The following is a 57,671-nucleotide window of genomic DNA, read 5'->3' on the forward strand; positions in this document are numbered from 1 at the left end:
GAAAGAAAAGGACCAGAAAGAAAAAGATCAAAAAGAGAAGGACCAAAAGGAAAGAAAACCTGAAGAACAAAACCAGGATAAAGAGGAGCAGGAGAAAAACCAGCCTCAGAACCTGAACCGTGAGAAACTGCAGGAGATGAAGATTAGCGAAGAGAAAGCGAAGATGATTCTTGAAGCAATGCGCAATCAGGAAAAACAATACTTACAACAACAAAAACGCAAGGCAACCAAGTCAAAAGATCGTGGCAAACCTGACTGGTAGAAACTTTCAGTCTACCTTAAACTAAAAGTGAATTAATTCATGGTTTATTCAGTTTGATGTGAAACCAATGGCTTATTTCCTTATTTTTAAGCCGCTTTAAAACGATTGCATTAATGAAAGAAGTCTATATAATATCTGCGGTAAGAACCCCTATCGGAAGTTTTGGAGGTAGTTTATCTTCACTAACAGCAGTTCAACTCGGTGCTACTGCTGTAAAAGGTGCCATCCAACATGCCGGTATTGATGCCAAACAAATCCAGGAAGTATTTATCGGGAATGTTTTATCTGCGGGTTTAGGACAAGCTCCTGCAACACAAATTGCGGCGGCGGCAGGGCTTGGCTTTGAAATTCCTTGTACCCTTGTGAATAAGGTGTGTGCTTCAGGTATGAAAGCTATTATGCTAGGGGCGCAGTCCATCATGCTGGGCCAAAATGATATTGTTCTTGCAGGTGGTACCGAAAGCATGAGCAATATTCCCTACTACCTGATGAAAGCAAGAACCGGATATAAGTACGGCCATGGCGAGTTATTGGATGGACTCCAATACGATGGACTCACTGACATTTATAACCATTGTGCGATGGGTGTTTGTGCTGACAATACAGCAAAAGAAATGCAAATAAGCAGGCAGGACCAGGACAACTACGCAGTTAACTCTTACAAGCGTTCTGCTTCGTCATGGACTAATGGTAAATTTAAAGATGAGATTGTGCCGGTAGAAGTTACTGATCGCAAGGGAAACGTAACATTGTTTGCAGAAGACGAAGAATACAAAAATGTAAATTTTGATAAAATACCGTCTCTGAAACCCGCCTTTACAAAAGATGGAACAGTAACGGCTGCAAACGCTTCTACCTTGAATGACGGTGCATCCGCTCTTATTCTAATGAGTAAAGAAAAAGCACAGGAATTGGGATTGAAACCAATTGCGAAGATCAGAGGATTTGCTGATGCAGCGCAAGATCCGATGTGGTTTACTACAACACCTTCAATAGCCATACCCAAGGCAATGAAACACGCAGGTGTTGATAAGAAAGACGTTGGTTATTACGAGATCAATGAAGCGTTCTCCGCTGTTGCCATTGCTAACAATATGAAGCTTGGTATCGATCCTGGCATTGTTAATGTTAATGGTGGTGCTGTTGCTCTCGGGCATCCGCTGGGTGCTTCCGGAGCTCGTATCGTAACAACGTTAATTAATGTGCTTGGTCAAAATAATGCAAGTATTGGTGTAGCCGGAATTTGTAACGGGGGCGGCGGGGCTTCCGCTATGGTTATTGAAAAAGCCTAAGATTTGATGTACAACATAAATTTAAGCCTTGCGTTATAAGCGAGGCTTTTTTTATTTTAAAAGAATGAGATTTCCGCTATTTACAATTATTTGTATTCACATACTTACTTCCGGCTCTGCGCAGAAACTGGTGCGTACTTTTCATGATTCTCAAAAGCAAAAGCTTCAGGAAGAATACATGGTTTCAAATCAGGATAGCGAAGTCATGATCGGCCCTTATAAACGCTTCTATGAAGGAGGAAGCATTATGGTAGAAGGTAACTTTGATGATGGTAAAAAATCAGGAACATTCACCGAATACCATGAAAACGGAAAACCAGCACGAAAGATAAACTATGTGCAAGGCATGCGGCATGGCATTGTTGAAGTCTTTAATGAAGATGGTAATCCTGTACAAAGGGCACTTTACCAAAACGATATTTTAACAGACAGCGTTCAGCTCTATTTTGATAATGGCAATGTTAAAGGAGAAACTTATTTTGTTAAAGGAAAGCCCGAAGGACTTGTTAAGGAATACTTTCCCAATGGAAAGATCAGGAGAGAAATCCAATATAAGAAAGGTAAGCCCAATGGTGTTACCCGCACATTTTATGAAAACGGAAAAATAGAAACGGAAGCAAATTATGAAAACGGAATCTTGAAGGGGTTTTATAAGACCTATTACAACAATGGACAATTAGAAACAGTGTCAACCATGAAAGAAGGATCTAAGACCGGCCAATACAAGACTTACGATCGTGATGGTCACCTGATTCTTGAAGGAAACTTTCTCGAGGGCAAACTACATGGCGATAACATTGCCTACTTCCCTGAAGGCTCTGTTCAACATAAGTTCTCTTATAAGGAAGGAAAGAAAACCGGGGTTAACTACGAATACTATCAGGACGGCACCGTGAAGACCAAGGAAACGATGGCTACCAATGGCCTTGATCTTACACAGCTCAATTACAATCAGAACAAGATTCTTGTTTCCGAAAAAAGATTCAGAAATGAAAAACCGCATGGTGTTTGGATCACTTACTTTGAGGGATCAAATAAAATAAAAGTTAAAGAAACATATTTAGATGGCAAGCTTAACGGACCACGCCTCTCGTATTGGGAAAATGGGAAACCTGCAAAAGAGGAAGTTCTGAAATTCAATCTACTTGCTGGTCCTTATAAAACCTATTACCCCGATGGCTCTTTGGAAACAGTCGGAGAATACAGAAATAACAGGAGACATGGCTTATTCACCACCTATTTTAAAAACGGAAAAGTTAAAGAACAAGGCGAGTACATAGCAGATAAAAAACATAAAGAATGGAAACAGTATGACGAGCAAGGAAATTTAATCAGAACGCTTATTTTTAAGGCCGGAATCCTGGTTAATACACGGGAAGAGAAAAAGTAATGCAAGCCATTAAAGAAACAAAGTTCAAATTTCCTGGCCAAACAGGTTTTTATAGCGGCAAAGTTCGCGATGTTTATTATTTCGGTGATTTTATGGCGATGGTAGCCACAGACAGAATCTCTGCATTTGATGTTATCCTGCCGAAAGCAATTCCTGATAAAGGACGGGTACTCAACCAAATAGCTGCCTTTAACCTGGAAGCCACCAAGTCGTTAGTGCCGAATTGGGTTATTACAAGCCCGGATCCTAATGTAACCATAGGATTCAAATGCGAGCCATTTGCAGTGGAAATGGTAATACGTGGTTATCTTTCAGGGCATGCATGGAGAGAATATAAAGCCGGAAAAAGATTGCTCTGCGGCGTACCTCTGCCAGAAGGGCTAAAAGAAAATGACAAACTCCCCCAGCCCATTATCACACCTACTACCAAAGCTAAAGTAGGCCACGATGAAGACATTTCAAGAGAAGATATTTTGAAAAGAGGCCTGGTAACCGAAGCTGATTATAAAGTGCTTGAGGACTACACCTTTAAACTTTTTAAAAAAGGAACAGAACTGGCTGAGCAAAGAAACCTGATTCTTGTAGATACAAAATATGAATTTGGTAAGCATCAGGGTACAATTTACCTGATAGACGAAGTTCATACACCTGACTCATCCCGTTACTTCTATACACAAGGCTATGAAGACCGTCAGAAAAAAGGAGAACCTCAAAAACAATTGTCGAAAGAATTTGTTAGACAATGGCTCATTGAGAATGGATTTCAGGGTAAGGAAGGCCAGGTAATTCCAGAAATGACTGATGAAATAATTACCTCCATATCCGGACGATACAAGGAACTTTATCAGCAGGTACGTGGGGAAGCGTTACCGGCAATAGATTATGGTTCTATCCTTAACCGCATTGAGCAAAACATTTTGAAAACAATGGAAACCGTTGGCCGGGAAAAGCTGAAAAAATAATAAATTAGATTTTATATTGCATCTTTGGAACGAAGGCATTAATAAGCTTTCATACCTTTAGCGACAACTAACTGAACATGAAATATACCATTGATAAACAGGAAAAATACAGCCTGCTTCACCTGCATGAAGAGAAGCTAGATTCAAGCGTAGCTCCTAATCTTAAATCTGAGTTGATTACACTTCATGCGGAAGGTGTTAGAAATATTATTCTTGACCTTTCTGAAGTAAAGTATACCGACTCCTCAGGACTTAGCGCGCTATTGGTAGGAAACCGTATTGTTCAGGAAGATGGCGGAATATTTGTTTTGGCTTCATTATCTGAGCATACAACAAAACTTATCAAAATATCTCAACTTGACAGCGTATTAAATATCCTTCCAAAAGTTGAGGAAGCTATTGATGCTGTTTTTATGCATGAGATTGAGAAAGACCTCAAAGACTCAGAAGGAAATTAATTAACTCAATAACAAATAACACAATGACCAGAACCATGTTTTGGTCATTTCTTTTTTATTTGTTACTTCTAACATGTATGACAAATTTTGAGTTTTAAGATTACCATATTAGGATCCAGCGGCGCTCTTCCTGCCTATGGAAGATTTCCCTCTGCTCAGCTTGTTGAAATACAGAACAAACATTTCCTTATAGATTGCGGCGAAGGTGCCCAGATGCAACTCATGAAATTTCAGGCTAACCTTCACCGGATTAACCATATCTTTATCACACACCTTCATGGAGATCATTACCTCGGGCTCATGGGATTGATCTTCACAATGCACCTGCTGAGAAGAACAAACGACCTTCATATCTACAGCCATCATGGCCTGGACGAAATTATAACTACCCATTTTCGCTACTCGCAATCGAGCCCCAATTTCAAAATCATTTTTCATACGCTTGAAAAAGACGAACACAAAGTTATTTATGAAGATGATGCTTTAACAGTTGAAACAGTTCCGCTCGTCCATAAACTTACCTGCTCAGGATTTATTTTCAGGGAGAAAGAAAAACCACGGAGAATAGACAAAGAAAAGTTACCTACTGGATTATTGATCCAACAGATAGCCAATCTGAAACGTGGCCATGATGTCATAGATGTTGAAGGGAACATCTTATACAAGAATGCGGACCTTACGCTCCCACCCCGCAAATCAAGAAGTTATGCTTACTGCTCTGACACAGCATATGAAGAAAAGCTAGTTGGGCATCTTAAAGGTATAGACGTACTCTATCATGAAGCCACGTTTGGTTCAGATGAAGTACAAAAGGCAATTGAAACACAACACAGCACTGCACAGCAAGCAGCAACAATTGCAAAAAAAGCAGAAGTTAATAGCTTAATTCTTGGCCACTTCTCTGCAAGGTACAGGGAACTCGATCCCTTATTAATCGAAGCCAAATCAGTCTTCCCGAATGTTCAGCTTGCAATTGAAGGAAGTACGTTTACAATTGAAGACTAACAACCAATGGAATCTGAATTTGAAAAAAAGAGAACCCGATTATTCGTTATCCTTTCTGGTATTTTTATCACTAATGCGCTATTAGCAGAAATAATAGGCGTAAAAATATTCTCTGGAGAAACAACTATTGGGGTCGCTCCTGCTCAAATCGGGATATTGGGTTTTAAAATGGACTTTAACCTCACAGCAGGTGTCCTCATCTGGCCTGTTGTATTTATCACAACTGATCTTATTAATGAATACTTTGGCAAACCCGGTGTAAAGCGCATCAGTTATCTTACAGCTGTTCTAATAGCATATGCTTTTCTTATCATCTTTATGGCTATTGAATTACCACCAGCTCCCTGGTGGGGAAATCTTCAGAATGAAGACGGCAGCACATACAACATGGACCAAGCCTTTAGCCGTATATTAGGACAAGGGCAACGTATTATCATTGGCTCGCTTACGGCTTTTATTGTTGGCCAATTGGTTGATGTATTTGTATTCCAAAAACTGAGAAGCACAACAGGCGGAAAGAGACTATGGTTACGGGCAACTGGATCAACCCTGGTATCTCAACTGGTCGACAGCTTTGTGGTCTTATTTATTGCTTTTTATGGTGTATTCCCAACACAACAGATTTTTGCCATCGCCATCACCAATTACATCTATAAATTCACAATAGCGATATTATTAACTCCTCTGGTGTATTTGGGACACTCCATCATTGATAACTACCTCGGTAAAGAACACGCTCACCGCATTTCAGAAGAAGCTGCGCAGCAGAGTAAAGGATTTCTTTGAAAAAGGTTTGAATTCCTGAATGCCCTGACCTAAACGTATTAAAACGATTTTACCGATAACCAAGTCATAGACCCGCAAGCAACTATTATTTACATTCTGCCATAATTTAGGCCTAACTTTCGGGTTATGTATGTGATGAAGTCTATCTTAAAAAGAACCGGAATTATTGTTTTTCTTCTGCTGGCTTTTTCCATAGCGCAGGGTCAGCATAAGGTGCAACAAATAATCCCTGAGAAAACACGTGTACTTTTTGTGCTAGATGGCTCGGGAAGTATGGAAGCTTTGTGGGGCAAGGACGAGTCGCGTATGGATGTAGCAAAGAGAATCCTGGTAAGGCTTGTAGATTCACTTCGGGTAAACCCGAACCTGGAGTTGGCTTTAAGAGTTTACGGACACCGTTATTCACGGCAGGCAAACAATTGCCAGGATAGTAAACTCGAAGTTCCCTTCGCTCCTAAAAATCATAATACCATTATTAACAAAATTAAAGAAATAAGGCCAAAGGGTGTAACGCCAATCACTTTCTCATTACAGCAAGCTGCCAATGATTTTCCAACAGCACAAGGCTATAGAAATGTACTTATCCTGATCACCGATGGTATTGAATCATGCGGAGCTGATCCTTGTGCTGCCTCTATAGAACTCCAGCGTAAAGGTGTATTTCTGAAACCTTTTGTTATTGGATTAGGAATACAAGGAGGCAAAGCATTGGATTGCGTCGGGAAATATATTGACTCACAAAGTTCAACTTCCTTCAATAAAGTTCTCAACGAAAGTATTGAAACAACCTTTGCCAAAACAAGTGTCAGCGTAGAACTGTTGGATGGAAACAATCAACCTACAGAAACAAATATCAACGTAACCTTTCTCAACAATGCTACGGGTACACCGGCCTATGAATTTGTTCACTACCGGGATAAACTCGGAAGACCAGATTCTGTAATGGTAGACCCCGTGCTTTCATACGACATCGTAGTGAATACACTGCCTCCAGTTGTGAGGAAGAATGTGAATATTGAAAATGGTAAGCACAACGTAATTAATATACCGGCACCACAGGGAAGCCTTGTAGTAAGGTCAGAGGCACGCGGCAATTCGTTCCTGGTATTAGTGCACGAGAAAGGAAAATCAGAGCTACTAAACCAACAAAGAAGTGCAGAAAGCTACCGCTACCTTGCAGGAGACTATGAGATAGAAACACTAACACTTCCACGAAGACTATTTACTGTGAGTATTGAAACTGGAAAGACAAAAACAATAACGCTCCCTCCCACAGGATTAGTTAACATCAACACTATTTCAGGTGGCTATGGCAGCCTGTTTGAAATACTGGAAAACGGACAGACAAAATGGGTGTGTAATCTCGCCGAAAATGCCTCTCAGCATTCATATAATCTGCTCCCTGGTTCCTATAAAATCGCGTTTCGTGTAAAACAAGCCGGAGGAAGCAAATACACCGCCATCAAAAACTTTGAAATTAAATCAGGACAGACATTAAATATATCCATGTTTTGAGTCGCAAACTGAATTCCTATGAAATCTATTCTCCTAACAAGGTTCTAAAACAGAAATGAAGGAGACGCTGCAAGTTTTTCTTTACTATTCTCTTCTTATAATCGGTGGCTCCTTTCTCCTTTTTTATCCTGCCGTTTTGGTTGCTAATATCATGAGTTTGGCAGCACCTCGTCATAAAGATGAAATTATAAAGAATACAAAGTCCAGACTTAAACACGTTTTCTTCAGGTTCTTAATTGCTGTCACCACCGCATACCCGATTATTTATTTTATCTGCTATTTACTATCGAAAAAAGCGTTAGAAGTTAATGATTACATCACTTCAATACAGTGGGCCTCTCCAGGTGCGATATTTACTTTAGGATTATTTTTCTACTTAAAAAGAAAAGGATAGACGTTTAACGATAGTTAGTGCAATCGTTTACTAAAATTAGAATATTATTTCCCATACTGGGAGTATTTACTGTTCCAATAAATTAGAAAAGCCTTGTTTTACCGTGATTCCGCGGTTTAATTCGAGTTGTCGGCAAAATTGTATGGGGTCAGCCTTTAAACCCCGATGCAACGTGAAAAATAATTTACTCTCTAATTTAACAAAAGGGAGCTACGCCAAGACTGGCTTTAGTTTTATGGCGTGCCTTGCGCTAAGCGCTGGTCTACAGGCTCAAAACATCCCACAAGACACTGTTAAAGACAACACGACAAAAAATAAGACAGTTGCTGAGCAGTCCTTTGAAGAACTGTCAGCGATGTCATTAGAAGAATTGCTGAACCTTGAAATTACTGTGGCCTCAAAGTCGTCTGAAAAAATCTCAGATGCAGCAGGTGTTATTTCCGTAATTACAAGGGATGAACTGGAAAGGTTTGGCGGAATCACTTTACGTGATGCGCTGGAACGTGTACCTAGCTTAACTGCAATACGCTCTTACTTCTCAGAAGGATATGGTCTTGCAAGCCGTGGTGATCAGCTAAGAATTAATTCAGGACATAACCTGATACTGATCAACGGACGCCCTACCCGGGAAATAGTTGAAGGTGGCATAAGCAGTGAAATGTATGCTGCATTTCCATTGAATATCATTGAACGCATTGAAGTAATCAGAGGTCCTGGATCTGTATTGTATGGATCAAATGCTTTCTCTACTGTTATTAACATTATTACACAGCGGAACGAAGAAAACAACCTCTCAGCAAGGTTATTGAGTGGTAGTAACAATGCGAAAGGTGGTAGCATACAAGGAGAAGCAAACCTGGGAGATCTGAACATTGTTGGCGCCGCCCGTTACATGGACAAAGGCGATTGGCGCGCAGCTTACAGAATGATTAATTTCTTTGATCCTACGGCAGGTCCTGTCTCAACGGACTCCTTACATGCAGATGAATCTTTTGGCAGTTATCTGGGTGCTACTTATAAAGGACTTAGCTTAACCGGATCTTACAATAAATTTACTACGACTGACTATCAGTTTGGTCCTCAGGACGACAATTGGTCGAAAGCGTTCGGAAACCTGGGATACAATTTAAAGGCGAACCAAAACTGGGACATGTCATTCAATGTCACGTACAACTACGCAACCTTTAAATCGGGTCCCTTCCCTGGACTTACCCGTTACTCTAAAGACCTGGTAGCAGAATGGACAAATAGCCTCGCTGTAAACCAGAAATTGAAATTCACTTTTGGTGGACTTTACAACAGTAATATTGGTAAGGAGAACATGACTACTTTCATTCAACAGAGTGACATGACCTTAACAGAAGTTTCGATAAAAATTACAGACAAGAGCAGAGGAAGCTTGGCATTATACACTCAAGCAGACTACTATTTATTGGAAACACTAAAGTTAATTGCAGGGGTACAGGGAAATAAAGTAGACGGCCTTGACTTTGACTTGGTACCTCGTGGTGGTGTGGTATGGTATCCTGCTAAACGTGTTAACTTCAAAGCACTTTACAGTCAGGCATTCAGAGCACCAAGCATGGATGAATATTCGATGACCAGCACATCGCTCAATGGCAATCCTGACATCCGACCAGAAAAAGTTGCAACTATGGACGTGGGTGTAAATTACTTTGGAGAGAAGGTACAAGGCGGCGTTAACTTTTTCCGCAGTACAATGACTGACATCATTGCCCCTGGCACACCTGATCAAAATAATTTAATGTACTACACAAACAAGGGAAAGGTAACTTTTAAAGGAATTGAGGTCGAAGGCAAATATTACATCTCCCATGCGTTGTTCTTAACGGGATCAATGTTATACCAGGAAAATGAAAATGAAGATGGCATAACCAATAACAGCCCACTTGCAAACTTCGGCGCTAAAGGTGGTATAAGCTATCGTTCCCAGAAAGGCTTTATCGTAAGCTTATTTGATATTTATCAGGGTAATCTTGACAAGAAATACACCACAGGTCCTTTCTCAAGTCTGAATCCTAAAGCAGGAAGTTACAATGTCCTTAACCTTTATATAGACGCTGACCTGAATAAGATATTAAACCTGGCAATGAAGTCTAAACTAGGCTTGTTTGTTCAAGGTGATAATATTCTGGATAAAGAGATCTGGGGAGTGGATTGGGGTAATTCAATATCTCCTGGCAACGCCATTCCAGTAAACAGAGGAAGAATGATTTATGCCGGCTTACGTGCCTCATTAAAATAGATACTGCTTGTTTATTTATACCTAAAGTCTGGGGCATTTGCTCCGGACTTTTTTATTGAAATAACTTTAGTCAATCATTCCGAACACATTCTTCCTGCGTAAAATCAAAAAGAACCATGTCCAAACTGTTTGAATCACAGCTTTAACCTTATCCCAGCAAGAACCATTCTCATCGAATAGAAAGAAATTAGTATCTTTGAAACAACTCGAACGCAATCTTATAAAAAACAAAAGCCCCACATCAATGATAAGGTACATCCCGCATTCGTACTCTCCAATTTATTATCCTTCTTGAATAGTTAAACATTACTTATACAATAATCAAAGACTCTCAATTTATCTGGAATATGCTAAAGTCGGTTAGTATCATCGCAATACTTTATCTTTCAATAATCATTTCAAATGCACAAGTTACTGGTTTCCCTCAAGGTAGGATAAGCGTTGCTGATTTGAAGATGAAGATATATCCCTCAGATACCAGTGCCGTAGCTGTTATGCTCAATGAATTTGGAGATGCCCGTATTGAGAACGGCAACGACTTCAACCTTATTTTTACTTATCACGTATTGCTAAAAATACTTAAAACAGATGGCCTGGAGTATGCAAACTTTGAAATTCCGCTACGGAAGAACGAACAAAAAAAAGAGGCCCTAAAATCTGTTCAGGCTTCTTCATTTAATTTAGATAACTCCGGTAGTATTCAGGAAGTCAAATTGGTGGCTAAGAATGTATTTACAGAAGAAAGAAACAAATACTACGACGTTAAAAAGTTCGCGGTTCCAGGAGCACGTGTGGGTAGTGTAATTGAAATTGTATATGTACTGGAGTCTCCGTTTCTATACAATTTCCGCACGTGGGAATTTCAATCTGATATTCCAAAAGTACAGAGTGAATATTGGACAACCATACCTGGCAACTACAGGTACCACACCACCCTTAAAGGTTTTTTGAACCTGGAGAAAAATGAAAGCGAGCTCGTGCGTGATTGTTTTTCGATAGGCGGAGGCGTAGCCGACTGTGCTGCATCTAAATATGCCATGAGTAATATCCCTGCGTTTGAGGAAGAAGAATACATGACAGCGAAATCTAATTTCCTCTCTTCTATTAACTACGAATTAGAAGAGATCCATTATTTCGATGGTAGAAAAAACAGAATAACAAAAGAATGGAAGGATGTAGAAGAAGAGTTACGTCGTGATGAAGATTTTGGTATACAATTACGACGTGGCGGAAATGTTGTCGACAAGTACGTAGAATTATCTTACGGCCCTACTGATGAACCTCTTGTAAAAGCACAAAAAATCTATGAATTAATAAAAACAAAGTTTACCTGGAACGAAGTGATGGGCTTCCATAGTGAACATGGTTTGAAGAAGGCATTTGAGACCGGTAGCGGTAACGTAGGCGATATAAACCTAACACTCATAGCTGCGCTGGAACATGCTGGCTTAGATGTAGAACCTATGATTTTATCTACCCGCAAGAACGGTCTTGTCATCGAGCTCTTTCCTGTCATAAGCGATTTTAACTATGTAGTCGCCAAACTAAACATACAGGACAAGGTATATTTGCTTGATGCCACCGACAAACTTCTCTCCTTTGGTCTTCTTCCGGAGAGATGTCTTAACGGAAAGGGGCGAGTTCTTGGAAAAAAGCAATCGTACTGGCATGAAATAAAACCTCAAAGTAAGGACAGGTTAATCTCCAGTACTACACTGAAATTAGAAAGCGATGGTAAAATAACCGGAACCTTTCATCTGAATCATGTAGGATACGATGCGGTAGATAAAAGAAAAGCAATTTTCGCTTTTGGCTCACATGAAGCCTATATTGAGAAACTACAGAAGAACTGGCATAACGTACACATCAAAAAGTTCGACTTCAAAAACCTGGAAGATGTCAATTCATCCTTTTCAGAAAAATTTGAAATAGAAATTGAACCAGACGGAACAAACTCAGATCATATCCTATTTCATCCCTTCATGCATAATCGTTGGGAAAAGAACCCGTTTAAACTTGCCAACCGTTTATATCCAGTAGACTTCGGTGCACCCCTTGAAGAAACGTTTATCATTACGCTGGAATTTCCTAAAGAATACGAGGTCGTTGAAATTCCTAAAAACATCGGATTAGCCCTACCCAATTCAGGAGGAAGACTGCTCATGACTACGCAAATGGAAAGTAATATACTCACACTGAGTTTCAGCTTTCAAATAGCAAAAACGGTTTACAGTGCTGAAGAATATCAATATTTAAAAGAGTTGTTTAACAATGTTGTTCAGGCTCAGAACTCCATAGTGTTACTGAAGCTAAAGAATAAATTCGCTGAAAACTAAAAGCTTTTAATTTGGATTTGAGGTGAATGGGGTGCTTAATCAGAGAATAGACAGAGGAAACTTTAAGTATCCTGTGTATAAACAGACAATCGAGGATTGGCATAAAGATCAAAATTATGACATATGGCGGATAGCAGCTGCAGTTCAATTTTCTTGCATTCGTTATAATATAGCTTTGCGAAAAAAAATATGAAAAAGACACTACTCGCAATTATTATCCTTTTTAATTGTTTAACAACACTTATTGCCCAACCTTCTTTTACTGTATCCGATAAAGAAGATGCCAGAAAAATTAAGGAAACCGTACTCGCGGTTGTGATTAAGCAAACAGACGAAAAAACCATTAAACGTCTTAGCAAAAAACCTGAGGATTTAAAGAGTTATGAAACAAGTATTACATCCCTTAATAAATTTATTAAGGATGCGGTTTCCAAAGAATGGCATTTTTCAAATGAAGTAAGATATATAACTGAAGAAGAAGCACAAAAGATAAAAGACGAAAAAAATGGTGACTATAGTCTCTTAGAAGTCACGGAAATCAAGAACTACAAAGTAGGTGATTTTTATTCACCAAATGCTAACTACGGGTTTAATTCCGCAAGAGATTTAGCTTACCACATGTCGTCGTCAGGTAAGTCAACAGCGCTTGTTATAACCAATGGAAAAAATCCCAATAAAGAAATTGTCTACTCCTACTTGCCTGCTGTTGGTGTTTCTCCCGGAACAGTGACCTTTATGATTCTTCATTTAGAAAATCAATTGAATGACTGCTTAACAAGAGATATTAACAGTCTATCGGATTTGAAAAAGGATATTGAAAAGAGAAAGGACGCTTTAAAGACAAAAACGGTTATCATTTTCGATCCCCTTATCAGCAAGGGTCTTCAAAAAACAATAGATAAAAAAGAGCTTGAAAAACACTACAAGTACAAATATAGTGTAGTACCTTTTGAGAAGGCTGATGAATTAATTGCATCCAAAAACAAAGACTACGCTTATATATGGGCTGTGCCTGCAGGTGCTTCAAATGGAGGCCGAGAGCTTTTCAATTATTATTTTATAGATGGAGAAGATGCCCGTATCTTGTTTATGACAGGTACGGCAGTTGTTGGAGCAAATGGAGATTTTCATCAAGCTCATTTTGCTATGGCAAATAAATCTTTGAAGTAGTTAATATTCAAAGCAGTATCTAAATAATAACACATGCTACCAACCCAGAGTCGTCAGTTCATTTAAAGGCTCTGGGCCTCTTTAACGCTTTTCTAGATAGAAGATTTTGATTTTCCAACCTAGCCGTGCATATCATTATGGCACACGCCACAGACGTGCGCCAGCAATGGGGTTTAAGGATGTAAACTCGTTCGACAAGTCTCTAGCAGAAAAACTCGCCTTCATTGAACAGCTCGACAAAAAAGACAAGATTGCCTTCTATGCTGTGCTCGATGCCTTCATCGGTAAGAAAAAACTAAAGGACGCCCTCTCGAACGTCCTTTCTGATGTGAAGTAAAAAACAAATACGTACTACGCATACTTATCTGTCAATAAAAACAAACAACTAAATAGCAAGAAAATAATCGTAGCTATCGCATAGTATGTTCTTTTAGAACTGATTCGAAGTATCTCAAAAGTTCTCTTTTGATTGATTAAAACCATAAAGCCGACAATAGCTGCCAAATGAAGCAAATAAAAAATTAGGTCACTACCGCTTTCTTTTATGACGCTAACGCCAGCAAAAACAAATCCCATTGCCGATACAGGCATCAATAAAATCCACCCGATTGGCTTTTTCATCAGTACGGCTGTAATTCCTGCTATCCAAACCAACCAATAGACCAAAATCAAGTATGCCCAACCTAATGAAATAGGATATCCAAAAACGTCTTTACTTAAGCCTAGCAGAGAAGGGTAATCATAGATTACAGCCATTTGCTCAATTGCCCGGTAAATGCAATACAATAAAGCAGCTATATAAAAAATTTTGTACGTCTTCATCTCAATTCCTAAGTTTCTCTTTCTTCGTTACAGGCTGGACAGTAATTGGCGATCGGCTACCACCTCCGTAAATAAGCCGCTGTGGCTGTCCTAATTCAAAAGAAACCTGATTAGTCCTGTTCATAGCTCTTTCTTCAGATTTCCTTTTTGCTTCTCCAACAGGCATTTGCCTAGCATCATTCACATAGGTTCCATCTATAATATCTTTTGCATGAGAAAGTTCATGGACTAAAGTAGTATGCGATTGAGATTTTTGGTCATCCACTTGAACCCCGTTGATTTGTGAATACTCCACATCGGCATTTAATGTTCCATTAGGCCCTCCTGGTTTCTCCTCAGTGTTAGAGGATAACACGTGGTCTTCATCTCCCGAACCTTCACTGAATAAATTCATAATTGCTCCAATGACGCTATAGGCTTCTGATACATTAACATCGTTCGTATGTTCATCTAAGAATTTGAATAATTCTTTTCCTGCGTCAGTTTTTTCAATCTCAGCTCTATCCTTCTGGTACTGTTGCTTAAATTCATCAGAACCATTTACCCTGATTGTATCACCTAGAGGGTCACTATAAAGAATAGGGTTGTTGCTCATCGCTGCGTATGGGCTCATTCTCTCATCGGGTTTAGGGTCAATACTCCACCATCGTCCAATGGCTGGGTCGTAGTTTCTAAATTCAGCCGCATAGATACCCAAGCCCAATTCATCTTGCTCCTCGATGCCATTAAACTTGTATTGATTCGGTGTGGAGTTCTCTCTGGAGTACGAGTTAAAGGCGAGACCGAACGGATAGTAATCCTGTGTTTGTATAACAGGCGACTTAATATGCACCACCTTAAAGTCATCAAAGAACACCTCAACGGGAGTTTCGTTCTCGTTGCTGAGGTAAATATATACAAATCCTGCTTGTTTTATCTCTAGCGGTGCCGTTCTGTATAGGCGCTGGTGTGGGATGTTACTCCCTGTTTCCTTCGCTTCAATGCCTATCTGCATGTAGCCGCTCTCTTCTATCAGGGGATTATAATCGCGGTCAAATACAAGCCAGGTGATAAAAGCCTTCGGTGCTTGTTCATTTATTTGAGGCCTTGCAAGCAGTCCCGCATAAGGGAATACGGTATTACCAATGCTTCCTGCTGCTCCCCCATCAATCACACCTGCTGAACTTCCTTCCGCGTATTGGGTTAAGAAGTCCTTAACCGAAGCATTCCAATTAGCTTTGTTCGGATCAAGTTGAAGATACTTTGCCCAAACTTCCATGTTGATCTTATCCCCGGGCATTACGCTTAACGAGCGGGCCAGTCCGTATACGGCATTGGTATTGCCTCCGGTCAAGCGTGTGGCATTATGGGTGGCCCCTCCAGGTGTGTGATCATCAGTCCTGTCGAACAACGGATGGTTTACCTTAATGGCCTCATTGTAATACAGGTAATTAGTTTCTTCCTCCTCAGCATTCGCATCTTCCATCGTCGCTATGCTTTCCTCTACCTCCTCTTTGCTGGTGAAGGTAAGGCGTACGTTGCCCAGGTGATCTTTCAGGTGGTACTGGTACTCCGGCGTTGATCCTGTCATCACTACTCTACCCTCCTCGTGGTTTATAAACTGGAGTTCGTTATTCTCATATACAAATTCTCCCTGGTAGTCCGTGGTTCTAGGCGTAGTGCCAAAGACCTGTTGTCTTAGCTTTCTTCCGGTAGCATCGTAGGTGTATTCAATGTACTCGGTTTCGCTCTTGCTGACCTTTACAGGAAGGTTGAGATGGTTATAGGTAATGGAGGTGATGCCTTTGTTTGCATCCTTTGTCATATTACCATTAGCATCGTACGTATATTCATTATCAGCTTTTACCTCTTCTTTAAAGCCCTGTTCTGAAAGATTCTTTTCGATCGCATCATCTATCCGTGTTACCTGGTTTCCTGTATAAGTGTAGGTAAGCTGATCCATCGGTCCATAAGGCAAAGGTGAACCGTCTTTCTTGCCATTGCGGGTAAGACTTAGAATATTTCCGTTTAGGTCATATCGCGGACTATTGCCGTTTGGAGTTCCAATCTTTTCATTGAATCTTCCGTTTGTCCCAGGCGTGGTTGCGTTGAAGTAGTTTGCATCGGTGAGCCTGTTCATCGGGTCGTAGTAAAACCCATACGACTGCTCATCCACTCCTGCTCCCTTCCATACAATCTCACTGATGTTGCCATTGTATTGTGCGGTTCCGCCATGAGGTGAAGGATTATTATACTTCAACTCCATGCTGAAAAAGTCGTCAGGCTCCGGTGCTGCCACATCGTTGATTTTCTCTAACCAGCCACGGATGTTGTAGCGGTAGTCAACGGACTGCTTAAATGCACCTGAAGGTAAAGTGCCGTGTAGTTTTTTTGTCACCAGTTGGCCTAGCTCGTTGTACTCATTCTTTGCCAAAAGAATATCATCAGCTCCATTGATAGAATGCCAGGTCTCCAATAACCGCCCGGCATGATCATACTCAAACCTTCTGTCAACAAGCTGAGAATTATGGCGTGTTCTGGTTTTTAACACTTTCCCTACAAAGTCGTAGAGGTTTGTTAACTTGTCTGTGCCACCAAGGTGATTGTCAGCAATTGTTTGGGCAAGCCTGTACTTATCATCGTAGTAGTTTACTGACTTAAGCCAGGTATTTAATCCATCCAGTACTTTTGTTTTGCCACCGGTAACCTGTCCTTTAACAAATGGAAAATGATTGTCGGGCTGCTCATACAAAACACCATGGGGTGTAGCTGAGAGGTTTTCGTCTGTGTAGTTATAACCTGTCCAGGAAGAAAGGAAATCATAGTCATCGTAATACGTTACCGTAAGGTACTTGCTTTCGTCAGCAACGTTAGGATAAGCATTATTGGTATAGCCATGCACAGCAGATCCCCTTGTCTCAACGTATGTACCTGGATCTTTAACTTCATCTCTAAGGTTTTCTACGGTCTTGTTTCCCATATCAACAATACCAGTGAGGATTGGTCTGTTGAGGGCGTCGTATTTTGTAAAAGTCCATTCGTTCTTACCAGTTCTCTGGTTGCCGTCTTGTGTGAGCACGAGGCGATCTCGGTTGTCGTAGATGAGGTATACGGGATCTGCGCCCGGGATTTGTTTTTCAATCATTCGCATTCGATCATCGTACTTATATCGAAATGACCAGCGCCTCAAAAAGCTCTCCTTATCTGCACCGATAGTAAAATACTCATCGTCAAGTTTTGCTACAGCTTCAGGAGGTATAACTATCGCCAATTGCCCTCTCTTTGTATAGACATAATAAGTTGACGCATATTGCTCGCTCGAAACATATACCTTCTTCAATACAACCTGGTCAAATTTGTTTTTGTATTCTATAACTTCATTATTATGCTCATCAAAGGTTCTTAAAACAAATAAGAAATTTGCTGGATAAAGTTCTCTTGTCGTAGTACCATTTTCAGGGAGATGTGTGGTAGAATTATATCGCCATACCAATATTTGGTCAGAATTTTCATTTACAGTGTATTTGTACTTTATCGTTTGGTCATTTAAACCGATTTGATCATTTTCATTGGGTTGCCATACCTCTCCCGGTGCACCTTGCTTATATAAACGGCCGAGGGGACTTTGCTCAAGTACAGTGATAGAAAAAGGGTTATTATCATGTGCTACATCAGAAGCAGAAGTGTAAAAGGATGCCTGTTTTGCTATTCCAGATTCAACATATCTTCCATTTCTTTCGCTTCTAGCATATGGTAAATAAGAGATGGTCTTCCGCCAGTATTTATCATAGCCACTCATGGTCACTATATCAAAGTGCGCTGGCGAAGCTCCGAGCGCTACAGTTTGCAAAGATTTACCAATTCCATCATAGTACTCTGTTATTAGGTTATAATCATCTACATTTAAATCATAAAGATTGGAAGAAGTGGCAATTCCTGCGCGGGTAAAATTTGTTTCACGTATGTAATTAAGTCCTTCAGGCTCTTCAAAACTTTTAATTCTTTTTACTGAAGACCTTGCAGTAGGACTTGTTGCACTACCACGCACTTCTAATGAATAATTACCGGGCTTATCAATAGTAAAAGAAGAATTGTTTGTCCCGATAGCCGTGTTATCCTTGAACCATTGATACGCGTAGTAAGAATTATTAGATAAAAGTCTCAATTGACCTCCGGGAGAAAGCGTCGCCGTTCCGTTAACAACAATTTCAGGCAACGGATAGACTGTAACCTTACTTAAAGATGAATTGATTGTGCCGCATGTTCCGCCACTGATAACAGCCCAGAAGTCAGTAGTTTCAGAGACATTACTAAAGGGTAACGAAGGATCAGTTGTAGTAATGTCCGTGAAATTATTACTACTTGTCTTCTTTATCCATTTACTTACAGTTCCTACATAATTTGTTAGCGAGATTACTCCGCTGGCTGATCCAAAAAATTCCCCTCCATCAGACATCTGGCCTGGCGTGGGTATCTGATCGACATGAATATAGTGCGCATTACCCCCTTTTGTTGTCATGCAGCTATAAACGATTCTCTTAAAATACATGCTTGAGCTAACGACAGGACTAAAGTCAGGAGTGGTGGCCTCAGGGATATCATTCCAATAATTTCCATCTTCTGATCTTTGCCATTGATAAGAATATACATTATCTCCTCCTGTCGGCTGGCTTGAAGATAGATAGACGTTACTACCTGTACAGACAGCAGTTAATCCGCTAACACTTCCTGGATTAACATCCGGCCGGACTGTAATAGTTATCGGGTCAGTATAGGTTCTTTGGCCACACTGAGAAACAGCAACGCGCCTAAAATCAGAAGTAACTCTTAATTTATCAGGTACAAGGCCAGCCCCAGTCCCACTTATTAAATTCCAGGTATTGGAATCTATACTTTTAACTTGCCATTCGTAGGAGACTATTCCTCCACCTGCATCTTGTATACTGCTTAGTGATGCAGGTATTGTATTGTAACATATTGTCTGTGTTCCTGAAATACTTCCCGGATTCAATGGTAGAAGAATGGAAATGGCATGCGTGTTTGAATAACTTACACATGTTCCTGAAGTTACTCTCCTTCTAAATTGAGTATCTTGGGTAATATTCGTTGTGGTATAAGATAAACCAGTAGCACCACTAATTGACTCGAATACCCCATTTACTGATCTCTCCCACTGGTAAGAATAATTGCCATCACCTCCTTCAACAGGATCATCAGCTTCGATAGTTACACTGCCTCCCGAACACACCATCTGATCCCCAAAAACAATTCCACCATATAAAGATGAGTGAACTATTATTGCAATGGTATTGCTAAATACTGAACTGCCACAACCTGTTGACGTAACACTTCTTCTAAAATAGTGTGTAACAGATAACGCCCCTAGCGTATAACTTTCTCCCGTAGCGCCGCTAATGTTTGACCAATTGCTGCCATCAGTTGAAGTTTGCCATTGGTAGCTATATATACCTACGCCCCCCGAAGCTGATTGTGAGTTATTAATAGTTCCTACTGAAGTATTTGCGCAGATTGTCTGATTGCCCACAATATTACCTGGATTTAACTGGGGAGAGATATCAAAAAGAATTACTGCCCTTACGCTTTCGTAAGTACCGTCAGATGAGGCAATATAATATTGCGTAGTTCCGGCGTTAACCGTGAATGTATACGAATTACCTACATGAAATGGGGTGCCTCCGGTTAAGGTATTATACCATTTTACTTGATTACCTCCTGTACCGGGAGCAGTAACTACTGTATATTTTCCAGGCCCACAACCTGTAAGCATTTGATCAGCAGGTTTTGATATTACTGGAGGAGAAGTGGTAATAGTTGCTGTAATTGGAGCCCTCAAGCTCTCGCATTTTGTAGTAGAATTATAAGCTGTAATATAATATGTCGTCGTTGTACTTAAAGTTACAGTATAAGTAGTCCCTGTTCGGAAAAAAGTGCCGCCTGAGCTTGCTGTATACCATCTTACCGTATTCCCTCCTGTACCATTAAGAGAAACATTAAAAGTTACAGATCCTGGGCCTATTCTAGAAGGGCCAGGATTTGTTGGCGGATATATATCAGCACATTGGCTATAACTATTGAAGAACAGCCCAATAAAAGCGATCGTTAGAACAAATCTCATGAAGTTATAATTAGGAGTGTCTTATTACTTTTTGTAGTATCCGTAGTCATATCTCTTGAGTTCGTTTCGCTGCTCATCCTGGATACCCTGCAAACGACCCAGCTCATCATATCGATACCGAATTACTTTGCTATTTTGATCACAAACCGCCGTTAAGCGATTGTACTCATCGTAGTAGTAGCTAATTGGTGAAGTGAGGGTGCCACATAGCCGCAATTCATCAATTTGTCCCGCAGTTTTACTTGTTACTATTGATTGACCTTGAAAGTTTATTATTGACTCTACTTGCAATTGCCACAAATCCGTTGGACCTGAACGCCAATAGTATGAAAGTACATATGAACTGCCGCTTATGAGGTCGGATACCGGTATAATAAAACCTGCCGAAAGGCTTTTAACTTTTGTCCCCGTGTACGGATTTTCTTCAGTGGTACCGGAACCATCATGCTCAAAAGAATTAATATAAAACCCATCTTGAGGTTGCTTAATAGCAGTAATTAGATTCTTAAACGAATCATAGATATAGCGAACTGTTATGCCACTCTTTTCTCGGATAAGAGTTGGTTGACCTGTATTATTATACTCCAGCACTTCAAGCTCATTGAGTAATGGACTTTCTAGAGAGTACGCTGAGAATTTACTCTTTAATCTTGGCTTATCATTAACTATCTCATATGAATTCTTTGTCCTCGATATTAGTGTTTCATTTTCAAACACCTTGGTTTCAACTGGTAGATATAAGGCGTTTTTATTAATCAGGCTATTAAGTGCTTGTTGCTCATTGATCGAAAGATCAGATAATGTACTTTTTTGAAAAACGTAGTTGTATTCATTTACTCTTGACTGAACATCACCTTTATTGACCTCTTCTTTTGTAAGAACAGGTTTGTCATTGTCATAAGTGTATGCGGTATGATGCTGAACAAACTTCTCTGCGCTTTCTAGATAACTTCTTTCTATTTTATCAGTGAGATCAATACGACCGGTAAATGTATCATAAGAAAATTCGAAGTTATTATCAGCTTTTTTTACAGATGTAAATTTTTTTAGTCCATTATTCGTAGTAACAATTTCAGTCTCGTCAAAGTAGGGATCATGGTTATCTGGTGTCACAAAATTCCGCGTAGTCGGAAAACCCTCATCAAAAAAATTGATCTTATATAAGTACTTAACGTCTTTAATTTTTGTTAGAGTACCATTTACATAAGCATAGTAAACTTCCGCTCTTATTTTCCCCCTTATCCAATCATTGGAATTTAAGACTCCAGATCCAACAAAGGGATAAGTTTCCCCTAACCAGTTATTGTAACCCTTTTCATATCTGATTCCTCCGTTAACAACATCAAAAGCAACATCGGGAACTTGCTTAGGATCAATATAATAATAGACAGATTTTCCTAGAGGTTCTTCAGCATTCGTGATTACTTCAACCCTGCTATAACCAACATAACTACCAAAGGTACTTGCGAGCGGTATTAGCGTACTGACACGTCTACTCCAAATCGGTTTTTTTGATATATCATTTACAACTCCACCAGGAAGCCTGCTAATAAATGCATATCCATACATTGGAACAGTGCACAAATGGCCTGAACTTGTTACCCCATCGGCAAATTTATAGTTGTAACTTTTAACTATCGATTTCCCTTTACCATCGCTATCCGTACTTGATTTAATACGTAGGCCTCCAGCAATCCTGAAATTTTCTGACATTGAATTGCTCCATTGCACAGTCACCATAATACTCTCAGAATCTCCAAGACATCCTGCTGTAGGTTGCCACAGTGTCAAATGCCACCTATACGTACCGTTGGGTATAAAAATAGTATGCGTAGTCTTATTAGCTTGCTGGTACGGATCATAAAGAGACAGCGTTCCTGTTGCACCTGTTTCTACATTTTCATAATGAACCCATACATTGCATGTTTCTGTAAGGATGTTTCCATTATATATTATCTTAACATCGTTTGAAGGCTTTTCAGGAAAGTTAATATTAGTTAGTGCCTCCCGATCCTGGAGAATATAATCATGCTTTATTTCTCCTGTTAATGAAATTTCAGCGTTATTTACATTGTGAAGTTCATAATCAAACGTGGATGTACCTCCGGTTGGATATTGTATTTCAGTTAGAACAGAAGCTTTTGCATAATCTATATCCGCATTTCTATTTGCACTACCAAAAAAACGATAACCATCGTCTTCACCAAAAAATTCAAGGAGTTTAACAAAATATGCTGCTTCCAGTGTGGTATTGTGCTTACCGTTATAGAATCCCCAATGATCAATTGAATAAGAATTGACCCTGTCAGGCAGATTCAGGGAATTGTAGGTAAAAATATATGGAGGAATTGACGCTGTACCACTTTGGCCAATTTCCACTAAGGAATCTAACATCAGTCTACGGGCATACTGATAGGTAGGATTGCAGATTACGTCCGTGCCAGATTCGCCATTGTTATAACTATAGTAAAACTGAAACTTTTTGTGAGATAGCCCATTAATCCTTACTTCTATGTTGTCAAGGTATTTATCGCGTAGGTAGTCACATCTTTCCTTCCCAGTGTTAAAAATGACCTCGGTGCCATTCGATTCTATCCTTGTTAATCTCTTTCCCTTGTAGATACTTTGGTAATAACCTCTTGCCGGCCAGTCAATAATTTTAACAGCGCCGCGTTGCGAAATATTTTCTATTAAAGTTGACTCATAAAAAAAGTTAATGACATCATCTTCATTAAGGCTTTTTATAGAAGTCAAATACCAGGAGGTAGGGTGATAACTAAACGGATCAGGTGGAACTACTGCGCCCGGAGCTATAATATATGCTTTTGTTTCTTCAACAGCGGAAAAAGTATAACTAACACCCTTCTCATCTGTAACTGTGAAGCTTTTTATTTCCTCCCTTATTTTCTGCTGCGTTAAGTTTTTTTCAAAAGTTATTCGACGGCCTGTCATTGGTACCTGAAAAATTTCACCACTTTTTAAGATGTAGAACTGGCCAGAAATACCTGGCGCATTATAGTAATAAATGTCAGGTTCGCCATCTACTCTTTGCTCCCTCATCTCCTCGAAAAGATGCCAATCTGAGAATCGATCGACTGTATTTAGAGGATGGTCAGGTATTATCATATTCGGCTGATTAAGCCAACCCCATTGATGGTCATCAGCAAGGCCCCGTATAGTTCGAGATACAGCTGAATTAGCATTTAAATTCCATCCCAGCCCTACCCATGACGCTACCTCTTGCACTCTTATTCCTTGGGAGCCCTTATAACTTAGATCGATTGGGAAAGTGAGATCACCTGATTGAATGGTGTATATTGGTATTTTCAAATCGAGTTGGCCAGTATATAAGCTCACATTACTACTATACTGATGAATACTTGCAGCCGATGGTGATGGCGGTATTACATTTAGATACTCTTGTTGTGCGTTAACTTGCGTGAAATGACATAATGCAATCAAATGAACTACAATTTGTACAAAAGCAAGAGATGAATGGCTCTTGATTAAGAGGGGAAGTTTCTTCCTCTGCAGCATAGGGGTATAAGGTTAGGATGTTCAAACCCTTCCCGTTTTTACACTAAATGCTGAGAAGGTTTATGTTACAAAATTAAATCTTTTTAACCGGCAAACAAGACAACAACCAATTTTAGGCGTTCGGTTTTTTGTCACATTGCATTATTGAACTAGAGAAGAGAAACATGTATGATATTTAGTGGAGTCCTTATATCCATTCGGCTTTTCCTATTTTACAACCTCGGCACATTGATTATATAATATTCAATCATCTCGGCTCCAATCTCCGCTCTTTCCCCTCAACCTTCGCCACTACATGTCTGCTGTTAAACTGCTGTGTATCTGCTATACAAAGCGGACAACAGCTAATTACAGCAGATTAGATTATCATTTCTCAATTCGGGAAGTTCTGTACTAAGAATATGGGAGGGAGGAAGAGAAAATCAGGAAAAGGTTCGGTGTTCGTGGTTTTAATGTTCTGAGCTCTGTCTCGTTGGTTTGCACATTGTCAACTTAGTTATTGTCAATTGTCAAATTACCTCATTTGCCTGCACCATTATGTTACCTGTTAAATGTTAATACTGCTCAAGACTGTGCTACATATTGCCTATTGCCATTTTGCTATTGCCTACTCTATTAATTCATTTATCAATTTAACCAATTCTCCACTACGCTAACTCAAACTGCAATTGGCTTAACCTCCCCACGTCCCTAGGATAACCGCAGGATATCCCCAGGATAACCCGTAGATAACCGCAGGATAACCGCTACTTTTCAGAAAGCTCAACTAAAAAACATGTGCTCAGGAAAGACGAAAAAGGTAAAATTATTTTTCACTAGGCAAACGGGCTGCCTAGTGCTTATACATTCTTAAAATATTAATCAAGGGCTGACTGCTGTAGTTATGAACGTGCTACCCTACCTCACTAATATCCGGCCTCAGCTTCATGAACACTGGCTCTCTGAACATCTTATCAGGCGTGAGTTTGGCATAACTTACTTCTGCGATGATCTTTGGCTCGAGCCATACACTTACTTTAGGATCAAGCAATGTTCCTATTACATCAGGACGTTTGGTGGTGTTAACTTTTTTGATGGTGGTGAAAATATCCTTCATTGTACTATCATCAAAGCCAGTTCCTACCTTGCCACGGTAATGAAGCTCGTCTCCTACCCTTTCGGCTATGTGCAGCGCACCAAAGGTTACTGAGCGGTCTCCTTTGCCTTTAGTATAGCCAATAATGACAACTTCCGCAGATTGACGCAGCTTGATCTTATACCAACAATCTGTACGCTTGCCCGGCAGGTATTTGCTGTCTTTCCTTTTAGCGATGATACCTTCGAGGCCGTGTTCGCGTGCCGCATTCAGCAAGGCTTCTCCATCATCAACAAACTCACTTACTCTATACGCCGTATCTCCCCTAACAGCATCTCTTAGCCAATCCTTGCGTTTCATCAATGGCTCATTGAGTAATGACCGCCCATCAAGGTATAAACAATCGAAGATGTAACAGTAACACGGTGTGGTCTTTGAAATCTTTTGAATAGCAGCATCTCCGCTTGTCATTAAGCGGTTGATTACTTTTTTAAATACAGGTTTGCCTGTAGCGTCGAGGTGAACGATCTCGGCATCAAAGACAGCGTTGGTAGCCCTGAAGGCTTTCTCGCCATCCAGTAATTCAGGAAACTGTTTGGTAACATCGTTCTGATTGCGTGTATGAATGGTAAGCTTGCCCTCTTCATAAGCAATCAATGCACGGATTCCATCCCACTTGATCTCATAGATAAAGTCATCTCCTTTTGGAGGCTCGTCACTTGATTCAGTAAGCATGGGTTCTATAAACTTGTTGATGTAATCAAGCTGGGGTTCATCAACACGTTCGAGCAAATATTCCTTCTCTTTCGTTTTATGCATGCGATACTCGCCTGTCATCTCCTTGCTGTTGAGGCGAAAGTAGAAGCCATCTTTCTTTTCTTTGGTAACCTGGTATTTACCCAATGCATAGATCCACATCTCGCCCCCTCCGTACTGTCCTTTCGGAATACTGCCATTGAACGTAAGGTATTCCATCGGGTGATCTTCTGTTTGCACAGCGAGGCGTTTTACACCCGGCCTTGGAGGTAACCCCCGGGGTACTGCCCATGATTTTAGTACGCCATCTTTCTCTAAACGAAGATCGTAATGAAGGTGTGACGCATGATGGCGGTGAACAACAAAGTTGTTATTACTTCCCGTGATGATGTTTGCTACAGGCTCAGGTGTTTTTTCGAAGTCGCGTTTCTTTGAATACGTCTCTAGTTGTTCGGGTGTTTTATGCTTCTTCGATGGTCCTAACTTCTTGGCCTTACTTGTCTTCTCTTTCCTGTGGGTGTGAAGTTCAACGGCATAGGCTCCGATGCTCTCCCACGCATCTCCATCTTTTAATACTTTATCAACAGCGTTTTGTATATTAAATACCTTGGGGTTGTCCAGGTCTTCAAGTTCCTCCCAGGTCAATGGCATTGATACCGGTGCTCCTACCCGTCCGCGCAAACTGTAGGGCGATACGATGGTCTGACCAGAACGGATCCGATAAATATCGACCAACACCCTTCCTTTGCGTGCCTCTTTTTTAATGTGTAATGTAGTTTGCTCTCCAAGGCTTTCAACAAAAGGCTGCGCTATGGCTTGTGCCGCATCAAACACTTCAGAGAAACCTTGCTGTGGTTCGAGGGGGCAGCAAATATGCAGTCCCTTACCTCCTGTGGTTTTTACAAACGGTGTATAGCCAAACTGCTCAATATGTTCTTTGAGATCGAAGGCGATCGGTTTAAGTTTTTTGAAATCATATCCTTCCGGAGGATCAAGATCGAAAACCATATAATCAGGTTTATCAAAAGCAGGTTTTCGGCTATGGAGCTGATGAAATTCGAGGGAAGCAAGATTGGCAAGCCACACGAGGAGCGCAGGTTCTGTTGCCACGATGTAGTCCTTCTCTTCCTTGCCCAACGTCTCAAACTCCACCCAATTCGGAGCAAAGTCAGGTTTGTTTTTCTGGTAGAAGCTCTCCCCATGTATACCATCAGGAAAACGGATAAATGACAGTGCCCTACCTTTGATGTGATTGAGGATAGTAGGTGCTATCTTCAGGTAGTATTCGATTACCTCAGCCTTTAAAACATGGTCTTCAGGAAAAAGAACTTTGTCGAGGTTAGACAATTCAACGTTTCGTTTACCTACCTGTACCCACTGACTGTTCTTTTTGGCCATCTTAAAGAATGATTTTCAAGCAAAATAAGAAAATTACCTTCAACTATAATTCATACGGAACATGAATTCATTTTAAAGCTGTGGCAGAATAAAAAAGCACCTGTTTGTAAGACAGGTGCTTTAATGAAAAGAACATTTTCCTATTTACTCTTCTTAATAATCCGCTTCGATGTAACTTTACCTGATTCTGATATGATATTAACGATATATACTTTAGGAGCTCGCAACTGGCTGATATCTACTTGTTTTCCCTCAGCGTCACTTCCGTCTACGTATTTATCGTAATACAATTCATTCTGTTCATTAAAAACCTGTATATGGTATTTTCCGCGCGGAGGCAAATGAAGGTCTATAAAATTAAAAGCAGGATTAGGAGAAAGACTTATAGCTGCGTCTGAATCGGATGGTGCTGCGTTCGCTTCCTCGACATATGCTGCTGCACTTAGTTGAGCTGATCCTGCTGCAGGGCCATTAATAGTCATCGCATTAATATGAGCGTGACCTGTTGAAGTACCTACAAATTTTATTTCCAGAGACCCATCAGATACTGTTACTGGGAAACTTAAAAAAGAAACTCCTGAGCCTGCCTGGTCGTGTACATCATAATTAGACTGTACTAATGCGCCTTCCAGATAAATATTGAATTTCCTTGCACCTGAGGTAAAGGTATCAGCGCTCTTCTTTGCAAAAAACAATTTCACCTCATAACTGCCGGCTACCGGCACTGGCATATTATAACGAATCGTCTTATTTGTACCTGAAGTATACCTATAAGATCCCATTACCTGGTTAGGCACCTCGGTATCATTTGTTCCCCAGAAAGAAGACGCGCTTCCGGTTGTATAACTACTATATGTGGCATCATAAAACGCATGAGGTGTTGTTTGCTTATCCTTCTCCCAAGTCACGTCTTCTTCAACAATTTCATCCCCTCCGGCATTAATAGCTAAAGAGAGTTGGTCAATTGGATCAGGAGTAGGCTCGGCATATTTTGTAACTGCTATAGCATTGATCTGGGCGTGAGACGTACCTATACCTGCAAAGGTTAAATCAAGAATACCATCATGCACCACTGCGTTAAAGGTAAGCGAAGCTGCCCCGCTACCCGTATTGTCGTATACATCATAGGCTGCTGCTTTTGTTTCTCCTTCTGCAACAATATCAAATCGTCTGGCTCCTGAAGTAAAGGTATCTCCTGACTTACGCGCGAAGTATAAACTTACAGTATAAGTAGCCCCTGATTGAGGAACAGGGATAAGGTATTTTAATGTATGATTATTACCAGAAGTATAACGATAAGACCCCAGAATGCCATTTGGAATACCGGTATTATTTGTTCCTGAAAACGAGGACGTACCTCCAGTAGTATATGAGTTAAAAGCTGTATTATAATATACATGCGGTGTAGTCTGCTTGTCGCGTTCCCATGTTTTACTGCCATCAACAAAATCATCGCCACCCGGGTTTATGTAAACTGCCCACGATGGATCTGGATTATTACCATTAGTGCTGTATTCATACACACCAAGATCATACGCATTATTAACATTTCGAGGTTTCCCATCAAGATCAAATGCTATGCTATCCACACCGGTCGCGGATAAGTTAACTCCAGAATCAATAGCAGGAGAAGTACTACTTAAATGAAAGTCATTATTATTCAGAAATTCTTCATCACTCGCATCAGAAAAACGAACAAATCCAACGTCATTTGGATCACGGGCAAAGTAATTGTGATTATTAACATTAAAGGCAGGAACACCCCTCACAAATGCCCTGTCTCCAGGTACTCCGGCTATGATGTTATTTTGCAATACCATGTTATCAATTTCGTTGTATGAATCCCACAATATGCCCTCCTGCCTGTCATGAGACTTACCTACCTTTACGATTGTATTATTTAATATTCTGATATAACTTCCGGAAGATGTAACTTCATAATACTTGCCGAGTGCCCACATGCCAGCTTCACCTACGTTTGCAATGATGTTATTATGGAAGTTAAGATTGCCTGCTCCAAAATACTGAAAGCCGTTTCCTGTTCCGGTATTAATTATATTATGATAGACGTCTCCTACCACACCCGAGCCTAAATACAGACCTTCATTCTGAGCAAGATTTACTTTAAGGCCATACCGTGTAATCGTGTTGTTATGGACTTTTACATCTAAGTCAGCATCTTTTAACTGCAAGCCGTCCCATCCAGTGTAGTCAATTACGTTATTATAAATTCTGACATGTTGAAGAGAGGCTGAGTAAGCAGTTTTAGTAGCATTGCCACATGTAATCGGCTTCCCGCCGTAAGCCTCATCGCCTTTTCCAATATACATTCCCTCTGTACCAACATTATGAATGTAGTTATCATGAACAAGTATATTTCGTATTACCCACTTATTTGGATGATTTCTGGGAAGGGTATCCTGATCACAATTAACATCGTCAATAATTTTTAGTCCCGCTGATCCAGGTGTTCCCGAATCGCCACCTATATTTAAATAAGCAACCTCCAGATCTGTAATTCGGATGCTACTTAATGCCTTTAATTCTACGAAGTTGCCTCCACCTTTTGCTCTTATACCATATTTATACTGAGCACATCCATTACCCAAAACTTTAACATACTTAGAATCCCATACCGATAAAGGGCTTCCTGTGCCTCCATCGATAGTAACAAGCCCTCCACAATTAGTAATAATAATTGGATTCGAGGCACTTCCTGTCAGCTCCCGGAAGACAATGTTCTTATTATAAGTGGCACCACCTTGTATACAAATCTTTTTGCCTGCAAGGTCTGTAACACCAAGGGCTGCTTTTATTTCTGATGCATAAATATAGAAATCCGTACTGGTTGGTGTAATGACATAATCACACGTAGAGCACTCACATTGCGCATTTACCTGCTGTGTATAAAGGTTAAGTACTAAGAATAGTACAATCAAATAAAAATGTTTCATTGATAACTTTGTTTAGATTTTTAGTTGTAGCAATACTTGTCCTTCTTCAGCACGCTGAAAGGCTATGTTGAAAAAGAAAGGACAATAGAATCATGAGGGTATAGGGAACTATACCAGCATTACAGAAGTACGAAGCTGACCAAGCAATGGGTTGACATTATCAACCACTGCCTTCCATCAGTCTAACAATTCCATTTACTCGGATTTAACTATGTAGATGAGCCTGCGTTGTAAGTTAACATAAGAGGTATTTGTTTTTTTCACTGAAGAGAAAAAATACCTGCCACATGGATTTATCTTAAAAGATTTTAGACATGAATGGTCAAGAAACTTCTATGAGTAGCGTTGGATAGCTAAACACCTTGTCAACGCTATTAAAATGTAGTCCGCCGTTCTACAAAGCGCGTACTTAAAAAGGAGTAGTAAAAAGGAGTATAAGTAGAATTAGAAAAAGGTTAGATTATGAAGTACATGAGGAGTAGTTTGCTAAGGCACAATTTCAAACAGGAAGAACTGAGTTTTCTCGAATGAATTGAAATTGTTATCAGACACAAATAGCAACGACTGGTGTCCATTAGGCAACACCGGCCCATAGGATATACATTCTACATTATCAATGTATCTTCCAAGACTATCCATATTCAGGAGCAGTGTTTTCTTTACAACATTCGATGGCGGCTGTTCTTTTAACGATGGTATTTCAGTTACATCATCCGCCTCTGAAAGATCAGCCAAAAACACTTTAACTGTACATGAGAGCCTTCCTGTTGAAAAGGATCTCTCCATAACGAACAGTTTATTCTCGCCGGCGTAAAGTATTTCTGAAACGCCATTTACCTTAAACGCAGTTGTAGTAAGCGCAGGGTATGCAACAGGATCAAGCTTATAGGCAAATTGCTTTGTATTTTTCTTCGTCTCCGCATCAAACTGGTAAATGCGTACGTACGAATTTGTTTCAACTACGTCTGCTCTGGGTCCATCTTCATACAATGGTTCTTCAAGGGTCATATACATTGTATTAAAATCTTTATCAAACGTTACTCCCTCCAACACCCCGTTCTGCCTTGGGCCCTTTTCAATTGCCTTCATGTTAAGATTCTCCGGCAATGGGAATACATCGATATATTTTCCCTCCGTACTCATTATCGTAATGGCGGGATTTGCCTTCAACACTTCCGCCTTCTTTACAATACGTTCTCCCTCACTTGTCCAAACGAGCCGATCTCTTTTTCCATCATAACGCATGGACTCAGGATCAGTAGCTCCAACGGGATTTTTCTTGGCATCAGGATAAGGGGTATTATCAGGTCTCATAATAGTATGAACATCCGTAAACAGAACCGTGTCAATCTTATTATTTTTGATAATTACTTTTGCCTTGTAGAACCTGGATGCATTAATGGAAGATCTGTCGTCACTTATCAAATAATAGATATCCTTCTTGCTATCATAATCAACACCCGACAAACCTCCTACCGTAGTCGACTTGAATTTAAAATTGTAAGGAACTTCGTATTCATGCAGAAACTTAAGCTTTGAAGACGACTTTACCTGAGTTGAAGCTTGCTGAGCATTGCCCTTTCCGACCCAAAACAGGAGAAAGATGAATAAACTGTGTTTAATTGAAAATGAAATCATTACAATTGTTATAAAACTTAAGCCGCCAAACGAATGGTGAAAATTAATGCAAAACTGTATAACAGTAAAATTTATTAATGATACTGCCTGCTTCTTTAGTGCGCGTGCCCTCCTTCTTCCTCGCTGTTCTTCATTTTCGATAACAACACATAGGCGCCCTTTATTACCACAGCCGAATTGCCAATACTGTCTGGCACGGAAACTTCTGTAAACCCAAGCTCACTGTTTGAAGTTTCTATCTCGACCATTCTGAAATTTTTGGATTCTTCATTGTGGGGATCACCTTGTGTTGGGTCAGAAGATTCATGGTTCTCTTCTTTTTCTTCTGAAGCAATAAAGATGTATTTCTTGCCCTGGTAACTTATAATAGCATCATCGGGTAGGGCGGGTACCTGTGTACTCCCTGTTTCTACAAGGCCAGTAAGATACATGCCCGGTAGAAACTCCTTATCTTCCTCATCAATATGACAATGGATGCGAATGGTTCTGTCCGTGCTTATCTCCCTTCCAATAAGATATACTGTAGCCATTCGTTCTTTTGTTTCATTTGCGAGGGTAAACCGTAGCTTCTGGCCTATTCTCAATCGTGGAACATCTTTTTCAAATACAATTAACTCGGCATGCAAGTGCTCGGTATCTACAATTTCGAACAGCACGTCCGTAGGATTAACATATTTGCCAATATTTACATTTACCTGTGTTACATATCCCTCTATGGGTGAATACAAATTAATGCTACTACGAATATTTCCGTCTTCAACACTTTTAGCATCAATGTTGATAACACGAAGTTTTTCCCGAAGTGCATTGTGTTTTGCTTCCCAAATAGTGTAGTTACTTTTTGCCTGTTGCAGTACTTTTTGAGAATTCACATTCTCTTTGGCTAACTCCTGTTGACGTTCATAATCTACCTTTGCCAACTCAAGCTGACTTTTCGCCTCCAGGTAATCCTGTTGAATCTGAATGAAGTCTAAATTCTCAATGGTAGCAATTACTTGTCCCTTCTTAACACGAGAGCCTTGCAGCAGTGTTGTGTTTTTTAAAAAACCTCCAAGAGGCACGGATATACTCACGAGTTGCTGGGGTGGTACATCAAGTACACCATTTACCTTAATTGTACCACTTATCTGCTTTTTCTCTATGTGGCCCAGCTCAATGCCTGCGTTTTGTGATTGAGCAGAAGTTAATGCTACAATATCTTCATGAGCAGTTTCATTGCTTTCTACTTCCGCTACCTTTTCTGATGGCGTGTTGTTGCATGAAATTAAAATCGAGAAAGAAAAAATGCAGATGTATATGCTGTTGATGTTAATACTTTTCATAATCATTTACCTGTTACCAGTCAAATATTGAATGTAGATGACGCTTTGATTGTATTCGTTTAGGGTATTGTAATAATTTTCCTGAATGCTGAGCGCGTTTCTGATACCCATCAGGTATTCCGTGTAGTTTATTTCGCCATGCTGGAAACCCAATTGAGACTGTTTAAGAATCAGTTCAGAATTAGGAAGGGCGGTCTGTTCATAGTAGTCAAGGCTTGATTTATTTACCAATAACTTTTGTGTTGCCTGCTCAAGCTGTCCCTGCAAAGATCTTTGATGGTACTCATAATTTGTCTCTGCGGCCTGTTTACTATACGCTGCTGCCCTTACGCGACCCTGATGTGGCGCAAACCAAACAGGCAGCGAAATACCTAATTGAAATCCTGTACAGCGTTTCCCGTTTGACGCGATGGCACCTGTTTCGGCATCCACCGCACCAACCAACGTCTGAGAAAAGAAGCCCACGTGAAAATCGGGTGCAAACCTGGCTGACTGAAGTCTCTTCTCCGCGCCTGTTACCTCAACTTGCTGAAGAGAGTACCTTAATGCAGGATTTGTTTTATATGCTACTGTATCTAAAACCGTAGCCTCCATTGCCAGAGGTGTTAACGTCGACTCAGGAATATCGGGTAAGAATGACGCGTTTATAAGGATCTGAAGCTGCCGCTGAAGACTGAATATTTCAGCATCAATTTTTCTTAACTGATTCTTACCCTCATTATACTGTGCCTCTGCTGTAGTTTGCTCCAGGAGGTTGCTCTCCCCGGTTTTATAACGCAGGGCAGATGATTTAAGAAATCCTCCAAAAATGCTGTCCTGCCGGAGTAGTAGCCTCTTTCTGGCTTTTAAAAAGGAAAGCTCTTGGTAAGTTTGCTTTACATTGTAAACTACATCGTTCTCGGTTACTGATTTCTTAATTTCACTGGCATTAATCAAAGCCTTATTGTATGCGCGCTGACTTCCCAAAGCGGTAAAGGGAATTACCTGGGATACAGTAATGTTATTATCATCCTTCGCGTAGCTATTGTATTGCCCATACATGAGCATCACCTCTGTTTTAGGTAAATCAATAGATGTCTTTTTCAACTGTATTCTCGACTCTACTTCATACCCTGAGGCTTTTATTTCCGGATTGTTCTTCAGTGCTTGTTCAACAGCCTGATCAATAGTTAAAACATTTCCTGTTTGTCCAAAGGAGGAAAGAAAACAGAAAACCATTAGTATCGTTATTACTAAATAATTCATGATAACGTAGGGTTACTTTTTGATCCAATCTTTTCAAAATAAATATAGAGGCAAGGAAGCACGAACAACGTAAGTATCGTCGAACTTATGAGCCCACCGATTACTACAGTAGCGAGGGGTCTTTGTACTTCTGCTCCCGCACTTGTAGCCAGTGCCATAGGCAAGAAGCCCAGAGATGCCACTGCGGCGGTCATTAACACAGGGCGCAACCTAAGCTGCGTGCCACTCAAAACAATTTCATTCAGGTCTGACATGCCTTCTCTTTTTAACCTGTTGAACTCCGCGATAAGGACAATACCGTTAAGTACCGCTACTCCGAATAAGGCGATAAAACCAACGCCAGCAGAAATGCTGAAGGGCATTCCTCTCAGCAACAATGCTATTATTCCTCCAATAGAGGCCATGGGTATTGCAGTAAATATCAGGAGTGATTGTTTAACCGATTGAAAAGTAAAGAACAACAAAATGAAAATAAGCAGAAGCGCAACGGGGACGGCTACTGAAAGCCTGGCCTGTGCCTTTTCTAAATTCTCAAACTGACCGCCATAGGTGGTGTAATACCCAGCAGGGAACTTAATCTTTGCGTCTATCTTCTCTCTGATTTCCCTAACAATGCTGGCCACGTCTCTACCCCTTACGTTGAATCCTACAATGATTCTCCGTTTTGCGTCCTCGCGTTGTATCTGGTTGGGACCAATTTTAAAATCAACATCAGCAAGTTGTTTCAAGGGCACCTGTTGGCCAGAGGGTGCAGTAATGAAAAGCTCGCGCACATCTTCTATTTGTTGCCTGTTTTCAGCACGTAGCCTTACAACAAGGTCATAGCGCCTCTCTCCTTCAAACACAAGTCCCGCTGATTGTCCTGCAAACGCAGTATTAATAGTTTGGTTGATTTCAGATACATTAAGACCGTATTTGGCGATCTCATCTCTCCTGACCTTGACAACGATCTGTGGCAGGCCAGACACTTCTTCTACGTATAAATCGCGTGCGCCTTCAACGGTGCGAACAATATCTGCCACTTGTTTTGACAATCCTGTGAGCACATCCAAGTCCTCACCAAAAATCTTTACAGCTACATCCTGTCGAACGCCACTCATCAGCTCGTTAAAACGCATTTGAATAGGTTGCTGAAAACCATAGGTAACTCCAGGAACCACTTCCAGCGCTTCTGCCATCTTCTCTGACAATTCTTCGCGGCTTGCTGCTTTTTTCCATTGATCTTTATCTTTGAGAATCACCATCAGGTCGCATGCTTCTATAGGCATGGGATCTGTCGGAATTTCAGGTGAACCAATTTTTGCTACAACCTCTTTTACCTCATCCGGAAATTCTTTCAATATAACCTCCGCACTTTTTTGTGCTGCCTCTATCGTATACGTTAAACTACTTCCCGTGAGGACACGCGTTTCTACAGCAAAGTCACCTTCTTCCAGGGTTGGAAGAAATTCTCCACCCATTCGTATAAAAAGAACAACAGACACCGCTAGCAGTATGAGCGATGAAAGGACAACAATCAACTTATTTTTAAGAACCGTAAGAATTAAGGGGTTGAACAGGCGATGGAAAGCATCCATCATACGGTCTGAAAAATTTCTCTTGTGACTTGTGTTCTTATCCAGGAATAACGTCGACATCATAGGAACATAAGTAAGGGAAAGGATAAACGCACCAAGAATAGCAAAGCTTACAGTCTGCGCCATTGGCTTGAACATTTTACCTTCAACTCCAACAAGCGCAAGGAGAGGAAGATAAACAATGAGAATAATAATTTCACCAAATGCAGCGGATGTTCTTATGCGAGAGGCCGAAGTGTATACTTCTTCATCCATCTCAGCCTGCGTTAATCGTTGAGAAATCTTTCTTAAGCCGAGGTGATGCATGGTGGCTTCAACAATAATTACGGCACCATCTACAATGAGCCCAAAATCAATAGCTCCTAAACTCATCAGATTGCCCGAGACATGGAACACATTCATAAGGGATACAGCAAAAAGCATTGCCAGTGGAATAACCGATGCTACAATTAAACCTGCCCGGAAATTACCGAGGAAAAGAACAAGTACTGCAATTACAATAAGTGCCCCCTCAATAAGGTTTTTTTCAACCGTTCCTATTGCTCGGTTAACTAGATGGCTTCTGTCAAGAAAACCATCAATGGCAACTCCTTCAGGAAGTGTTTTCTGAATTTCGGCTATTCGCTCCTTTACACGCTTTACTACTGCATTGGAGTTTTCTCCCTTTAACATCAGCGTTATGGCTCCAACTACCTCACCTTCATTATTGTAGGTCATGGCACCATACCGTGTGGCATGGCCAAACTGAACGTCGGCAACATTTCTGATGAGCACAGGCGAACCTGCGCTGGTAGTAGACACGACGATTTTGCCAATGTCATCAGTTGAGTTTATCAAACCTTCACTTCTGATAAAATAGGCGTTGGGTTTCTTATCGATGTAAGCACCTCCGGTGTTTTGATTATTTCTTTCCAAAGCGGTAAAGATATCAGCAATGCCAAGGTTATAACTTCTTAGTTTATCGGGATCAATGGTAATCTCATATTGTTTAAGATAGCCGCCGAAGCTTGAAACCTCAGCTACCCCTGGTGTACCTAGCAATTGTCTTCTCACAATCCAGTCCTGGATGGTTCTTAACTCCATGGCAGTGTACTTATCTTCATAGCCCTTCTCAGGCCTTATAATATATTGGAAGATTTCTCCAAGTCCTGTAGTTACAGGGGCTAGTTCAGGAGTGCCTATTCCATCCGGGATTTGCCGTGAGGCGGTTACAAGCCTTTCACTTACTTGTTGCCGTGCCCAGTAAATGTCTATCTTATCTTTAAAAACAATGGTTACTACAGAAAGTCCAAACCGTGAGAAGCTTCGAACTTCTTCTATATCTGGAATGGTGGCCATCGTTTGCTCTATGGGAAACGTAACGAGCCGTTCAATGTCAAGTGCCGATTGTGATGGCGCAACGGTTAATACCTGAACCTGGTTGTTTGTAATATCAGGAACAGCGTCAATGGGGAGTTGGCTTATTGAATAACCACCCCATACAATCAAGGCCAAAGTAAACAGGCCTATAACAAGTTTATTTTTAATTGAATAATAAATGATCTTATCTAGCATAGAATCTAAAGCATACGCTAAAGCACGCTACTTGTGCTAAGCAGTTGATAACAGAATAAAAAACAGAGATATACTAGAATGGCTTAGGCGGTTGCCAAATGCTACAAAAGACCAGCTCAGGAACCAGAGTTAGATGGACACTATTTTTAATTACAAAGCCGGGACGAAATATTTCGAGATGAAATGACGAAGGTGAATGGATCTTCATGCTGCAACAACTACAAACACAAAGTGGTGAACATGAATCAACGTCGTCAGTAGAATGATCATGACTTATAACTGACGCCTGCCGCTCTGTATCATCAGCACATGTTTCCCCATCCGTGCAGGGATAACATGACAGTGCGCTTAAAAGAAAGCCAAACAGAATACAGAAAATTTTCACGTGACAAAAATAACGCATTTTCAGTGCAATGAATCCTTCTACCACATCTTTCTGAAGGAATTTGGATCGATTCTAAGCAATAATATCTCCCAAGCTCCTCAGGAAAAATCGCCGCGCACTGCTTTAATAAATGCTTCAGATGAGTTGCCTACGTTCTGACGGCTGGCCTCAATGTGTTTACGCACCCGTTTATATTTTAATATTCCCATTAACATGACAAATATGCCAATGGCAATTAAGGGCACGCCTGTAAGCTTCCAGAAAAGCGTATCAATTAAATGTCCTAAGGTAGAACCTGCCACAACAAAGTAAAGCCCTGTTCTGATGTAGGCAAGTAAGGTTGTTTCGTTTGCAAGCTTGGTTCGTTCTATCGCTAAATATTCTCTTAAAACCAGATCTTTGTTCATGTTGATTATGCCCCGAATTCCTGCTCCGAATTTATACCATGTTTAATCCTTAACAAGAATCACTACACAAAAAATTGCGACTACTTGCATGACCAGTATCATGGCATAAAAGTTTCACCTTAAAAAATGCTATGGATTATAATTTTTACATTGCTGCTTTGGGGGCTTCTGCTGGTGGCCTAAAAGCGTTGAAGAGCTACTTTTCAAATGTTAAAGACGTTGAGAACATTGCATACGTTGTAGTATTACATTCGAAAAGGGATTACGAAAGCCATCTGCCACAAATCCTTGCCAGACACACATCAACTCCCATTGTCGAAATAGAACAGGGAATGGCAATAGAACGCGGCAAAATATTTATTCACCCACCCGCTATGAAGGTCACTTTGAAAGAAGGACACTTTATCCTTTCAGAGCGTTCGTCCCTTGAATTGTTAAACAGAACCATTAATCATTTTCTCAATTCACTGGCAGAAGATGCAAAAGACAAGGTTATAGGTGTAATCATGTCAGGAACGGGAAATGACGGAACAGAAGGCTTTCATGCTATTGAAAAGAACAGGGGAATTACTTTAGTACAGGATCCTGAAACTGCGGAGTTTGACGGGATGCCCAACCATTCTATCAAATACGACCACCCAACTTTTATCCTACCGCCAGATAAAATGCCTAAAGAAATTGAAAATTATGTAAGACAAAATCTTCAGCTGGAGGAACACATCACACACATCAACATATAAATTATAAGAGGCCGCCTCAAAAGTTATAAGTAAAGCCTTGAGACGACCTCATTATTAACGTTCATTTATTGCTCAGCAAGCTGAAGCACACCTTCAGCTGTTTTCTTGCTTGCGCGTGTTGCTGCATCAGGTTGGCTACCACCTACAGACACTGTAATTGCCCCGGGTAAATACTTTTCCGTACCATCTTCCAATATTACGGCAGTATCTTGTGGACGAAGCTCAAAAGTGACGAGCTTACTTTCACCTTGTTTTAAAAAGATGCGTTTAAATCCTTTCAGTGCTCGGAGCGGTGCTTTAAAAGATGGTTGTTGCCTCGATAAGTATAACTGAACAACCTCGTCCCCATCCATCTTTCCGGTATTGGTTACACGTACGCTTACCGTTACGGTGCTATTCACTTTTGCATTGGCAGGGATATTTAATTGGTCGTATTGAAAGGTCGTATAACTTAAACCGTAACCAAATGCCCATTGTGGTGTTCCTTTGAAATAACGGTAGGTGCGATTATCCATGGTATAATCATTGAAGTCAGGTAGGTCTTTATCACTCTTATAGAATGTCACCGGAAGACGTCCTGCCGGGTTATAATCACCAAAAAGAACATCGGCAATTGCTGTTCCCGCAGATTGGCCGCCGTACCATGCGTTGACAATAGCGGGAATGTTTTCTGCTTCCCACGGTGCCGCAATTGCACTACCTGTCATCATCACAAAAATTACTGGTTTACCTGTTGCCTTTAGTGCTTTCATCAATTCTGTTTGAACAGAAGGCAGAAGAATAGAAGTACGATCTCCCCCATTGAAGCCCGGTTCGTTTACTTTCATTTCCTCACCTTCGAGCTGCGGTGAAATTCCGCCTACGAAAACAATAGCATCAGCACTTTTAACACGATTAGCAAGCGCTTTAAAATCTGTTTTCTTAAAATTACCAGCACGCAGTTTAATTCCTGCTTTACCTTCGGCCTGGTAGTATTCAACTACTAATCGATAGGTCTTTCCTTTTTCAGTTTGAAGTTTATAATTTCTCGCACCCCATCTATTGCGTGTCCAGGCATTGATTTGTTCTTTGCCATCTACAAGGAAACGGTAACCGTCATCGCCTTCTACTTCAAATGCGATCTCACCTGTTTCATTTGCAGTGAAATCTGTTGTATACCGCGCAGAGAAGTTATACGCTTTCATATCTGATACTACAATTTCACCTTCCTGCCAGTCGTGATCAACAGAAGTTTCCATTCTTGTAATAACAGGGGTACCACTCAATTCCTTGTTATTAAAGTATTCAGCCCTGATACCTGGTTGTCCTTCTAAGCTATATTGCTTTGTTACATCGGCATAAACAAGAAGCGTATCTTTGGTAAATGTAGTAGCACGTTCGTACACTACCTTTACCTTGTCTCCCACCTTGTCTTTAATTCCTTGCAACGCTGTAACGATTTTTGACGGAATGCCATTATAGTTTCCAAGTACAGCAATTGCGTTATCTGCATTCGGACCAATAACAGCGATCTCCTTTAAGTTCTTCTTTAACGGGAGTACGTTCTTCTGGTTCTTCAACAACACAATAGACTGTCGTGCCATCTTCAGTGTGTGAGCACGGTGCGGTTCACTCTCCAATACACTTTCTGGTGTTTGGGCATATTTAACCATAGTTGCCGGATCGAACATTCCTAAGCGAAAGCGTATCGTGAACAGTCTCTTAACCGAAACATCTATTTGTCGTTCGGTAATCTTACCTTCCTTAACTGCCTGCACTAATGATTTGTAGGCATCTGTTCCGCAATCAATATCCGTTCCGTGTATTACAGCATCTGCAGAAGCACTTGCTGCATCCGGATGTGTTTTATGGTTCTTAAAGAAATCATCAATCGCCCAGCAGTCAGAAGTAACATACCCAGTAAACTGCCATTGGTTACGAAGGATGTCTTGCATCAGCACATCACTTCCGCAACACGGTTGTTTACGAAATGCATTATAGGCACACATTACGCCGGCCACTTTTGCATTTACTACCAACTCTTCAAATGCAGGAAGGTACGTATCCCAGAGGTCATAGTCACTTGCCTGGGCATCAAATACGTGACGCAACGGCTCCGGACCACTATGCACCGCATAATGCTTGGCACACGCAGCGGCCTTTAAATATTTTGGATCATTCCCCTGAAGACCATGAACAAAAGCACGACCCAACATAGCAGTAAGGTAAGGATCTTCTCCGTAGGTCTCCTGCCCTCTTCCCCAACGCGGATCTCTGAAGATGTTGATGTTGGGTGTCCAATAAGTTAAGCCCATATAACGCTGGCCTGATTTTCCTTCTTTTACTGCCTTGTTATATACTGCCCTTCCCTCCAATGCAGAATAGTCGGCCATCTGGTGAAGTGATGTTGTATCAAAGGTTGCAGCCATACCAATGGCCTGCGGAAAAACAGTTACTTTGTAAGGGGTACGAGCCACGCCGTGTAACACTTCATTCCACCAATCGTAGGAAGGTATGTTAAGACGCGGAATGGCAGGCGCTGAGTTAAGCATCTGCGCAACCTTCTCTTCCAGCGTAAGCCTTGACACAAGGTCATTTACGCGGGCTTCAATAGATAGCGAAGGATTTTGAAAGGGATAATCATTATCCTCTTCCCGGATAACATTAAAAGAAACAGTACTGATCAGAATAACGACCAGGAAAAGCTTTAAAAAGTTTTTCATAATTTAGTTTGGGTAAAGTAGCTCGGTCAATTTTAAATATTATTTCAGAAACAACAATATTTAAAATGTTAAATAAACTGCAACTGCGATGTTATATGACCCTGTCTCCTTCGCAACTAAATTTTCTTTTAATGAATTTGCGTATTAGCGTCCCTGGGCCAGTAGCTATTCCATAATAGCAACAACCCTGGCAGGAGCTGCGGAAGCACCAACTATCTTCAGTGGGAAAACCGCTACTTTAAAACCACTATAGGGAAGTGCATCTAAATTTACCAATTGCTCAATATGACAATACTCTTTTTCCCTGCCAACAAGATGCGCTTGCCAAAACAAGTCAGGGTTGGATGTCTCTTTTGCTTTCTTAATCTGATATGGTAAAGGAAGATCCCAACCCCATGAATCTATACCCATAACTTTTATTCCGTGATCGATGAGCCAGGATGTTGCTTCTGCGCTCATTCCTGTACCTATATATGGGAACTCCTTTGTTCCATTGAACTTATCTCTACCGGTTTTAATAAGCACGATCATATCGCGCTCGAGAGTAAGATTTTCACGTTGTAAAAAATTTTTAATGTCATCAACCGTAATGGCGTCAAAGTCTGGTTTATGCTTCATGTCAATCACCAAACCTTTGCCATAACACCATTCTAAAGGAATTTCATCAATGGTCTTTGATCGCTTGCCACCAGTGGTAGGAGAATAATGCCAGGGTGCATCTATATGGGTTGTAGCATGAACACCCATTTTCCTGATGGTGTCATCAGCCCATCCTTCAAATCCCTTAGGAAACAATTTAAACGGAAGGCCTAATAGCCTGATTAACCATTTAGATTGTTTATGGGACTTACTTTTGATAACTACCCTCATAAACCAAGGGTCAGCCTTGTTGTATTTTATAGACTTGGAGAGGTCAACAATTTTCATTTATTCTATTTAGTGCGCAAACATATTAATTTTCGGCAAATGTGTGCATACACTAACTGTAAGCTTATAAATTACATAGCTTTAATAAAAAAGGGTTGAAGTTTCAGTCCTTCAACCCTTCAAAATATTCAATTAAAATATCAGTTAACATTAGCAACCTTCGCTACTTTGTTAAGTTCATGCGGCGAAGTCTGGCCATCTTCCCAATAGTCAATATTCTCGATAGTTGTTCCTGCAATGCCCTGTAAAGCCTCGGTGGTAAGGAAAGCCTGGTGCCCTGTAACAATAACGTTTTTATTAGACCTTAGTCGTGTAAACAAAACATCCTTGAGTGTACTGTTTCTATGGTCTTCAAAAAACAGGCTCTTCTCTTTTTCGTATACATCGAGGCAAGCTCCTCCTAACCTTCCGCTTTCCAATGCTTCGAGAAGATCTTCTGTATTTACAATACCACCTCTTGAAGTATTGATAAGTATTGCATTCTTCTTCATCTTTTCAAGCTGAGGTTTAGATATCAGATAACGGGTATGTTCGTTTAACGGACAATGAATAGAAATAATATCACTTGATTTGAAAAGCTCGTCAAGCGACACATATTGTAAGCCTAGCTCCTCAGCTTCTTTATTCTTTACAGGATCATATCCAATAAGCCTTGCACCAAATCCTTTCATGATTTTAACGAAAGCCATCCCAATTGTTCCGGTGCCTATAATACCCACCGTCTTTCCATGAATATCAAAACCTACAAGGGTATCGAGGCGGAAATCCTGAAGGCGCATCAGTGTTTGTGCTTCCGTTATTCTTCTGTTGAGGGCGAGTAGCAACGCTACTGCATGCTCTGCAATAGCATAAGGAGAATATGCAGGAACATTGGCTACGCTTATGCCAAGCTTTTCAGCTTTGGCCAGATCCACGTGGTCGTACCCTGCGGACCGTAAAGCAATAAAGCGTATTCCAAAAGCGTGAAGTTTTTGTATAACAGGTGCGGATGCATCATCTGCAGTAAATAATGCTACGGCTTCACAACCTGACGCCCACTGCGCGGTATCAAGTGTTAACTTCTTCTCAGTGAAGACTAGCTCATGTTTGCCTTCGGCAAGTCGCTGAAGAAAGGGTATTTCATATGCATGTGCGCTATAAACAAATATTTTCATCCGTTATAAATTTAATACAAATTTAAACTGACTATTTCTTACCCGTAATGATGATAATCAAAAATATGCCTGATAAAAGTCAGGTAACAATATTTATTGATACTTAACTTTACTAAATAACTAAGATGATTTATGCTAGGCAAATTAACAACCAAACAATGTGAGTACATTCTGCAAAGCAACTATATTGGTCGAATCGGCTGCTATACAAATGGCAAGGTTCTGGTATTGCCTGTCACGTATGTATTCGACGGAGAATTTATTTACGGCCGCTCTTTGGAAGGCACCAAGATCAGCATGATGCGTAAAAATCCCCATGTTTGTTTTCAGGTCGACAATATTGATGGTCTCTCAAGCTGGCGGAGTGTTGTGGTAAACGGAAAGTTTGAAGAGTTAAAGACAGAAGCCGCTCAGCAGAAAGCAAGAAAACTATTTTTAGAAAGGCTTCAACCGCTAACATTAGGAGAAACAGTAGACCCGGCCCGAGAACATGCCAACCCGCCTCATACTGTAGTAAAAAAGAAAAAGCCTATTATATATCGAATAGGCATTGATGAAATTGCCGGACGTTTTGAAAAGCAAGTAACCCTGTAATCAGATTCCCTCAAACAGGCTTACTGTTTCCAGGTATTGCGGTTCAATTACATTCCATCCCAGCTTCTCTCTGATAGCGTTTGCATATTGGATGAGGTTATTGCCTTCACCATGGATTGTGAAAACCATTTTAGGTTTAGATTTAAAATTGCCCATCCATGCAAACAATTCATTTCTGTCTGCATGGCCTGAGAGTGAACTCATATTGGCAACATGACATTTCACAGGCACTTCTTCACCGAATATTTTAATAAACGGTTTCTTGTCAACTATATCACGTCCTCTTGTGCCTTCAGCCTGGTATCCTGCAATAAGAATAGTATCCCTTTCATTTCTTAATCTATGATAAAGATGATGGAGTATTCTCCCTCCTGTCATCATTCCACTGGACGAAATTATGATTGCATTACTCTTGATTTCATTCAATGATTTTGAATGCTTTCCATTCTTTACAAACACGAGCATGTTTGTTTCCATCTCATGCGCAAACACAGAATGATTAAATTTCACTTTATGGTATTCGGGGTAGTTGTAGTACAGGTATGTTGCTGAAATAGCCATAGGGCTATCAATGTAAACAGGTACATCAGGAATCTTATCTTCCTGCATGAGTTTGTGCAAATAGTACAGCAGCACTTGCGTTCGTCCTACTGCAAATGCCGGAATTAACAGCACACCATTTCTCGCTAGCGTATCGTTAACAACGCGCTCGAGGTCGGCTGCAGGATCTATAACCGGATTATCCTTATTGCCATAGGTAGACTCAATAAACAATATATCTGCTTCTTCGATAACTGATGGAGGATACAACATCGCATCGCTGTTTCTTCCAAGGTCTCCTGAAAAGACGATCTTCTTTGTTTGGTTATCACCCTGAATAAGAACTTCTGTAATTGCGGACCCTAACAAATGACCAGCATCTGAAAAAATGATAGAGACGTTATTATTAATATTTACTTTCTGCTTAAACTTTAATTTCTTGATTAACGGAAAAACTGATTGCACATCTGTGCTAGTATAAAGCGGTTGTGGGTTTGCATGCTTTGAATATCCTTTAGAGACGGCATACGCTGCCTCTTCCTCCTGTAGTTTTGCAGAATCAAGTAACATTATTTCCATAAGTTCTGCGGTAGGCTCGGTGCAATAAACAGGACCGCTAAAGCCCTCTTTCACCAGCTTGGGCAGATAGCCGGTGTGGTCTATATGCGCGTGGCTAATCACCACGGCGTCAATGGTTGACGGATCAACAGGAAATTCATCCCAGTTTCTTAACCTCAATTCTTTTAATCCCTGGAAAAGACCACAGTCAAACAGAAACTTAAACTTGCCGACACTAACAAGATAGCGGGAACCAGTTACTGTACCAGTACCTCCAAGAAATTTCACTTTTACATCCATGGCGGCATTTTACAGAAGAATAATGAAAGTTAAAAACTGAATATCCTGACAAAAATCATCTTTTTCGATGATGTACCTCAAATATTAAAAGATCAGCAGGCAATAGCTTTGATCAACAAAATAAACAAACCCATGAAAAAAATTCTCGTACCCTGTGATTTCTCAAAGCCGGCTATCAATGCCTTTCGCTTTGCGCTTGATCTCGCCTCTCAATCAAAAGGTTCTATTGAGTTACTTCATGTAGTTGAGCTTCCGGTTATGCACGACACCGTGCTAATGCCAGTATTAAATTTTGAAGAAGAATTATTAAAAGAATTAAAAGAAAAATCGGAAGGAGAATTCTCGAAGATAATTACCAAGTACAACAAGGACAACGTGAAAGCAACTTTTAATGTTGTATTTGGTGCTCCTTCGCTTCAGATTATTGATTACATAAAGAATAATAATATTGATCTTGTGATAATGGGATCGCATGGTGCGAGTGGATTAAGAGAAATTTTCGTCGGTTCCAATGCAGAGAAAATAGTACGACATTCTCCTGTGCCTGTACTTGTTATCAAGAACTATCTCAAAGGTAGCATTAAGAACATTGCTTTCCCCAATGATCTCGAAGAAGAAGACCAGGAAGAACTGGTACATAAAGTAAAAACATTGCAGTCGTTTTTCGACGCAACACTACATCTTGTCCGAATTAACACACCGCTAAACTTCAGGTCAGATATTGTTACGCGCGAGCGATTAAAGGCATTTGCAAAACACCATGGACTAAAGAACTATACCATTAATATCTTCAATCATCCTAATGAAGAAGATGGAATTCTTGAATTCAGTAATTTCATTAAAGCAGATATTATTGCAATGGGCACACATGCCAGAAAAGGAATAGGACATCTATTGAATGGAAGTGTAACTGAAGATGTAACTAATCATACCAACAAACCCATCTGGACCTATTCGTTTAACAACGAATTAGCACAAGCTTAATTAATATCTCATGACAAGTACAGCAGTAATTAACGATTTAAAATGTTTTCACTGTGGCCAGGCATGTGAAGACGAAACACTTTGGCTAAACGAAAAACCTTTCTGCTGTTACGGCTGCAAAACAGTTTACGAGATACTTGATAGCAATAACCTTTGCGAGTACTACGACCTGGATAAGAACCCAGGGGTTCAGCTCAAGGATGTAAGCGACGAGACTTACGCATATTTGAACGAGAACGATGTACTTAAAAAGCTTTTGGAGTTTAACTCCGATACTTTTGCAAAGGTTACTTTCTATATCCCTGCCATGCATTGCATTTCGTGCATCTGGCTGCTGGAGAACTTAAGAAAATTAAACAAGGGTATTCTGCATTCGGAGGTGAACTTTGCCAAGAAGTCAGTAACCATTGATTATAATCCCCAACAAAGCAAACTAAGCACAGTAGCACAGCTGATTGCATCTCTGGGATATGCTCCCAAAATAACATTGGAGGATAGCGAAGGAGTAAAAAAGAAAACAGACCTATCCCTTGCTCTTAAAGTAGGCGTTGCAGGATTTTGTTTCGGTAACATCATGCTCTTTAGCTTTCCGGAATATCTGGGGCTTGATCATGCAGAAAAAGATCTGATGCGTATCTTTTCATGGCTTAACCTCGGTCTTGCAATTCCGGCCTTTTTCTTTAGTGGCTTTGATTATCTTAAATCTGCATTCAACAGTTTTAAACAAAAGCAGGTAAACATTGATGTTCCTATTGCAGCAGGTCTTATTGCCTTGTTTCTAAGAAGTGCTTATGATATCATTACTGCAACAGGGCCTGGCTACCTCGATTCATTTACTGGACTTATTTTCTTCCTGCTCATAGGCAGATGGTTTCAAAGCAAGACCTATGAAAGCCTTGCATTTGACAGAGATTTCACTGCCTATTTCCCCCTTGCTGTAAATAAAATTGAACAGGAAGTAAGCAAGCCAACAATCATTTATAAGCTAAGAAAAGGAGATTGCATCCAGATCCGAAACATGGAATTAATTCCTGCTGACAGCACATTATTGAATGACTCCGCTTATATCGATTACAGTTTTGTTACAGGAGAAGCAAGACCTGTAAAAGTTAAAAAGGGTGAACTGATTTATGCTGGTGGTCGCCTTATTGGCTCTCCGATAAAACTACTTGTTAATAAAGCTACATCGCAAAGTCACCTTACAAGTTTATGGAATAACGAAGCCTTTAAAAAGGTTGAAGAAAGCAAATACCAGAAAATTATAGATAGAGCCGCAAGGAAGTTTACCTGGATTGTACTGGTCATTGCATTTATTACGGCAATCTATTGGCAGATAACTGTGCCATCGCAGATGTGGCTAGTTTTAACTTCTGTATTAATGGTAGCATGCCCCTGCGCCCTTGCGTTAGCCGCACCCTTTACATTGGGAAGCATGCTTCGTGTTTTTGGAAAGAAACAATTATACCTTAAAAATGCAGATGTTATTGAACGGATGGCAGCTATAGACACCGTAGTGTTTGACAAAACAGGAACAGTCACACACGGTAACAATCCTGATATAACCATTGTAGGAGACTTGACGGAAGGGGACCTATCCAGAGTAAAGATGCTTGCTGGTTATTCTACGCATCCATTGTCTGTGATGATTGCAAAGCACATTAAACATTTTTCTGTAGAAGCAGTACTTGATTTTAAAGAGGTTCCGGGTAAAGGTCTTGAGGGCGTGATCGGCTCCAGGCGGTTCAGAATAGGTTCTGCATCTTTTACAGGATGGCACGAAAAAGCAAAACACAACTCCTACTCCCAGGTGTATGTCTCCATTAATGAGGAACCAAAAGGAATGTTTATCATCAGAACTGCTATACGCAAGAACATCAAAGATATGCTGGAAAGATTAGGAGACAAATGTCATTCTTTGCTCTCTGGTGATAATGATACAGTAAGGGAAGAAATGAAAAACCTTTTTGGTTCTAAAGTACAATTACATTTTAACCAAAGCCCACAGGAGAAATTGAACTATATACAAGATCTTCAGCGCCAGGGTAAAAAAGTGATGATGATTGGTGACGGGTTAAATGATGCTGGAGCATTAAAACAAAGTGATGTGGGAATAGCCATTACCGATGACAACGGAATATTTACTCCGGCTTGTGATGGAATTCTTCACGGCGACAAGATAACCTCATTGGACAAGATGCTCCAATTTGCCAAGTCGTCCTCAGGTATATTAAAAACAGGTTTTGCTATTTCCTTCTTCTATAATGCCATTGCATTAACATTTGCAGTTACAGGTCATCTAACACCGTTAATAGCTGCTATTATTATGCCTATCAGCAGCATCAGCGTTGTAGGCTTTAGTACACTTGCAGTAAAACTTGCTGCATCACGAATTAAATTTTAAAACTATGGGAATCATTGTGCTTTTAATCGCCATCAGTGTAACAATTGCCATTGCCTTTCTTGCTGTGTTCTACTGGAACATGAAAAGCGGACAATATGATGACACGTATACACCATCAGTAAGAATGCTGTTTGAAGACAAACCAGGTATGAAGGCTACACCCCATGCAAAGAACATAAAGAAGTCCCAGAAATAATTTCAGTTAACGAATATGACAACATATCCATCTCAAGCATCTTTATTGAAAAAGTATGACGTACCTACACCCCGTTATACCAGTTATCCTACCGTGCCCTTCTGGAATACTGAATTATTTTCGAGAGAGAAGTGGATTAACTCGGTGAGAAAAACTTTCAATGAGTCTAATGAAGAAAAGGGCATCAGCTTATATATACACCTGCCCTTCTGCGAAAGCTTATGTACATATTGCGCATGTACGACAAGAATAACAAAGAATCACAACGTAGAAATCCCATACATACAATCCATCCTCAAAGAATGGGAAGGATATAAGAACATCTTTGGCAGAAAACCAATAATCAGAGAACTGCACCTCGGTGGTGGCACCCCTACCTTCTTCAGCCCGGAGAATCTTCGGTGGCTCATCAGTTATATACTTGAAGATGTTGAAGTGCACCAGGATTTTGAGTTCAGCTTTGAAGGACATCCAAATAATACTACAAGAGAACATTTACAAACCTTATTTGATTTAGGTTTCAGGCGGGTAAGCTTCGGTGTACAGGACCTTAATGAGAAGGTTCAGCAAACTATTCACAGAATACAGCCATTTGAAAACTTACAAAAGGTTACGTTGCAAGCCCGCGAAATAGGTTACCAATCAGTTAGCTATGATCTTGTGTATGGTCTTCCCTTTCAGACACCATTTACTGTAACAGATACCCTTGAGCAGGTGCTAACCCTTAAGCCTGACCGTCTTGCTTTTTACAGCTATGCTCACGTACCATGGTTAAAGCCCGGCCAACGCGGCTATGAAGATGCAGATCTTCCATCACAAGCGCTTAAGCGACACCTCTATGAGATTGGCAGGCACATGTTAAAGAAAAATGATTACGCAGACATCGGTATGGATCACTTTGCGTTGCGTCATGATTCTCTATTTAAAGCGCACATTGCGGGTAAGCTTCATAGAAACTTTATGGGGTATACCACCACTAATACTGACCTGCTTATTGGTTTAGGATCATCGGCAATCAGTGATGCAAAATACGCCTATGCGCAGAACCTGAAAAAAGTGGAGGATTACATGGCTGATATAAAAACCAACGGTAGTGCTGTATTTAAAGGTCACATGCTTACAGATGAAGATCTTATCATAAGAAAATGTATTCTTGATATTAGCTGCAATGGAAAACTAAGCGAAAGCTTATTGCAACAGGTTGTTGACAAGAATATCCTCGATACTTTAATAGAAATGGAGAAAGAAGGAATTCTTTACCTGGATGATTCGGGCTTAAGAGTTACGACTGCAGGAGCACCTTTTATCAGAAATATCTGTAAGGTATTTGATCAACGTATGAGTACCCAGGAAGATCAGGTTCAGATCTTCAGCAAGGCCATTTAAAAACCAGCCTAAATCAGATTTGGTGCCCTTCCAAAAGAAGGGCGCTAAATCAAATTACTACATCTGCTTTCTTGTAATCGGTATCCAGATCTCTTCTTCCGAAGCAGGATCGTTGTTCTTGTACTTCTCTCCCAGAACTTCAAAATGCGGTCTGTCATCCAGCGTATACTGAGAGTTAGGAAGCCAGTTTTGAAAGATGTATTGGAAAGTGTGACTTCCCATATCCGCTCCTCCTTTATGTAAAAATACAGCATACTCCCCTCCTGGCATGATTGAAGTCTGCATACCTTCAGGGATATATGTGAAGTCAGCTACTTCCATAGAAGCCCATTTTACAAAGGGCGTGCTGGGATTAAATTGTGAAAAGTACAATTTATCATACCATTGCACGGAATAGAGACTATCTCCTACGCTATTTGTAATCTCCCTCCTTCTCATCATAAAGTTCTTCCATAAGAAACCTGTCTTGTTATCAGTTAAAGACATTGCCATTTGCATGCCTATCAACTTCTTCTCAGGTATCACTTCAATTCTTGGGGCTAACATAATATCTCACAAATTATCACTATACAATTTATATTCAGGTGTTTCGGTCGGATTCTCATCAGGGAAGATTAATGGAAGTCCTTCTTCTCTTGCTTCCCTTAAATCCTTTTCAGTTCCGCAAAAATACCATGCATCTTTTCCTGTTAATCCGATTGCCGGATTTACCATATAGTATCGCTTATCTGAATTAAATACCACCGGGATATCGTAAAGTATTGTCATCAATTCACTTGAGATCCGGTCTTTATCGGTATGCGTATGCATCTGGAAAGTTATATCATCATTAACCAGCGTGGCAATGTAAAATTTGCCATCTCTAGACAATGCTTCCGATACAGTAATCTCTTTTTCTGGCAAAGTTTTATCGACAATAGTTCTTGTCAGCGTAGACACATCACCAGCACCGTAAATTCTTTTTGTATCAATGGCAAAATCAATGAGGTGGTACTTTCTTTTAAGATCTTTGATCTTATGCATAAGGGCCGTAGTGTCAACTTTCGCATTATTATGCGATGATGAACAACCCATAGCTATAGAAAGCAGGATTATAACAGTATATGTTTTCATGCATCTGTAAATTCCCAATTTGAATTGGTCTTCCCACTTTTTAATTCTGTGAGAACAACCTCAAGGAATACCTGCGCCTTACAACCTACCTTCTAATTCCTTAACCCTTTGATAACAGTATCTCTCCATCACCTCCAAAAATGCCAACGATATCAATCAGGAAGTTCAAAAATACGGAAACGACAGAAAACGTAAGATGAACTATCTTTCGATTTGCTTTAAAGCCGGTGAGTAGCGAAAAATATGGGTGAATCATTCAATTTATTTGCCTCAGATGTGTTTGTAATACACGATAGATTGCATAAATACCAGGGATCATAGGTAGAACTGCGGTGTATAAACCCGAGAAATAATATCGACCAGTTGTTTTGAAATAGTAGTTCGGTGTATTTTCAAGGGTAGTTCCATTTATAATAAAAGATACAGGATCGGGATTATCAGGCTCTATGCAAGGTTGTAAAATGGGAAAAATAAAATGGGTGAACTCAGCTACACCAGGTCCGATGAAAATGAACCACGCAAAAAAACCGGCGAGAGGTATACGATAGAAAAGTCCAAGAGCAGTTAAGGTATAAATCACTGGCCCTATGAATGCAAAAATCATCAAGAAGGATTTTTCGGTCCATGAAATATTAAACAACCTACTCATTGAAGGTCCAAATTGTGTAAGATATTCTTCCATCATATGTATCTCTAAACCTGCTACAGTGAGAAGAAACAGCGGTAGGATAATTTTAGGATCAACAGGTCTTTTCAAATAAGTGAAAAACCAAAACAAGAAACCGATAACACCTGAGCCTCCTACTATAATAACAGGAGGCAAGCCAATTGTACGATAACCTTGAATGCAGGCTACAATGATAAAAATGAACGCACCTGCAGTACTTATTAAACGCGTAGACGCCTTTGTTTCCATATCCTTAATAATCTTGTTATACAAAACTATTTATCGGATAGGCAGATTCTTTTTACAAATGTTAAATAATGCTTTTAATAATTTTACTTTCTTGCTCTTATTCTGCTTAAGCTAACCTGGGTTATCCCCAAGTAGTTCGCTAAATCACCGAGGCTAACTCTTTGTAGTAAATCATTTTGTTCCCGAATGAAATTATTATAACGAACTGTTGCATTTTCCTCAAGCATTTCACTTATCCGTTTCATCATGTTTATGGCAGCCATAGAAACAAATTTCCTGTATAATCTCTCTATAGAATGATGAAGTTGACAAAGTGACTCAAAATCGGAATAGGTGAGGTAGGCTACTGTTGATGCCTCTAAGGCAATGATGTCGTATGTAGACGCGCCTTGTGTGATGTAACTTTCCAATTGCGTGCAGATAGAACCTTCAGTAAAGAACTTCATAATAAACTCTTTATCTTCTTTTTTAAAAGATGTTTTTAAAAGTCCATGCTCAACAAAATAAAACCGGCTGCAAACCTGCCCGTTCTTTAACAAGTACTCGCCTTTCTCAAAAGTTTGTCTCCTTATCTTTTTTAACAGGTCGGCAGAAGCAGGATCATCAAGCCTTGATATAGAATGGCAAAATTCAATAAAGTTATTCACGATTCAATAGCGCAGCGTAACAATATTCATATTATGGTTTTTCATCTGATGCTAATTACACCTTCTCTTTATTGATCCATTTAGGAACGGCAGGCGCTACGTAGTTCCTCATCTTATCTAAAAGATCATCCATGCTACTACTCATTAACAACATCTGTTGATTTACGGATTTTAAGAAACCATTGTCAACCATGGTCTGAACCATTTGCATCAATGGATCATAAAAACCATTTACATTCAAGATGCCAATAGGCTTTTTATGAAGACCAAGCTGTGCCCAGGTAAGCATTTCAAAGAACTCTTCCAGCGTTCCATATCCACCGGGAAGTGCAATTACACCATCGGAGAGGTCGTTCATCCTGGTTTTGCGTTCGTGCATACTCTTAACGATAATCAACTCTGTTAGCCCCTCATGAGCAATCTCTTTCGACTGTAGAAAATCAGGTAGCACGCCAATTACCTTCCCTCCTTCTTTTAAGGCTCCATCAGCAACAGCGCCCATAAGACCAACCTTCGCACCTCCATAAACCAGTTCTATGCCATTTTTAGCAAGTGTTTGCCCCAGTAGCATTGCTTGTTGCTCAAAGATCTTATCATTCCCAAAACTTGATCCGCAAAAAACTGTAATCCGCTTCATTTTATTAGCTCGTTATAGGCCTTAAAACTAGTATTTTTAATTATTCCTTGGAGATTGAATGAATTAAAATATCCGATCATGCATAATACTGTAACATTTTCTTTATAACATAGTCTTTAGTGAAGACATTTTATGGTTATGATTAAGAAGATAACAAACTCTTTTCTACTTGCCTTTCAAAACATCTACTCCCATTTCTTTCATACCATTTTATCGCTGTTAGGAATTGTTATCGGGGTAGCCTCTCTCGTATCCATCTTATCTTTAATAGATGGAATGGAAGAATACGCACAGGAACAGATAACAAACACCACTTCACTAAAAGCAATTGTAGTGCAATCAGAAACAAACAATACCATTAACGGTGTATCTGTTCGTAAAGACTCCGTTAAATATTTAACCTATCCTGATTTTAAAAGATTACTATCATCATTATCTCATCCTGCCAAAGGTTATCTCTTTCAACGAAAGGCAAAAGAAGTAACATACTACACGCTGAAAACAGCAGCCTACAACACGGGCACCAACTATATTGATTCCAGTGCTGTTGTTCTGCATGGAAGGAAATTAACTTCAGCTGATCTAGAAAACGGCAAAGAGATCGGTGTTATTACAGAAGCCCTTGCCAACTCATTGGCAAAGCAACGACCAATAGAACATCTGATTGGTAAAAAGATAGAGGCAGGTGAACAATCATTGGAGATTGTAGGTATCATCCAATCTAAACGCGTACCTGGCCCTGAAGTATTTTATCCTATAACTTTAATCAACGCAAAAGAACTTAACACAACACCTCCGTATGCTTTTATAGAGGCTGATCATGTGATACATGTTAATGCTTTAAGGGATGAGATTGATGCATGGCTGAAGAAGCGTTTTGCTGATGAGCATGCATTTAGTGTTAAAAGCAATGAGATAAGAGCGAAACAAGCTGCACAGGGTTTTTTCCTCTTCCGCCTTGTAATGGGATTAATTGTAGGAATATCAGTAATTGTAGGCGGAATAGGTGTAATGAACGTACTGCTGATTTCTGTTACAGAACGAACTTCAGAAATTGGTGTACGCAAAGCAGTAGGTGCATCAAAGGGTGATATTATTCTCCAGTTTCTTTCTGAATCGATAACCATATCTTTACTGGGCAGTTTTGTCGGACTAGTGATTGGAATACTAGCCACGCTAGCCATTATTCCGATTATCCGATCGTTAACACAAGCTCCCTTTCAGGCTGCATTTACCCTAAATACTTTGGTTATTATTTCAACCATTGCTGTGGTTGTAGGAATAGTATTCGGAACATACCCTGCATTAAGGGCATCAAAGCTGGACCCGGTAGAGGCTATACGAAGAGAATAGGCAGGAATATTTCAGCGCAGTTTCTCCGTTTTTTCCTGCATTTGTAGTATCTTAGCAGACTCTCGATATAAGAAGTATAATTCTTTTACTTCGTTTGATCCCGTTAACAATAATGTGCTGCCCCGAGTGCGGGGAGACTGTACAAAGAGTGCAGGGAGACTGTACAATGTAGCCATAACGAGCTATAAAAAGCCATCAGAAGCTATAGCAACTTATTTTATAACTTTTAACAGGATTGACAGTATTTGTCAAACGATCTATTTTTATTGCCTTGAAAAAAGATTATATGGCAAGAATTAAAGTAAATTCCCTGGTAAACGGCCTCAGCGGTTCTATTGGAGGGCTCACGTTTCGTACCAGAAACAAGACAACTATTGTTTCCGGCAAGCTAAAAGCGCCGCGTAAGCAAAGTGCTGCACAACGTGCTAACCGAAATAAGTTTCAGGATGCATCGCTTCATGTAAAAACTGCGTTGTTAGATCCACAGCTTAAGACGCACTACATGCAATTGGCCGGCGAACTTGGATTAACAAATGCATATACCGCCGCCATGAGTGAATACCTACGCAATGGGAAACTCTTGAATTTAGATTCGAAGAAACGTATACGTAAAAAAGGACGGAAGAATTCAAAAGCAACGAATTTTAAAATAGCACTGCTTTATGGTAATGGAAACACTGTTGAATCAGAACTTCCTTTCAATAAAGAAATTCAATTGCTGTTTTATAAAGTTTTTAAGAATAGTAATGGTAAAAAACCGATGAGGATCCGTTTGTCTCAGGGTGACAGTGTGATTTATTTGAGTAAGGATTGATTTACGGGAACGGAGATGGGCATGAAGCATTGAATTAAACAGAAAAGTATAAAATACTTCCCTTGTTCATCCCTTAAAGAGATTGCTTTGACCTGCTCGCATTCTACATTGGCTACGTCCTCTCAAAGAGCATACTTCAACAAGTAAAAAAACAGGTCTTAAACAAAGACCTGACAAAAATCAGTTTTCGATCTAACGACCATCATGTAGAGACTTTGGAGGGAGTTCTACTTTTAACACTGTAAAATTATCAGTGCTAAACCCTGGCCAAAGCTATGGAAATCGAAAAATTCAGTTACGACAACAAGATTGTAAAAGCATTCATGATAGCCACCGTTGTGTTCGGATTGGTTGGAATGCTGGTCGGACTTACAGCAGCTATACAGCTCGTGTATCCGATCTTTAACTTCGACACGCAATACACCTCTTTTGGTCGTATTCGCCCTCTTCACACCAATGCTATTATCTTTGCTTTCGTAGGAAATGCAATGTTTGCTGGGGTGTATTACTCCATGCAGCGTTTACTTAAGACGCGCATGTTCAGCGATACACTTAGCTGGATACATTTCTGGGGATGGCAACTTATTATTCTTGCCGCAGCTATAACGTTGCCTCTGGGTATGACTACATCAAAGGAATACGCAGAGTTAGAGTGGCCTATCGATATCGCCATAACAGTAATATGGGTGGTATTCGGCTGGAATATGATTGGCACCATCATTAAACGCAGAGAACGCCATATGTACGTGGCTATCTGGTTCTATATCGCAACATTTGTAACGGTAGCCGTATTGCACGTAGTTAACTCATTTGAGATGCCAGTGTCATTCTTTAAGAGTTACTCATGGTATGCAGGTGTTCAGGATGCATTAGTACAATGGTGGTATGGCCACAACGCGGTTGCATTCTTCCTAACAACGCCTTTCCTCGGAATTATGTACTACTACCTGCCGAAAGCAGCTAACAGACCCGTTTACTCTTACAGACTTTCAATCATTCACTTCTGGTCACTGATCTTCATCTATATCTGGGCAGGGCCTCACCACTTACTATATACTTCACTTCCTGACTGGGCGCAATCTCTTGGC

Annotated in this window: 41 protein-coding genes and 1 pseudogene (1 of these 42 running past the window's edge); 22 read left to right on the forward strand and 20 right to left on the reverse strand. The window is 40.3% G+C overall.

The genetic code is table 11. The features are described 5' to 3' along the window. From KK060_RS10450 to KK060_RS10510, 13 genes and pseudogenes are all read left to right on the forward strand, one after another. Positions 1–262, forward strand: a pseudogene (locus tag KK060_RS10450) (hypothetical protein); the annotation flags it as partial. Between the two features lie 113 nt (positions 263–375). Next, positions 376–1,554, forward strand: coding sequence for an acetyl-CoA C-acyltransferase (locus KK060_RS10455; protein ID WP_254153672.1), 1,179 nt, complete (start codon positions 376–378; stop codon positions 1,552–1,554). A 64-nt stretch (positions 1,555–1,618) separates the two neighbouring features. After that, the gene (locus tag KK060_RS10460; protein ID WP_254153673.1) at positions 1,619–2,944 is read left to right on the forward strand and encodes a toxin-antitoxin system YwqK family antitoxin; all 1,326 of its coding nucleotides are present in this window, start codon (positions 1,619–1,621) and stop codon (positions 2,942–2,944) included. Next, a complete protein-coding gene (locus tag KK060_RS10465) occupies positions 2,944–3,906 on the forward strand; it encodes a phosphoribosylaminoimidazolesuccinocarboxamide synthase (protein WP_254153674.1) in 963 nt (320 codons plus the stop codon). The genes KK060_RS10460 and KK060_RS10465 overlap by 1 nt, the downstream gene beginning before the upstream one ends. Positions 3,907–3,983: 77 nt before the next feature. Beyond that, positions 3,984–4,364, forward strand: coding sequence for an STAS domain-containing protein (locus tag KK060_RS10470; RefSeq protein WP_254153675.1), 381 nt, complete (start codon positions 3,984–3,986; stop codon positions 4,362–4,364). Between the two features lie 87 nt (positions 4,365–4,451). Then, complete coding sequence (locus KK060_RS10475) at positions 4,452–5,369, forward strand: ribonuclease Z (RefSeq protein WP_254153676.1); 918 nt, start codon at positions 4,452–4,454, stop codon at positions 5,367–5,369. 6 nt (positions 5,370–5,375) lie between these two features. Continuing rightward, complete coding sequence (locus KK060_RS10480; protein WP_254153677.1) at positions 5,376–6,155, forward strand: queuosine precursor transporter; 780 nt, start codon at positions 5,376–5,378, stop codon at positions 6,153–6,155. 135 nt (positions 6,156–6,290) lie between these two features. Continuing rightward, positions 6,291–7,670 (forward strand): vWA domain-containing protein, encoded by a 1,380-nt coding sequence (locus KK060_RS10485; protein WP_254153678.1) that lies wholly within the window; start codon positions 6,291–6,293, stop codon positions 7,668–7,670. Positions 7,671–7,725: 55 nt separating this feature from the next. After that, the gene (locus tag KK060_RS10490) at positions 7,726–8,064 is read left to right on the forward strand and encodes a hypothetical protein (protein WP_254153679.1); all 339 of its coding nucleotides are present in this window, start codon (positions 7,726–7,728) and stop codon (positions 8,062–8,064) included. 172 nt (positions 8,065–8,236) lie between these two features. After that, positions 8,237–10,330: a TonB-dependent receptor plug domain-containing protein gene (locus KK060_RS10495; protein WP_254153680.1), complete on the forward strand. Its 2,094-nt coding sequence runs from the start codon at positions 8,237–8,239 to the stop codon at positions 10,328–10,330. A gap of 347 nt (positions 10,331–10,677) precedes the next feature. Then, positions 10,678–12,666, forward strand: a complete 1,989-nt coding sequence (locus KK060_RS10500; RefSeq protein ID WP_254153681.1) for a DUF3858 domain-containing protein — start codon at positions 10,678–10,680, stop codon at positions 12,664–12,666. 189 nt (positions 12,667–12,855) lie between these two features. Further along, entirely contained in the window at positions 12,856–13,836 is a 981-nt protein-coding gene (locus KK060_RS10505; protein ID WP_254153682.1) for a hypothetical protein, read from the forward strand. A 166-nt stretch (positions 13,837–14,002) separates the two neighbouring features. Then, the gene (locus tag KK060_RS10510; protein WP_254153683.1) at positions 14,003–14,173 is read left to right on the forward strand and encodes a hypothetical protein; all 171 of its coding nucleotides are present in this window, start codon (positions 14,003–14,005) and stop codon (positions 14,171–14,173) included. Between the two features lie 14 nt (positions 14,174–14,187). Here KK060_RS10510 and KK060_RS10515 read toward each other — a convergent pair whose 3' ends face one another. The 11 genes from KK060_RS10515 to KK060_RS10555 form a co-directional block, all read right to left on the reverse strand. Beyond that, positions 14,188–14,658: a hypothetical protein gene (locus KK060_RS10515; RefSeq protein WP_254153684.1), complete on the reverse strand. Its 471-nt coding sequence runs from the start codon at positions 14,656–14,658 to the stop codon at positions 14,188–14,190. Position 14,659: 1 nt separating this feature from the next. Continuing rightward, positions 14,660–20,773 carry a DUF8696 domain-containing protein gene (locus KK060_RS10520; RefSeq protein WP_254153685.1) on the reverse strand — a complete coding sequence of 2,038 codons (6,114 nt, stop codon included), beginning with the start codon at positions 20,771–20,773 and terminating at the stop codon, positions 14,660–14,662. A 24-nt stretch (positions 20,774–20,797) separates the two neighbouring features. Beyond that, positions 20,798–24,310 (reverse strand): RHS repeat protein, encoded by a 3,513-nt coding sequence (locus tag KK060_RS10525; RefSeq protein ID WP_254153686.1) that lies wholly within the window; start codon positions 24,308–24,310, stop codon positions 20,798–20,800. 892 nt (positions 24,311–25,202) lie between these two features. Beyond that, positions 25,203–27,539 (reverse strand): non-homologous end-joining DNA ligase, encoded by a 2,337-nt coding sequence (ligD, locus tag KK060_RS10530; protein WP_254153687.1) that lies wholly within the window; start codon positions 27,537–27,539, stop codon positions 25,203–25,205. A 140-nt stretch (positions 27,540–27,679) separates the two neighbouring features. Continuing rightward, positions 27,680–30,493 (reverse strand): malectin domain-containing carbohydrate-binding protein, encoded by a 2,814-nt coding sequence (locus KK060_RS10535; protein WP_254153688.1) that lies wholly within the window; start codon positions 30,491–30,493, stop codon positions 27,680–27,682. Positions 30,494–30,979: 486 nt separating this feature from the next. After that, entirely contained in the window at positions 30,980–32,131 is a 1,152-nt protein-coding gene (locus KK060_RS10540) for an esterase-like activity of phytase family protein (protein WP_254153689.1), read from the reverse strand. Between the two features lie 95 nt (positions 32,132–32,226). After that, entirely contained in the window at positions 32,227–33,453 is a 1,227-nt protein-coding gene (locus KK060_RS10545; RefSeq protein ID WP_254153690.1) for an efflux RND transporter periplasmic adaptor subunit, read from the reverse strand. Positions 33,454–33,459: 6 nt separating this feature from the next. Continuing rightward, entirely contained in the window at positions 33,460–34,698 is a 1,239-nt protein-coding gene (locus KK060_RS25185) for a TolC family protein (protein WP_367397478.1), read from the reverse strand. Further along, entirely contained in the window at positions 34,695–37,829 is a 3,135-nt protein-coding gene (locus KK060_RS10550; protein ID WP_367397479.1) for an efflux RND transporter permease subunit, read from the reverse strand. Before KK060_RS10550 ends, KK060_RS25185 begins: the two co-directional genes overlap by 4 nt. A gap of 73 nt (positions 37,830–37,902) precedes the next feature. Beyond that, positions 37,903–38,232 carry a DUF6660 family protein gene (locus KK060_RS25190; protein ID WP_367397480.1) on the reverse strand — a complete coding sequence of 110 codons (330 nt, stop codon included), beginning with the start codon at positions 38,230–38,232 and terminating at the stop codon, positions 37,903–37,905. Positions 38,233–38,312: 80 nt separating this feature from the next. After that, on the reverse strand, positions 38,313–38,621 hold the full coding sequence (locus KK060_RS10555) for a DUF202 domain-containing protein (RefSeq protein ID WP_254153691.1): 309 nt from the start codon (positions 38,619–38,621) through the stop codon (positions 38,313–38,315). Between the two features lie 131 nt (positions 38,622–38,752). On the opposite strand from KK060_RS10555, the gene KK060_RS10560 reads away from it, so the two are divergent. Continuing rightward, positions 38,753–39,361 carry a chemotaxis protein CheB gene (locus tag KK060_RS10560; RefSeq protein WP_254153692.1) on the forward strand — a complete coding sequence of 203 codons (609 nt, stop codon included), beginning with the start codon at positions 38,753–38,755 and terminating at the stop codon, positions 39,359–39,361. Positions 39,362–39,426: 65 nt separating this feature from the next. On the opposite strand, the gene KK060_RS10565 is transcribed toward KK060_RS10560, so the two are convergent. The 3 genes from KK060_RS10565 to KK060_RS10575 form a co-directional block, all read right to left on the reverse strand. Next, positions 39,427–42,063: a glycoside hydrolase family 3 protein gene (locus tag KK060_RS10565; RefSeq protein ID WP_254153693.1), complete on the reverse strand. Its 2,637-nt coding sequence runs from the start codon at positions 42,061–42,063 to the stop codon at positions 39,427–39,429. A gap of 165 nt (positions 42,064–42,228) precedes the next feature. Then, the gene (locus tag KK060_RS10570; protein WP_254153694.1) at positions 42,229–42,990 is read right to left on the reverse strand and encodes a cyclase family protein; all 762 of its coding nucleotides are present in this window, start codon (positions 42,988–42,990) and stop codon (positions 42,229–42,231) included. Positions 42,991–43,130: 140 nt separating this feature from the next. Further along, entirely contained in the window at positions 43,131–44,144 is a 1,014-nt protein-coding gene (locus tag KK060_RS10575) for a 2-hydroxyacid dehydrogenase (RefSeq protein WP_254153695.1), read from the reverse strand. A gap of 132 nt (positions 44,145–44,276) precedes the next feature. Between KK060_RS10575 and KK060_RS10580 the strand changes: the two genes are divergently transcribed. Then, positions 44,277–44,738, forward strand: coding sequence for a pyridoxamine 5'-phosphate oxidase family protein (locus KK060_RS10580; RefSeq protein ID WP_254153696.1), 462 nt, complete (start codon positions 44,277–44,279; stop codon positions 44,736–44,738). Here the strand turns inward: KK060_RS10580 and KK060_RS10585 are convergent, their stop codons facing one another. Continuing rightward, a complete protein-coding gene (locus KK060_RS10585; protein WP_254153697.1) occupies positions 44,739–46,136 on the reverse strand; it encodes an MBL fold metallo-hydrolase RNA specificity domain-containing protein in 1,398 nt (465 codons plus the stop codon). 132 nt (positions 46,137–46,268) lie between these two features. Here KK060_RS10585 and KK060_RS10590 point away from each other — a divergent pair, with 132 nt between their 5' ends. Genes KK060_RS10590 through hemN form a run of 4 tightly spaced genes read left to right on the forward strand, consistent with a single transcriptional unit; the run spans position 46,269 to position 51,103 of the window. After that, entirely contained in the window at positions 46,269–47,120 is an 852-nt protein-coding gene (locus KK060_RS10590; protein ID WP_254153698.1) for a universal stress protein, read from the forward strand. 10 nt (positions 47,121–47,130) lie between these two features. Next, on the forward strand, positions 47,131–49,521 hold the full coding sequence (locus KK060_RS10595) for a heavy metal translocating P-type ATPase (protein WP_254153699.1): 2,391 nt from the start codon (positions 47,131–47,133) through the stop codon (positions 49,519–49,521). Between the two features lie 4 nt (positions 49,522–49,525). Continuing rightward, a complete protein-coding gene (gene ccoS, locus KK060_RS10600; protein WP_254153700.1) occupies positions 49,526–49,717 on the forward strand; it encodes a cbb3-type cytochrome oxidase assembly protein CcoS in 192 nt (63 codons plus the stop codon). 15 nt (positions 49,718–49,732) lie between these two features. Further along, positions 49,733–51,103, forward strand: coding sequence for an oxygen-independent coproporphyrinogen III oxidase (gene hemN, locus KK060_RS10605; RefSeq protein WP_254153701.1), 1,371 nt, complete (start codon positions 49,733–49,735; stop codon positions 51,101–51,103). Positions 51,104–51,160: 57 nt separating this feature from the next. Here the strand turns inward: hemN and KK060_RS10610 are convergent, their stop codons facing one another. The 5 genes from KK060_RS10610 to KK060_RS10630 form a co-directional block, all read right to left on the reverse strand. After that, positions 51,161–51,649, reverse strand: coding sequence for a GyrI-like domain-containing protein (locus tag KK060_RS10610; protein ID WP_254153702.1), 489 nt, complete (start codon positions 51,647–51,649; stop codon positions 51,161–51,163). A gap of 6 nt (positions 51,650–51,655) precedes the next feature. Then, entirely contained in the window at positions 51,656–52,216 is a 561-nt protein-coding gene (locus KK060_RS10615; RefSeq protein ID WP_254153703.1) for a hypothetical protein, read from the reverse strand. A 256-nt stretch (positions 52,217–52,472) separates the two neighbouring features. Further along, positions 52,473–53,132 carry a hypothetical protein gene (locus tag KK060_RS10620; RefSeq protein ID WP_254153704.1) on the reverse strand — a complete coding sequence of 220 codons (660 nt, stop codon included), beginning with the start codon at positions 53,130–53,132 and terminating at the stop codon, positions 52,473–52,475. Positions 53,133–53,215: 83 nt separating this feature from the next. Then, positions 53,216–53,779, reverse strand: a complete 564-nt coding sequence (locus tag KK060_RS10625) for a Crp/Fnr family transcriptional regulator (protein ID WP_254153705.1) — start codon at positions 53,777–53,779, stop codon at positions 53,216–53,218. Between the two features lie 55 nt (positions 53,780–53,834). Next, on the reverse strand, positions 53,835–54,416 hold the full coding sequence (locus KK060_RS10630) for an LOG family protein (RefSeq protein WP_254153706.1): 582 nt from the start codon (positions 54,414–54,416) through the stop codon (positions 53,835–53,837). A gap of 138 nt (positions 54,417–54,554) precedes the next feature. Here KK060_RS10630 and KK060_RS10635 point away from each other — a divergent pair, with 138 nt between their 5' ends. From KK060_RS10635 to ccoN, 3 genes are all read left to right on the forward strand, one after another. Next, positions 54,555–55,769, forward strand: a complete 1,215-nt coding sequence (locus tag KK060_RS10635) for an ABC transporter permease (protein WP_254153707.1) — start codon at positions 54,555–54,557, stop codon at positions 55,767–55,769. Between the two features lie 286 nt (positions 55,770–56,055). Further along, a complete protein-coding gene (locus KK060_RS10640) occupies positions 56,056–56,583 on the forward strand; it encodes a hypothetical protein (protein ID WP_254153708.1) in 528 nt (175 codons plus the stop codon). 275 nt (positions 56,584–56,858) lie between these two features. Beyond that, on the forward strand, positions 56,859–57,671 hold the start of the coding sequence (gene ccoN / locus KK060_RS10645; protein WP_254153709.1) for a cytochrome-c oxidase, cbb3-type subunit I. It continues 1,314 nt past the right edge of the window; 813 of the gene's 2,127 nt are visible here — the first part of the coding sequence; its start codon is at positions 56,859–56,861; its stop codon lies beyond the right edge, outside the window.

This window comes from Chryseosolibacter indicum, assembly GCF_018598585.1.
In the GTDB taxonomy this organism is placed as follows: Bacteria; Bacteroidota; Bacteroidia; order Cytophagales; family Cyclobacteriaceae; genus Chryseosolibacter; species Chryseosolibacter indicus.

Bases quoted from the DNA above. Each gene is read 5' to 3' on its own strand.
- KK060_RS10470 (WP_254153675.1), top strand. From the start codon at position 3,984: ATGAAATATACCATTGATAAACAGGAAAAATACAGCCTGCTTCACCTG.
- KK060_RS10485 (WP_254153678.1), top strand. From the start codon at position 6,291: ATGAAGTCTATCTTAAAAAGAACCGGAATTATTGTTTTTCTTCTGCTG.
- KK060_RS10640 (WP_254153708.1), top strand. From the start codon at position 56,056: ATGGCAAGAATTAAAGTAAATTCCCTGGTAAACGGCCTCAGCGGTTCT.
- KK060_RS25185 (WP_367397478.1), bottom strand. From the start codon at position 34,698: ATGAATTATTTAGTAATAACGATACTAATGGTTTTCTGTTTTCTTTCC.
- KK060_RS10480 (WP_254153677.1), top strand. From the start codon at position 5,376: ATGGAATCTGAATTTGAAAAAAAGAGAACCCGATTATTCGTTATCCTT.
- KK060_RS10595 (WP_254153699.1), top strand. From the start codon at position 47,131: ATGACAAGTACAGCAGTAATTAACGATTTAAAATGTTTTCACTGTGGC.
- ligD (WP_254153687.1), bottom strand. From the start codon at position 27,539: ATGGCCAAAAAGAACAGTCAGTGGGTACAGGTAGGTAAACGAAACGTT.
- KK060_RS10550 (WP_367397479.1), bottom strand. From the start codon at position 37,829: ATGCTAGATAAGATCATTTATTATTCAATTAAAAATAAACTTGTTATA.
- KK060_RS10505 (WP_254153682.1), top strand. From the start codon at position 12,856: ATGAAAAAGACACTACTCGCAATTATTATCCTTTTTAATTGTTTAACA.
- KK060_RS10520 (WP_254153685.1), bottom strand. From the start codon at position 20,773: ATGAGATTTGTTCTAACGATCGCTTTTATTGGGCTGTTCTTCAATAGT.
- KK060_RS10630 (WP_254153706.1), bottom strand. From the start codon at position 54,416: ATGAAGCGGATTACAGTTTTTTGCGGATCAAGTTTTGGGAATGATAAG.
- KK060_RS10455 (WP_254153672.1), top strand. From the start codon at position 376: ATGAAAGAAGTCTATATAATATCTGCGGTAAGAACCCCTATCGGAAGT.
- KK060_RS10525 (WP_254153686.1), bottom strand. From the start codon at position 24,310: ATGCTGCAGAGGAAGAAACTTCCCCTCTTAATCAAGAGCCATTCATCT.
- KK060_RS10585 (WP_254153697.1), bottom strand. From the start codon at position 46,136: ATGGATGTAAAAGTGAAATTTCTTGGAGGTACTGGTACAGTAACTGGT.
- KK060_RS10620 (WP_254153704.1), bottom strand. From the start codon at position 53,132: ATGGAAACAAAGGCGTCTACGCGTTTAATAAGTACTGCAGGTGCGTTC.
- KK060_RS10580 (WP_254153696.1), top strand. From the start codon at position 44,277: ATGCTAGGCAAATTAACAACCAAACAATGTGAGTACATTCTGCAAAGC.
- KK060_RS10535 (WP_254153688.1), bottom strand. From the start codon at position 30,493: ATGAAACATTTTTATTTGATTGTACTATTCTTAGTACTTAACCTTTAT.
- KK060_RS10500 (WP_254153681.1), top strand. From the start codon at position 10,678: ATGCTAAAGTCGGTTAGTATCATCGCAATACTTTATCTTTCAATAATC.
- KK060_RS10590 (WP_254153698.1), top strand. From the start codon at position 46,269: ATGAAAAAAATTCTCGTACCCTGTGATTTCTCAAAGCCGGCTATCAAT.
- KK060_RS10610 (WP_254153702.1), bottom strand. From the start codon at position 51,649: ATGTTAGCCCCAAGAATTGAAGTGATACCTGAGAAGAAGTTGATAGGC.
- KK060_RS10510 (WP_254153683.1), top strand. From the start codon at position 14,003: ATGGGGTTTAAGGATGTAAACTCGTTCGACAAGTCTCTAGCAGAAAAA.
- hemN (WP_254153701.1), top strand. From the start codon at position 49,733: ATGACAACATATCCATCTCAAGCATCTTTATTGAAAAAGTATGACGTA.
- KK060_RS10615 (WP_254153703.1), bottom strand. From the start codon at position 52,216: ATGAAAACATATACTGTTATAATCCTGCTTTCTATAGCTATGGGTTGT.
- KK060_RS10490 (WP_254153679.1), top strand. From the start codon at position 7,726: ATGAAGGAGACGCTGCAAGTTTTTCTTTACTATTCTCTTCTTATAATC.
- KK060_RS25190 (WP_367397480.1), bottom strand. From the start codon at position 38,232: ATGCGTTATTTTTGTCACGTGAAAATTTTCTGTATTCTGTTTGGCTTT.
- KK060_RS10575 (WP_254153695.1), bottom strand. From the start codon at position 44,144: ATGAAAATATTTGTTTATAGCGCACATGCATATGAAATACCCTTTCTT.
- KK060_RS10570 (WP_254153694.1), bottom strand. From the start codon at position 42,990: ATGAAAATTGTTGACCTCTCCAAGTCTATAAAATACAACAAGGCTGAC.
- KK060_RS10555 (WP_254153691.1), bottom strand. From the start codon at position 38,621: ATGAACAAAGATCTGGTTTTAAGAGAATATTTAGCGATAGAACGAACC.
- KK060_RS10465 (WP_254153674.1), top strand. From the start codon at position 2,944: ATGCAAGCCATTAAAGAAACAAAGTTCAAATTTCCTGGCCAAACAGGT.
- KK060_RS10560 (WP_254153692.1), top strand. From the start codon at position 38,753: ATGGATTATAATTTTTACATTGCTGCTTTGGGGGCTTCTGCTGGTGGC.
- KK060_RS10460 (WP_254153673.1), top strand. From the start codon at position 1,619: ATGAGATTTCCGCTATTTACAATTATTTGTATTCACATACTTACTTCC.
- KK060_RS10515 (WP_254153684.1), bottom strand. From the start codon at position 14,658: ATGAAGACGTACAAAATTTTTTATATAGCTGCTTTATTGTATTGCATT.
- KK060_RS10635 (WP_254153707.1), top strand. From the start codon at position 54,555: ATGATTAAGAAGATAACAAACTCTTTTCTACTTGCCTTTCAAAACATC.
- KK060_RS10565 (WP_254153693.1), bottom strand. From the start codon at position 42,063: ATGAAAAACTTTTTAAAGCTTTTCCTGGTCGTTATTCTGATCAGTACT.
- KK060_RS10545 (WP_254153690.1), bottom strand. From the start codon at position 33,453: ATGAAAAGTATTAACATCAACAGCATATACATCTGCATTTTTTCTTTC.
- ccoS (WP_254153700.1), top strand. From the start codon at position 49,526: ATGGGAATCATTGTGCTTTTAATCGCCATCAGTGTAACAATTGCCATT.
- KK060_RS10540 (WP_254153689.1), bottom strand. From the start codon at position 32,131: ATGATTTCATTTTCAATTAAACACAGTTTATTCATCTTTCTCCTGTTT.